The organism is Methanolinea sp., from assembly GCA_030055515.1.
GTDB lineage: Archaea > Halobacteriota > Methanomicrobia > Methanomicrobiales > Methanospirillaceae > Methanolinea_A.
Genome location: JASFYI010000003.1, coordinates 1 through 54,292, shown reverse-complemented (window position 1 = coordinate 54,292; position 54,292 = coordinate 1). Strand labels below are relative to the sequence as shown.

At 66.3% G+C, this 54,292-nt stretch carries 61 protein-coding genes and 1 tRNA gene (1 of these 62 cut by a window edge); 22 read left to right on the top strand and 40 right to left on the bottom strand.

Annotated features, from left to right (window positions below; genetic code table 11):
- Positions 1-1,023: the 5' portion of a phosphomethylpyrimidine synthase ThiC gene (gene thiC / locus QFX32_06515; protein ID MDI9633694.1), read on the bottom strand. The gene continues 252 nt to the left of window position 1, outside the view; the window shows 1,023 of its 1,275 coding nt (coding positions 1-1,023); it begins with the start codon at positions 1,021-1,023; its stop codon lies beyond the left edge, outside the window.
- Between the two features lie 203 nt (positions 1,024-1,226).
- Here thiC and QFX32_06510 point away from each other — a divergent pair, with 203 nt between their 5' ends.
- The 7 genes from QFX32_06510 to QFX32_06480 all read left to right on the top strand — a co-directional run bounded on the left by QFX32_06510 (position 1,227) and on the right by QFX32_06480 (position 6,868).
- Positions 1,227-2,060, top strand: coding sequence for an anaerobic ribonucleoside-triphosphate reductase activating protein (locus QFX32_06510; GenBank protein ID MDI9633693.1), 834 nt, complete (start codon positions 1,227-1,229; stop codon positions 2,058-2,060).
- Positions 2,014-2,562 (top strand): AAA family ATPase, encoded by a 549-nt coding sequence (locus QFX32_06505; protein ID MDI9633692.1) that lies wholly within the window; start codon positions 2,014-2,016, stop codon positions 2,560-2,562. Before QFX32_06510 ends, QFX32_06505 begins: the two co-directional genes overlap by 47 nt.
- Entirely contained in the window at positions 2,559-3,332 is a 774-nt protein-coding gene (locus tag QFX32_06500) for a sugar phosphate isomerase/epimerase family protein (GenBank protein ID MDI9633691.1), read from the top strand. Before QFX32_06505 ends, QFX32_06500 begins: the two co-directional genes overlap by 4 nt.
- A complete protein-coding gene (rnz, locus tag QFX32_06495; protein MDI9633690.1) occupies positions 3,329-4,273 on the top strand; it encodes a ribonuclease Z in 945 nt (314 codons plus the stop codon). The genes QFX32_06500 and rnz overlap by 4 nt, the downstream gene beginning before the upstream one ends.
- A 117-nt stretch (positions 4,274-4,390) precedes the next feature.
- Positions 4,391-6,235: a DHH family phosphoesterase gene (locus QFX32_06490; GenBank protein MDI9633689.1), complete on the top strand. Its 1,845-nt coding sequence runs from the start codon at positions 4,391-4,393 to the stop codon at positions 6,233-6,235.
- A gap of 158 nt (positions 6,236-6,393) precedes the next feature.
- The gene (locus tag QFX32_06485; protein MDI9633688.1) at positions 6,394-6,645 is read left to right on the top strand and encodes a hypothetical protein; all 252 of its coding nucleotides are present in this window, start codon (positions 6,394-6,396) and stop codon (positions 6,643-6,645) included.
- A 34-nt stretch (positions 6,646-6,679) separates the two neighbouring features.
- Positions 6,680-6,868: a hypothetical protein gene (locus QFX32_06480; protein ID MDI9633687.1), complete on the top strand. Its 189-nt coding sequence runs from the start codon at positions 6,680-6,682 to the stop codon at positions 6,866-6,868.
- Positions 6,869-6,896: 28 nt separating this feature from the next.
- Here the strand turns inward: QFX32_06480 and QFX32_06475 are convergent, their stop codons facing one another.
- The gene (locus QFX32_06475; protein MDI9633686.1) at positions 6,897-8,015 is read right to left on the bottom strand and encodes a stomatin-like protein; all 1,119 of its coding nucleotides are present in this window, start codon (positions 8,013-8,015) and stop codon (positions 6,897-6,899) included.
- A 4-nt stretch (positions 8,016-8,019) separates the two neighbouring features.
- Positions 8,020-8,481: an NfeD family protein gene (locus tag QFX32_06470; GenBank protein MDI9633685.1), complete on the bottom strand. Its 462-nt coding sequence runs from the start codon at positions 8,479-8,481 to the stop codon at positions 8,020-8,022.
- Between the two features lie 133 nt (positions 8,482-8,614).
- Between QFX32_06470 and QFX32_06465 the strand changes: the two genes are divergently transcribed.
- Positions 8,615-9,202, top strand: coding sequence for a YIP1 family protein (locus QFX32_06465; GenBank protein MDI9633684.1), 588 nt, complete (start codon positions 8,615-8,617; stop codon positions 9,200-9,202).
- Positions 9,203-9,224: 22 nt separating this feature from the next.
- Here the strand turns inward: QFX32_06465 and QFX32_06460 are convergent, their stop codons facing one another.
- Positions 9,225-10,112 (bottom strand): ARMT1-like domain-containing protein, encoded by an 888-nt coding sequence (locus QFX32_06460; protein MDI9633683.1) that lies wholly within the window; start codon positions 10,110-10,112, stop codon positions 9,225-9,227.
- Between the two features lie 23 nt (positions 10,113-10,135).
- Positions 10,136-10,209: transfer RNA gene (locus QFX32_06455), tRNA-Pro, on the bottom strand.
- Between the two features lie 278 nt (positions 10,210-10,487).
- On the opposite strand from QFX32_06455, the gene QFX32_06450 reads away from it, so the two are divergent.
- Both QFX32_06450 and QFX32_06445 read left to right on the top strand, forming a co-directional pair.
- Positions 10,488-10,847 carry a roadblock/LC7 domain-containing protein gene (locus QFX32_06450; protein ID MDI9633682.1) on the top strand — a complete coding sequence of 120 codons (360 nt, stop codon included), beginning with the start codon at positions 10,488-10,490 and terminating at the stop codon, positions 10,845-10,847.
- A 2-nt stretch (positions 10,848-10,849) separates the two neighbouring features.
- A complete protein-coding gene (locus tag QFX32_06445; GenBank protein ID MDI9633681.1) occupies positions 10,850-11,485 on the top strand; it encodes a response regulator in 636 nt (211 codons plus the stop codon).
- Between the two features lie 31 nt (positions 11,486-11,516).
- Here QFX32_06445 and QFX32_06440 read toward each other — a convergent pair whose 3' ends face one another.
- From QFX32_06440 to rnhB, 4 genes are all read right to left on the bottom strand, one after another.
- On the bottom strand, positions 11,517-12,182 hold the full coding sequence (locus QFX32_06440; protein MDI9633680.1) for a TfuA-related McrA-glycine thioamidation protein: 666 nt from the start codon (positions 12,180-12,182) through the stop codon (positions 11,517-11,519).
- The gene (locus tag QFX32_06435) at positions 12,142-13,356 is read right to left on the bottom strand and encodes a YcaO-related McrA-glycine thioamidation protein (GenBank protein MDI9633679.1); all 1,215 of its coding nucleotides are present in this window, start codon (positions 13,354-13,356) and stop codon (positions 12,142-12,144) included. The genes QFX32_06440 and QFX32_06435 overlap by 41 nt, the downstream gene beginning before the upstream one ends.
- A 77-nt stretch (positions 13,357-13,433) precedes the next feature.
- On the bottom strand, positions 13,434-14,771 hold the full coding sequence (locus tag QFX32_06430; GenBank protein MDI9633678.1) for a site-2 protease family protein: 1,338 nt from the start codon (positions 14,769-14,771) through the stop codon (positions 13,434-13,436).
- A gap of 60 nt (positions 14,772-14,831) precedes the next feature.
- Positions 14,832-15,467 carry a ribonuclease HII gene (rnhB, locus tag QFX32_06425; GenBank protein MDI9633677.1) on the bottom strand — a complete coding sequence of 212 codons (636 nt, stop codon included), beginning with the start codon at positions 15,465-15,467 and terminating at the stop codon, positions 14,832-14,834.
- Between the two features lie 57 nt (positions 15,468-15,524).
- On the opposite strand from rnhB, the gene QFX32_06420 reads away from it, so the two are divergent.
- Positions 15,525-16,193, top strand: a complete 669-nt coding sequence (locus tag QFX32_06420) for a TrkA family potassium uptake protein (GenBank protein MDI9633676.1) — start codon at positions 15,525-15,527, stop codon at positions 16,191-16,193.
- Here the strand turns inward: QFX32_06420 and QFX32_06415 are convergent.
- The 12 genes from QFX32_06415 to QFX32_06360 form a co-directional block, all read right to left on the bottom strand.
- Positions 16,182-17,378 carry an NAD(P)/FAD-dependent oxidoreductase gene (locus tag QFX32_06415; GenBank protein ID MDI9633675.1) on the bottom strand — a complete coding sequence of 399 codons (1,197 nt, stop codon included), beginning with the start codon at positions 17,376-17,378 and terminating at the stop codon, positions 16,182-16,184. The genes QFX32_06420 and QFX32_06415 overlap by 12 nt on opposite strands.
- Complete coding sequence (locus QFX32_06410) at positions 17,362-17,544, bottom strand: 4Fe-4S binding protein (GenBank protein MDI9633674.1); 183 nt, start codon at positions 17,542-17,544, stop codon at positions 17,362-17,364. The genes QFX32_06415 and QFX32_06410 overlap by 17 nt, the downstream gene beginning before the upstream one ends.
- A gap of 90 nt (positions 17,545-17,634) precedes the next feature.
- Positions 17,635-18,759, bottom strand: a complete 1,125-nt coding sequence (locus QFX32_06405; GenBank protein ID MDI9633673.1) for a PHP-associated domain-containing protein — start codon at positions 18,757-18,759, stop codon at positions 17,635-17,637.
- Positions 18,760-18,765: 6 nt separating this feature from the next.
- Positions 18,766-19,518 (bottom strand): proteasome assembly chaperone family protein, encoded by a 753-nt coding sequence (locus QFX32_06400; GenBank protein ID MDI9633672.1) that lies wholly within the window; start codon positions 19,516-19,518, stop codon positions 18,766-18,768.
- Positions 19,506-19,667, bottom strand: a complete 162-nt coding sequence (locus QFX32_06395) for an RNA-protein complex protein Nop10 (protein ID MDI9633671.1) — start codon at positions 19,665-19,667, stop codon at positions 19,506-19,508. Before QFX32_06395 ends, QFX32_06400 begins: the two co-directional genes overlap by 13 nt.
- Complete coding sequence (locus QFX32_06390) at positions 19,664-20,452, bottom strand: translation initiation factor IF-2 subunit alpha (protein MDI9633670.1); 789 nt, start codon at positions 20,450-20,452, stop codon at positions 19,664-19,666. The genes QFX32_06395 and QFX32_06390 overlap by 4 nt, the downstream gene beginning before the upstream one ends.
- Positions 20,453-20,455: 3 nt before the next feature.
- Positions 20,456-20,644 carry a 30S ribosomal protein S27e gene (locus QFX32_06385; GenBank protein ID MDI9633669.1) on the bottom strand — a complete coding sequence of 63 codons (189 nt, stop codon included), beginning with the start codon at positions 20,642-20,644 and terminating at the stop codon, positions 20,456-20,458.
- A gap of 6 nt (positions 20,645-20,650) precedes the next feature.
- On the bottom strand, positions 20,651-20,929 hold the full coding sequence (locus tag QFX32_06380) for a 50S ribosomal protein L44e (protein MDI9633668.1): 279 nt from the start codon (positions 20,927-20,929) through the stop codon (positions 20,651-20,653).
- 37 nt (positions 20,930-20,966) lie between these two features.
- Complete coding sequence (locus QFX32_06375) at positions 20,967-21,578, bottom strand: hypothetical protein (protein MDI9633667.1); 612 nt, start codon at positions 21,576-21,578, stop codon at positions 20,967-20,969.
- The gene (locus tag QFX32_06370; GenBank protein ID MDI9633666.1) at positions 21,575-22,732 is read right to left on the bottom strand and encodes a DNA primase small subunit PriS; all 1,158 of its coding nucleotides are present in this window, start codon (positions 22,730-22,732) and stop codon (positions 21,575-21,577) included. Before QFX32_06370 ends, QFX32_06375 begins: the two co-directional genes overlap by 4 nt.
- Entirely contained in the window at positions 22,729-24,303 is a 1,575-nt protein-coding gene (locus QFX32_06365) for a tRNA uridine(34) 5-carboxymethylaminomethyl modification radical SAM/GNAT enzyme Elp3 (GenBank protein MDI9633665.1), read from the bottom strand. Before QFX32_06365 ends, QFX32_06370 begins: the two co-directional genes overlap by 4 nt.
- A gap of 13 nt (positions 24,304-24,316) precedes the next feature.
- Positions 24,317-24,583 (bottom strand): UPF0058 family protein, encoded by a 267-nt coding sequence (locus QFX32_06360; protein ID MDI9633664.1) that lies wholly within the window; start codon positions 24,581-24,583, stop codon positions 24,317-24,319.
- A 54-nt stretch (positions 24,584-24,637) separates the two neighbouring features.
- Between QFX32_06360 and QFX32_06355 the strand changes: the two genes are divergently transcribed.
- A complete protein-coding gene (locus QFX32_06355; protein MDI9633663.1) occupies positions 24,638-25,522 on the top strand; it encodes an ADP-ribosylglycohydrolase family protein in 885 nt (294 codons plus the stop codon).
- A gap of 6 nt (positions 25,523-25,528) precedes the next feature.
- Here QFX32_06355 and QFX32_06350 read toward each other — a convergent pair whose 3' ends face one another.
- Entirely contained in the window at positions 25,529-25,990 is a 462-nt protein-coding gene (locus QFX32_06350; protein MDI9633662.1) for a UPF0179 family protein, read from the bottom strand.
- Positions 25,980-27,059 (bottom strand): NAD(P)-dependent glycerol-1-phosphate dehydrogenase, encoded by a 1,080-nt coding sequence (locus QFX32_06345; protein ID MDI9633661.1) that lies wholly within the window; start codon positions 27,057-27,059, stop codon positions 25,980-25,982. The genes QFX32_06350 and QFX32_06345 overlap by 11 nt, the downstream gene beginning before the upstream one ends.
- A 12-nt stretch (positions 27,060-27,071) precedes the next feature.
- On the opposite strand from QFX32_06345, the gene QFX32_06340 reads away from it, so the two are divergent.
- The 3 genes from QFX32_06340 to proS are packed head-to-tail and all read left to right on the top strand — an operon-like array spanning position 27,072 to position 29,921.
- Positions 27,072-27,920 carry a DUF63 family protein gene (locus QFX32_06340; protein ID MDI9633660.1) on the top strand — a complete coding sequence of 283 codons (849 nt, stop codon included), beginning with the start codon at positions 27,072-27,074 and terminating at the stop codon, positions 27,918-27,920.
- The gene (locus QFX32_06335; protein MDI9633659.1) at positions 27,913-28,473 is read left to right on the top strand and encodes a stage II sporulation protein M; all 561 of its coding nucleotides are present in this window, start codon (positions 27,913-27,915) and stop codon (positions 28,471-28,473) included. Before QFX32_06340 ends, QFX32_06335 begins: the two co-directional genes overlap by 8 nt.
- 11 nt (positions 28,474-28,484) lie before the next feature.
- Positions 28,485-29,921, top strand: a complete 1,437-nt coding sequence (gene proS / locus QFX32_06330) for a proline--tRNA ligase (protein ID MDI9633658.1) — start codon at positions 28,485-28,487, stop codon at positions 29,919-29,921.
- A 61-nt stretch (positions 29,922-29,982) separates the two neighbouring features.
- On the opposite strand, the gene QFX32_06325 is transcribed toward proS, so the two are convergent.
- Both QFX32_06325 and QFX32_06320 read right to left on the bottom strand, forming a co-directional pair.
- Positions 29,983-30,441: a hypothetical protein gene (locus QFX32_06325; GenBank protein ID MDI9633657.1), complete on the bottom strand. Its 459-nt coding sequence runs from the start codon at positions 30,439-30,441 to the stop codon at positions 29,983-29,985.
- 313 nt (positions 30,442-30,754) lie between these two features.
- The gene (locus tag QFX32_06320) at positions 30,755-31,684 is read right to left on the bottom strand and encodes a tetratricopeptide repeat protein (GenBank protein ID MDI9633656.1); all 930 of its coding nucleotides are present in this window, start codon (positions 31,682-31,684) and stop codon (positions 30,755-30,757) included.
- Positions 31,685-31,881: 197 nt separating this feature from the next.
- Here QFX32_06320 and thiD point away from each other — a divergent pair, with 197 nt between their 5' ends.
- A complete protein-coding gene (gene thiD, locus QFX32_06315; GenBank protein ID MDI9633655.1) occupies positions 31,882-32,715 on the top strand; it encodes a bifunctional hydroxymethylpyrimidine kinase/phosphomethylpyrimidine kinase in 834 nt (277 codons plus the stop codon).
- Between the two features lie 61 nt (positions 32,716-32,776).
- A complete protein-coding gene (locus tag QFX32_06310; protein ID MDI9633654.1) occupies positions 32,777-33,811 on the top strand; it encodes a PAS domain-containing sensor histidine kinase in 1,035 nt (344 codons plus the stop codon).
- On the opposite strand, the gene QFX32_06305 is transcribed toward QFX32_06310, so the two are convergent.
- The 3 genes from QFX32_06305 to QFX32_06295 form a co-directional block, all read right to left on the bottom strand.
- Positions 33,808-35,475, bottom strand: a complete 1,668-nt coding sequence (locus QFX32_06305; GenBank protein MDI9633653.1) for a PAS domain S-box protein — start codon at positions 35,473-35,475, stop codon at positions 33,808-33,810. The genes QFX32_06310 and QFX32_06305 overlap by 4 nt on opposite strands.
- Before the next feature lie 130 nt (positions 35,476-35,605).
- Complete coding sequence (locus tag QFX32_06300) at positions 35,606-36,931, bottom strand: DEAD/DEAH box helicase (GenBank protein ID MDI9633652.1); 1,326 nt, start codon at positions 36,929-36,931, stop codon at positions 35,606-35,608.
- A gap of 105 nt (positions 36,932-37,036) precedes the next feature.
- Entirely contained in the window at positions 37,037-37,858 is an 822-nt protein-coding gene (locus QFX32_06295; GenBank protein ID MDI9633651.1) for a potassium channel family protein, read from the bottom strand.
- A 116-nt stretch (positions 37,859-37,974) separates the two neighbouring features.
- On the opposite strand from QFX32_06295, the gene QFX32_06290 reads away from it, so the two are divergent.
- Positions 37,975-38,283 carry a DUF2769 domain-containing protein gene (locus QFX32_06290; protein MDI9633650.1) on the top strand — a complete coding sequence of 103 codons (309 nt, stop codon included), beginning with the start codon at positions 37,975-37,977 and terminating at the stop codon, positions 38,281-38,283.
- A 78-nt stretch (positions 38,284-38,361) separates the two neighbouring features.
- Here QFX32_06290 and QFX32_06285 read toward each other — a convergent pair whose 3' ends face one another.
- Positions 38,362-38,886, bottom strand: a complete 525-nt coding sequence (locus QFX32_06285) for a hypothetical protein (GenBank protein ID MDI9633649.1) — start codon at positions 38,884-38,886, stop codon at positions 38,362-38,364.
- A gap of 221 nt (positions 38,887-39,107) precedes the next feature.
- On the opposite strand from QFX32_06285, the gene QFX32_06280 reads away from it, so the two are divergent.
- Positions 39,108-39,518 (top strand): type IV pilin N-terminal domain-containing protein, encoded by a 411-nt coding sequence (locus QFX32_06280; GenBank protein MDI9633648.1) that lies wholly within the window; start codon positions 39,108-39,110, stop codon positions 39,516-39,518.
- A 259-nt stretch (positions 39,519-39,777) separates the two neighbouring features.
- On the opposite strand, the gene QFX32_06275 is transcribed toward QFX32_06280, so the two are convergent.
- Entirely contained in the window at positions 39,778-40,041 is a 264-nt protein-coding gene (locus tag QFX32_06275; GenBank protein ID MDI9633647.1) for a transposase, read from the bottom strand.
- 78 nt (positions 40,042-40,119) lie between these two features.
- A complete protein-coding gene (locus QFX32_06270) occupies positions 40,120-41,178 on the bottom strand; it encodes a transposase (GenBank protein ID MDI9633646.1) in 1,059 nt (352 codons plus the stop codon).
- Positions 41,179-42,705: 1,527 nt separating this feature from the next.
- Here QFX32_06270 and QFX32_06265 point away from each other — a divergent pair.
- Entirely contained in the window at positions 42,706-42,870 is a 165-nt protein-coding gene (locus QFX32_06265) for a DNA-directed RNA polymerase (protein ID MDI9633645.1), read from the top strand.
- Positions 42,871-43,045: 175 nt separating this feature from the next.
- Here the strand turns inward: QFX32_06265 and QFX32_06260 are convergent, their stop codons facing one another.
- The 7 genes from QFX32_06260 to QFX32_06230 form a co-directional block, all read right to left on the bottom strand.
- On the bottom strand, positions 43,046-44,167 hold the full coding sequence (locus tag QFX32_06260) for a glutamate-cysteine ligase family protein (protein MDI9633644.1): 1,122 nt from the start codon (positions 44,165-44,167) through the stop codon (positions 43,046-43,048).
- On the bottom strand, positions 44,164-44,685 hold the full coding sequence (locus QFX32_06255) for a YkgJ family cysteine cluster protein (GenBank protein MDI9633643.1): 522 nt from the start codon (positions 44,683-44,685) through the stop codon (positions 44,164-44,166). Before QFX32_06255 ends, QFX32_06260 begins: the two co-directional genes overlap by 4 nt.
- Positions 44,682-45,551 (bottom strand): RimK family alpha-L-glutamate ligase, encoded by an 870-nt coding sequence (locus QFX32_06250; protein ID MDI9633642.1) that lies wholly within the window; start codon positions 45,549-45,551, stop codon positions 44,682-44,684. Before QFX32_06250 ends, QFX32_06255 begins: the two co-directional genes overlap by 4 nt.
- Positions 45,548-46,147 carry a RimK-like ATPgrasp N-terminal domain-containing protein gene (locus tag QFX32_06245; protein MDI9633641.1) on the bottom strand — a complete coding sequence of 200 codons (600 nt, stop codon included), beginning with the start codon at positions 46,145-46,147 and terminating at the stop codon, positions 45,548-45,550. The genes QFX32_06250 and QFX32_06245 overlap by 4 nt, the downstream gene beginning before the upstream one ends.
- 462 nt (positions 46,148-46,609) lie before the next feature.
- Positions 46,610-47,266, bottom strand: a complete 657-nt coding sequence (gene phoU, locus QFX32_06240) for a phosphate signaling complex protein PhoU (protein ID MDI9633640.1) — start codon at positions 47,264-47,266, stop codon at positions 46,610-46,612.
- Between the two features lie 133 nt (positions 47,267-47,399).
- Positions 47,400-49,364 carry a phosphate ABC transporter permease PstA gene (gene pstA, locus QFX32_06235; protein ID MDI9633639.1) on the bottom strand — a complete coding sequence of 655 codons (1,965 nt, stop codon included), beginning with the start codon at positions 49,362-49,364 and terminating at the stop codon, positions 47,400-47,402.
- A gap of 37 nt (positions 49,365-49,401) precedes the next feature.
- Complete coding sequence (locus QFX32_06230; GenBank protein ID MDI9633638.1) at positions 49,402-50,268, bottom strand: phosphate ABC transporter substrate-binding protein; 867 nt, start codon at positions 50,266-50,268, stop codon at positions 49,402-49,404.
- A 236-nt stretch (positions 50,269-50,504) separates the two neighbouring features.
- Here QFX32_06230 and QFX32_06225 point away from each other — a divergent pair, with 236 nt between their 5' ends.
- Entirely contained in the window at positions 50,505-50,897 is a 393-nt protein-coding gene (locus QFX32_06225) for a thioredoxin family protein (GenBank protein ID MDI9633637.1), read from the top strand.
- Between the two features lie 199 nt (positions 50,898-51,096).
- Positions 51,097-52,350 carry a hypothetical protein gene (locus QFX32_06220; GenBank protein MDI9633636.1) on the top strand — a complete coding sequence of 418 codons (1,254 nt, stop codon included), beginning with the start codon at positions 51,097-51,099 and terminating at the stop codon, positions 52,348-52,350.
- Positions 52,351-52,709: 359 nt separating this feature from the next.
- Here the strand turns inward: QFX32_06220 and QFX32_06215 are convergent, their stop codons facing one another.
- Both QFX32_06215 and QFX32_06210 read right to left on the bottom strand, forming a co-directional pair.
- Positions 52,710-53,945 carry a Coenzyme F420 hydrogenase/dehydrogenase, beta subunit C-terminal domain gene (locus tag QFX32_06215; protein ID MDI9633635.1) on the bottom strand — a complete coding sequence of 412 codons (1,236 nt, stop codon included), beginning with the start codon at positions 53,943-53,945 and terminating at the stop codon, positions 52,710-52,712.
- Positions 53,946-54,292 (bottom strand): molybdopterin dinucleotide binding domain-containing protein (locus QFX32_06210; protein ID MDI9633634.1); only part of this gene is annotated, 347 nt, incomplete at its 5' end.

The following is a 54,292-nucleotide window of genomic DNA, read 5'->3' as shown; positions in this document are numbered from 1 at the left end:
GACCTCCTCGGGGGTGGGGAGCGCGAGGTGCTCCGATGGGGTCACGTAGCAGATGAAGTCGGCGCCGTACGCGGAGGAGAGCGCGGCCCCGATCGCCGCGACCCTGTCGTCGTAGCCCGGCGCGATGTCCGTCACGAGGGGACCGAGCATGTAGAAGGGTTTCCGGTTGCTCAGCCTCTTCTGGAGCACGACGTTTGCCTGTATCTCGTCGATGGGGATGTGGCCCGGGCCCTCGATGATCACCTGGACGCCCTCGGCGTGGGCCTTGTCCGCGAGCTCGGAGTTGATGATGAGCTCCTGGATCTGGGCGCGGTCGGTCGCGTCGTGGACGGCGCCGGCCCGCATCCCGTTGCCCATGGAGAGGGTGACCTCGTGCTCCTTCATGATCTCGAGGAGGTAGTCGAACTCGGCGTAGAGGGGGTTTTCCTTCTGGTTGTGGAGCATCCACGCCGTCATGAACGCCCCTCCCCTCGAGACGAGCCCGCCGTGCCGGCCCTGGTTGCGGAGGCGTTTCACGGTCTCCCAGTTTATGCCGGTGTGGATGGCCATGAAGTTCGTGCCCATCCTCGCCTGCTCGGCGGTGATCCGGAAGAGGTCGTCCTCCCTCATGTGCACGACGGCGCCGTACTTCCGGGCTGCCTCGATGAAGGCCTGGTAGAGCGGGACGCTCCCGACCGAAAGGCTCGTCGCCTCGATCACCCGCCTGCGGATCTCGACGAAGTCGCCCCCGGTCGAGAGCTCCATGAGTGTGTCGGCCCCCGCGCGCTCTGCCTGGCGGGCCTTCTCGACCTCCATCTCGACGTCGACGATGTCGGTGGACGTCCCGATCGACGCGTTCACCTTCGTCCTCAGCCCTTCGCCTATCCCGCAGATCTTCACGTCCCTGTAGGGGGATACGGGAATCACGATATGCCCGCCGGCGATGCCCCTGCGGACGAAGTCCTCTGTCACGCCTTCCTGCCTCGCCACGATCCGCATCTCTTCCGTGATCCTGCCGGCCCTCGCGTCGTCGATGAGACTCATGCGTACCCATGGGAAGAAAGACAAGATAAAAGGTTGTTTTCTGAATCGGGGACTAAATCTTGCTTGTTCTCTCCACAATTAAAATTGATTTTCCTTGTTGCAAGCTGGATTGAAAATTCCGGGGAACGCTGCTCCCGCCGGCCGGGGCAGGGTACCATAGCTTGATGAAACTTCCCGGTTCAATAGTACGCACGGTGACGCGGGTGCAGGTGAATTTCGGCGGGTTCGTCGACACGAGTACTATAGACTGGCCGGGGAAGGCGGTGTGCACCGTGTTCCTCCGCGGCTGCCCGCTCCGGTGCTCGTACTGCCACAATGCCGCCATCCAGGCGGGGAGCGACATGCGCGACCTCGACTGGGTCGTGGGGAAGATCGCCTGCGCCCGACCCCTCGTGTCCGGCGTGGTCTTCTCGGGGGGAGAACCGACGATGCAGCGGGAGGCCCTCGTCGCACTCGCCCGCGCCGCGCGGGGGATGGGACTCCTCGTCGGCATCCAGACGAACGGCTACTTTCCCGGGACGATAGAGGAACTCCTCGGTGAAGGGCTCGTCGACCGCGTCGCGCTCGACTACAAGACGCGGTGGGAAGGGTACTCGAAGAGGTGGGAAGGCTACGGCGAGGTCTGCAAGGAGGACTACACGCGGCAGGTGCGGAGGTCGATCGCGCTCTGCTGGGAGGCGCACGTCGAAGGGAGGCTCCCTTCGTTCGAGATCGTCCTCACCGTCTTCTGGGGCAACGAGAGGGAGGTCCTCGAGATAGAAAAGGAACTCCCGCGGGCGACGATCGTCCTCCAGCAGGGGGTGCACAAGAGGTTCTGGAAGGACTGGGCACTCGCCCCCGTCGTCCGTGGCAAGCCGTTCATCTCCCACGAGGAGGCGAAGGGTCCGCGCCCGCCGCTCTCGTTTCGGGACCTCTCGGCACTCGCCGCGAGGATGGTCAGGGTCGGCAGGACGATCAAGATCCGGACGAGGGAGACGGGGGAGGTCGTCTATGAAGGTGATAGGGGTCGTTGGGTATCCTGCGAGCGGCAAGGGTGAATTCTCCCGCGTCGCGGGGGAGATGGGGATACCCGTCGTGGTCATGGGCGACGTCATCCGCGAGGAGGCGCGGAGGGCAGGACTCCCCCCGACCGACGGGAACCTCGGGGCCGTCGCCCAGCAGCTCCGCATGAAGGAGGGGATGGACGCGATCGCGAGGAGGTGCGTCCCGAGGATACGGCAGGCCGCATCACCTGTCGTCCTCGTCGACGGGATTCGGGGCGACGCCGAGGTGCGGCTCTTCCGCGAGGCGTTCCCCGGCTTCGTCCTCGTGGCGATCACGGCGCCGTTCCCCGAGCGGGCACGGCGGCTCTCGGCGAGGGGGAGGGAGGACGACCACGAAAACCCCCTCGCGCTCGAGGAGCGCGACCGCCGCGAGGCAGCGTGGGGCCTTGACCGCGCCATCCGCGACGCAGACCACGTCATCGAGAATGACGGCACCCTCGAGGAGTTCGCGCGCGATGCACGGGACCTCCTGCGGGCGATCGCGGAGGATCCATGAGCCGCAGGGTCTACTTCTCCTCGTCCTCGAAGGTCTGGGACGACATCTCGTGGATCTTCGGGATCGAGGAGGCGGGCTTCGACGGGTGGGAGATCGTCGCGGACGGGAGCTACAGGCTGGACGTCCCGAGCAACGTGCGCCGCATCGACGAGGCGATCTCCTCGACGCACCTAGGTGTCACGGTCCACGCCCCGTACGCCGACCTCAACCTCGCGACGCTCAACCACCCGATCTGGAGGGAATCCATCCGGCAGGTGACGTGCTGCATCGCGCAGGCCGCGGAGTGGACGGACCGCGTCACTGTGCACCCCGGCTACGTCTCCCCGGTCGGCAAGATCATGCCGGACCGCGTGTGGGCGCAGCAGAAGGAGGCACTCCGCGAGATCGGGCAGGTCGCCCGGGACCACGGCGTGGTCGCGTGCCTCGAGAACATGATCGGCGCGCGGGAGTTCCTCTGCCGTGACCCGGGCGAACTCCTCGGGATGGTCGACGGGATCGAGGGGGCCGGGATCACGATCGACATAGGGCATGCCCACACGGTGGGGCTCGTCCGGGAGTTCCTCCCCCTCGTCCCCCGGGCATCCCACATGCACGTCCACGACAACTCCGGGCAGTCCGACGAGCACCTCCCGGTCGGCGAGGGGACGGTCGACTGGGAACTCGTGGGAAAGACGGTCGCCCGGGAGTACTCGGGCATCGTCGTCGTCGAGGGGCGCGGGGTCGCGGAGGGGAAGAGGAGCCTCTCGGCCGTGCGGGAGTGGCGCGGATGAGCGGCGAGACACTGCACGTCTACTTCCTCGGGACGGCCGCGGCCCTCCCCACGCCGTTCCGCAACCCTTCCTGCATCATGGTGAAGAGGGGGCACGACACGCTCCTCTTTGACTGCGGCGAGGGGACCCAGCAGCAGATGATGAGGGCCCGGACGGGGTTCCTCGTCGACGGGATATTCGTCACGCACTGGCACGCGGACCACTTCCTCGGGGTCTTCGGGCTCGCCCAGACCCTCTCCTTCATGGGGAGGACCGAGCCCCTCACGATCTACGGGCCCGAGTGGGTGGCCGAGGTCGCGTCCGCGGTAAAGAGCCTCGCGCGGTTCAACATCAAGTTCCCCGTCGTCCCCGTCGAACTCCGGCACGGGTCCGTCGTCCGGTTCGAGGGGTACACGGTCAGGGCGTTCGAGACCGCGCACGGGATGGCGGGCCTCGGGTACGTCCTCTCCGAGGACCCGCGGCCCGGCAGGTTCAACAGGGAGAGGGCGATCGCGCTCGGTATCCCGCCGGGGCCGCTCTTCGGGAGGCTGCAGCGGGGGGAGACGGTCCGCATCGTGAGGGACGGGGTATCGACCGAGGTGCGGCCGGAAGAGGTGATGGGGCCGCCCCGGCCGGGGCGGAAGATCGTGTACACGGGCGACACGCGGCCGGTGCACCAGAGGATCGCCGACATCGCGTCGGACGCGGACCTCCTCATCCACGACGCGACGTACGACGACTCCGAGCGGGACCGCGCCGAGGAGGTCCTCCACTCGACCGCGGGGGAGGCGGGGGAGGCAGCGGCGTTCCTCCGCGCGAGGACTCTTGCCCTCGTCCACATCAGCTCGCGGTACACGACGGTTGCCGGCCACCTCCGCGATGCCCAGGCCCGGTTCGCGGGGAGGGTGATCATCCCCTCCGACCTCGAGATGATCGAGATACACTACCGGGACAGCGTCTGATGGGGAGGAGGCCGCGGTACCTTTCCATAGGTACATAATAGTTCCGCGCGTATCCATATGGCGAGAGGAGTCCGGGCGGGCTCCCGCGGGTAATTTCCCGCCCGCCCGCTGGTCGATATGAGGGAAGCGAATATCAAGGTATACCGCATGAGCCCCGGGTGCGACGTCGGGGACGTGGAAGTGGGCAAGACGTACATCGGGCGGGTCCAGGGCTTTGCGAGTTTTGGGACGTTCGTCCAGCTGAACGAGAGGGTCAAGGGACTCGTGCACAAGAGCAACGTGCGCACCCACCACAAGGAGCGGGACAGCATCCTCGTGAAGGTCATCAATATCCGGAGCAACGGGAACATCGACCTCGAGGAGGTCACCCTCCCGGTCTACACCGTGGAGATGGTCGAGAAGAAGTCGACCGCCGTCAGGCTCGCGGAGCTCGGCGGGAAGGTGGGCAAGATCGTCCGGATCGAGGGGGAGATAGCCCAGATCAAGCAGACGAGCGGCCCGACGATCTTCACCATCGTCGACGAGTCAGGGACGGAGAACGCGGCGGCATTCGTGGAGGCGGGCGTCCGGGCTTACCCGGAGGCAGAGTGCGGGGACATGGTCCGGATCGTGGGCGAGGTGATGATGCGCCAGAACCAGCTCCAGATCGAGGTCGAGAGCCTCACGATCCTCGCCGGCGCGGACGCGGAGGCCGTCCGGGAGAGGATCGAGAGGGCGCTTGACATCCGCTCGGAACCCCCCGACATCCCCCTCCTGATCGACTCGCCCGTCCTCGAGAGGCTCAAGCCCGAGATGCGGAAGATCGCGAAGATCATCCGGAAGGCGGTCTTCAAGTCCCAGCCCATCGTCCTGCGCCACCACGCCGACGCGGACGGGATCTGCGCGGGGGTCGCGATCGAGCAAGCGGTCATCGCGCTCATGAGGGAGTCGGGCGCGGACTTCGACGCGGACTACTTCCTCTTCAAGAGGGCCCCCTCGAAGGCGCCGTTCTACGAGATCGAGGACATCATCAGGGACCTTGACTTCGCGACGAAGGACAACGCGAGGTATGGCCAGAAGATGCCGCTCGTCATCCTGATGGACAACGGGTCGACGGAAGAGGACCTCCCCTCGATGAAGCTTGCGCAGGTGTACGAGATCCCCATGGTGGTCATCGACCACCACCACCCCGACGCGGTCGTCGACCAGTACCTCGTGGGGCACGTGAATCCCTACCACGTGGGCGGGGACTTCGGCATCACCGCGGGGATGCTCGGGACGGAGATCGCGCGCCTCGTCAACCCGCAGGTCGAACAGCTCATCAAGCACCTCCCCGCCGTCGCGGGCGTCGGGGACAGGAGCGAGGCGCCGGAACGCGCGAAGTACCTCGCCCTCGTGAAGGACACTTACACCGAGGAGATGTGCCGGGACATCGCCCTCGCCCTCGACTACCAGCAGTTCTGGCTCCGCTTCAACGACGGGCGCGAGATCATCAAGGACGTCCTCAACCTCTCGGGCGATCCCGAGAGGCACAGGAAGCTCGTGTCGCACCTCGTGGAGAACGCGAACCTCGCGATACAGGAGCAGATGAACGCCTGCCTCCCGCACGTGCGCCACAGGACGCTCGAAAACGGCGCGGAGCTCTTCCTCCTCGACGTGGAGATCCACGCCCACAAGTTCACCTTCCCGCCGCCGGGAAAGACCTCCGGCGAGGTCCACGACCGGCTCTGCCAGCAGCACGCCGGGTCCCCCGTCGTCACGATCGGGTTCGGCCCGGACTTCGCGGTGCTCCGCTCGCGCGGCGTGATGATGAACATCCCCCAGATGGTCCGCGAGCTCCGCGAGGAGCTCCCGGGGGCAGGGATCTCCGGGGGAGGGCACCTCGTCGTCGGGAGCATCAAATTCGTGGAAGGGATGAGGGAGGAAGTCCTCGAGGGGCTCATCGCGAAGATCTCCCGCGTGAAGACGGGCATGCCGGGCTAGGAGCCGCGGGTGGCCCCGGCGAGTCTGTCGAAAAATCCATTATAATTCGTCGAATCCCGGAGAACTCTCCTGTTCTTCCAGTTGTTTGAACCCGGGGCGATGGGTATTTATTTATAGGGGTACAGTGTATTAGACTACCACGGCAGAGGTGAATTGACGTGAGGAATTCACGCAATATCAGGCAGTGCTATAACGAGACCCAGAAAAAGATCGTCCAGTACCTCAAGAAGGGTCTCGAAAAGGGGAAGATTTATTTCAAGTCCAAGTACATCGCGAGGGAACTCGGCCTCTCGCCCAAGGAGGTCGGGACCAACATGGCGATCCTCTCCGAGATATGCCAGGAACTCGCGATCATCAAGTGGAGCTACTCGAACAGCACGACCTGGATGGTGACGTCCCGGTCGGTGTGACGGGGAGTGCCCGGGGGACCTCCTCCCGTTTCCCATGAGCAGGGTTATCCAGTTCGAGTCCGTCGTCGAGTTCGTGGCCACGATCAACGACGAGAAGGACTGCATCATGTCCCAGGACAAGACGCAGGACGAGCCGGGGACGCTCTGGTTCAACATCGACGTCCCGAAAGGCCACGGGATCCGCGCGGGGGACAGGGTCCGCATCACGGTCGAGAAGGTCTGAAATGGACCCTTCTCCCCCCGCCTGCAGTTCAGTCGCCCGCCGAAGAGTCCCTCTCTATCTCCTCCACGAGCTCTGACCCTGTCTTCCTCTTCGTCCTGCTGATATCCCTCAGCTCCTCGACGGAGATCTCTGTCTTCACCGAGGTGTCCATCTCCCGGAGGATCTCCTTCACCTCTTCTGCCGTCGGGATCGTCCCGAGGATGTCGGCCCCGGGCACGCCCGCGGGCTCCGGCTCGCCGCCCGCCACCTCCTCCTCAGTTGCGCCCATGAACCGGGCCGCCTGCTTCATGAGGGCCGAGACCTCGAACGGGAATATAATCTTCGTCGCCTGCCCGTCCGCCATCGCCTTCAGGGCGTCGAGCGAGAGCACGGTGATCGCCCTCCTGTCGAGGGGCCGCGCACCGACCGAGAGGATGCGCAGCGCCTGGGCCTCCCCCTGCGCCTGGAGTATCCGCGAGATCCGCTCCCCCTCCGCCCGGAGGACCTTGCTCTGGCGGTCGCCTTCCGCCTCGAGGATCATGCTCCTCTTCGTCCCCTCCGCCCGGAGGATTGCAGACCTCTTCTCCCCGTCGGCACGGAGGATCGCCGCGCGCCGCGCCCTCTCCGCGGCAGTCTGCTCCGTCATCGCCTGCTTGACCGCGCCGACCGGGTCCACCTCCTTTATCTCGACCCTCTCCACCTTGACGCCCCACTGGTCTGTCTCGCGGTCGAGGATGTCGCGGAGCCGGGTGTTGATGACATCCCTGTTGTAGAGGATCTCGTCGAGCTCCATGTCCCCGATGATCCCGCGGAGGCTCGTCTGCGCGAGCGCGACGGTCGCCATCTTGTAGTTCGCCACCTCGAAGTAGGCCTTCTCGGGGTCTATCACCCTGATGTAGACGATCGCGTCCACGTTCGTCGGCGAGTTGTCCTTCGTGATGACCTCCTGCGAGGGGACGTCCATCACCTGCGTGCGCAGGTCCATCTTCACGACGTTCGTGATCAGGGGGAAGACCCACCGGAACCCGGGATTCATCCGGCCTGTGTACCTCCCGAGCCTGATCGAGAGCCCCTGCTCGTAGGGCTGGATGATGACGACACCGCGGGCAAATATGATCACGACCGCGATGATGAGGAAAAAAGTCACGAGTGTCTCGACGACTGCCATTCTCTCACCTCACCTCCTCGACCACGACGTGGACCCCTTCTGCCTCGACGACCCTCACCGTCGCCCCCACGGGGATCTCGCCGCTCCTGCTGCGGGCGCTCCACTCCTGCCCGGAGACGAGGACCTTGCCCGAGAGCGTGCCGGGGACGACGCGGCGGACCACGCGCCCTTCCCTCCCCACGAGGGAGTCGCGGCTCACGGTCACGGGGACGGTGTCCCCGGGGTTGATCCGGCGGTACAGCCAGATCGTGAAGAGCGAGACGCACACCGCGGCGGCAACTCCGACCACCAGCCCGAGCGGCCCGGAGAAGACGTCGACGCCGAGGAGTATCATCGCGCCGAGGATGATCATCACTGTCCCCGGGACCGCGATGAAGAACCCCGGGTTCGAGGCCTCGACGACGAGGAAGAATGTCCCGAGGATGATCAGGATCCACCCGAACGAGAGGCCCACCAGTTCGACCATGAGAGTGTATCGGCAGTCGAGGAGAAAATACCTCCATCCCCCGGCGGAACGGGATGGGCCCCGCGTTCCTGGGAAAAAGGGCGGCGGGATTTTCCGGAACCTTCAAATTTCGGCCGGTTCAAAGATGTGCACTATGAGAGAGTCCGTCCCGAACAAGGTCCGCGGTTTCCTCTTTGCCCCCACGCTCTCGTTCCGGAGGGCAAAGGAGGAACCAGTGCGGGACACCGTGGTGTACGTGGTCATCCTCGCCGCCTTCTACTCCGTGATGAGCGCTGTCCTCACCGCGCTCGAGATATTCGTCCACCCCTTCGCCTTCGCCTCCGCAGGCCGGGCCCCGGTTTTCGACCCCCTCCTCCTCGTCCCCGCGACGGTCGCGGTCCTCGTCTTCTCCCTCGCCGCGGCTGCACTCCTCGGCCTCTGGCTCCACGCCTTCGTGTACATCGCCGGCGGGAGGAAGGGCGTCTGGCAGACCGTGAAAGCGGTCTTCTACGCCCTCACGCCGGCGTTCATCCTCGGCTGGATACCCGTGATCGGGCTCGTCGTGGGGATCATCTGGTCGGTCGTCACCGGCGTCGTGGGGGTCCGCGAGCTCCACGGGCTCTCCGACGCGCGGGCGGCAATCGCCGTCGTCCTCGCGGTCGTCCTCGCGGCCGCGATCGCGATTGCCGTCCTCGGCGCGGTCTTCCTCGCGGTCATCTCGCGCATCCCGCTGACCGCGTGAGGTGGCCGGCACCTTTTTTTTTTCAGGCGTCGGGGTTCCGTCCTCTCCCCTCGCGGTCCCCCCCGCGCAGGATCGCGACCTTCGATCCCCGGGGGACCCCCACCTCCTCGGCGATGGGGTCGCACTTGACCGCCATGAGGTACGCGACAGGGGGGAGCCCCGTGCACTCCGAGAGCGACTCGTAGTTTGCCATCCCCTTCGAGATGACGAGGGTGCAGGTCTCCATCGCCCGGGCGAGTTCCGGCGGCATGCACTCGGGCCGGACGCCGAGCTCGGCGCCGCAGCCGGTGGTGGTGAGGTCCGCGTACCTCTCCATGTGGACGGCGCGCGCGTCTGCCAGCGTCGCGTCGTTCAGGATCGGCTCCCCGCGGACCGCGACCGTGACGTGCGAGCCCCTCCGGGAGAGGAACTCGACGAGGAGGCGGTCAAAGACGATCTCCCCGCAGTTGTCCGTGAAGTACACGACGCGGTCCGCGAGGGGGAGTATCCTGTCCGTGTCGTCGATGGTGAGCCCCTTTTCGAATTCCTCCTCGAAGAAACGCGCAAAGTCAGGCTCCACCGTGTGGGAGAGGACGCCGAAGTCAAAGGTGTTCCCGATCACGCTCGCGGTCACGAGGTCACGGAACGTCTCGAGCCGTGGCCGGACCCGCCTGCACACCTCGAGGGCCTTGCGCGTGCTCTCCTCCTTGAGGGCCGCGAACGGGTCCCTGCACCCGAGTCTCTCGCAGGCGTGCCGGTGCACGATGCTCGCGACCTGCGGGTGGGGGAGGGGGCTCTCCGCGAGCCCGGCGAGCAGCTCCTCGCATTCCCTCTGTACCTCCCCCGCGAGATCCTCGCTCGCGGTGCAGAGCCTGCACTCGAGCGCGACGCGCGAGAGAAGGCAGGGGACGCAGCGCGAATCCCACCTCATCGTCGCACCAGAAAGTATCGTGATGGGGCCACCGCGATTTGAACGCAGGTCAGAAGACCCCCAGTCTCCTAGGATGGCCAGGCTACCCTATGGCCCCTCGTGTCCTTGCTTTGGGGAAAAGTGCATTCCCCGCGCCCAAAAAGCTGGTATTTTACCGTTCAAAACCCAAAATACCACCATTCCGGGCTGTACATGGTATGGCGGGGATGCGTAATAAAACATACCATCGGGCGCGGCCCGGGCCTGCCGCGCGGGAGGCCGCCGGGCAGGAACACGTGATCAGGCATATCAACACGGAAGGGAAAATACACAATTGGATAGGATCATCCCTGAATGGGAAGGGATTCACGAGGTTTTCTGGCGGGTGGGGAACACATGCTGAAGGAAAAGGTGAAGGCATACATCGAGAAGATACGGGCAATCGACGGCGTGAGGGGGTGCGCACTCGTCTCCCGCGACGGGATCATGCTCGGCCAGTCGATGGAGAAGAACTTCAACGAGCCCTGGCTCGCCGCGATGTGCGCGACCCTCTTCGCCTCGGCGGAGTCCGCATCGAGCATCCTCGGGATGGCACCCCCCGAGGACGTCTGCGTGCACGGCGGGGCCACGTCCATCATGATCCTCGGCGCGGGTGAGAAGCTCCTCGTCGTCGTCGTGGGGGACAGGGGCTTTGAGCACACCGCGGGTGCACGGTCCGTCGAGGTCCTCGCCGGCGAGATCGGGGGGTCATTCTAGGCATGTACACCGTCATGGTGATCGATGACAGTCCCTTCATCGTCGACATCTTCGTTACAATGCTCCAGCGGGGGGGTTACAGGACCGTCGCCGCGTACGGGGGGCAGGAGGCGCTCGACCTCCTCCAGACGGTGAAGCCCGACCTCATCCTGCTCGATATCATGATGGAGCCGATGGACGGGTGGGAGACGCTGATGCGCATCAAGAACGACCCGAACCTGAAGGACATCCCCGTGATGATGCTCACCGCAAAGCAGCTCACCCCGAGCGAGGCGCAGGAGTACGGCATCTACATCGAGGACTACATCATGAAACCCATCACCCACAGGGAGCTCTACGACGCGATAGAGTCCCAGCTCGAACGCCGGAGGGTGATGGAGACGGACATCCGGATGGCCCGGGAGGCAGGCGTCGACGAGAAGATGATCCAGAACTACAGGCGCCTGCGCAGGAGCATCGACATCAACAAGCGCCTCCTCAGGATCCTCGAGAACACGTACCGCGTGGGGGAGAAGGAGGAACCGGGCGAGGACGACGTCGCGATGGCCATCCGGAACATGGCGATGAACATCAGGCTGCAGGAAGAGCAACTCGAGGAGATCCGGTCTTCTTTCGCGAAGAAACCGGAGAGCGCGTGATCCTCCCCTCCCCCGATTCCCCGCCGATTTTTCAGCCGAGGACCCCTGCCTCCCGCGCGCGCTCCCTTGCCACGGCGAGTGCCTCTATCGCGTCCGCCCTCTTCTGGTCCACGGCGTGCACGCGCGCGAACTCGAGGAACCGCCGGCACGTCTCCGCAGAAAGCCTCCCCTCCGCCTGCCTGCAGACCTGCGGGTACGTCCTCTCGGGGAAGTAGAGGGACCGCGCCGACTCGAGGAGTACCTTCGCCTCGTCCCGGGAGAGGATCCCCGACTCCCTCGCCCTGCGCAGGGTGCAGCGGATGTTGACGAGCGGCTCGGAGAGGGGCGCGAAGGTCTCGGGATCGTAGACGAGCGCGACCTCGTCGTCCGAGACGAGGGTCCCGTCCCTGTACAGCCTGTAGATGAGCCCGACCCCCTCCATCCCGAGCGTGTCGAGCTCCGCCGCGCGGAGTGCACCCATGCTCGATGCACCGATGACCCGGATGCCCCGCGAGAGGGCGGAGAGGATCTCGCGGTGCCCGACCGCGCATTCCTGGAAGAAGACGCCGTCGATCAGCGCGATAACCTGGGCACCGCTCCCGGCGGCGGCCGCGATGTCCCCCCTCGCCGCGGGCGGGCGGAACTCCGCCGGGAGGATCCGCTCCGCGGTCTCCCTCTCACAGCTGGGGCCGAGGAAGACGACGATTCCGCGCGGCACGGCACCTCTCCCCCATCCTCTCGGGGTCCATGGCGAAGACCTCGAGCCCGGGGACAATGACGCGGACGACCGGGACCCCAATCTCGGGGCGCGTGAGGTCGACGACGATGACCCTCTCCAGCCCCGCGCCCCGTACCCGATCGAGCGCGACCCTGATGTCGGAGAGGAAGTCGTCCGTGTCGCAGGAGGGGACGCTGTCGAACGGGATTTCTGCCCTCCCGTCGAACCAGTACGCGTTCATCCTCCGCACCCTCTCGTACCCTGCCCTCCTCTTGAGGTCCGCGGTGTCCGTGTCCTCCCGGGCGCCGTGGATCTGGGTGAGGCGGCTCTGGGCAACCTCGGTGAGGGCCCGGAGGAGCGCGATCCGCGCGCTCGTGTGTGTCCCCATCCCGATGGTGAGGAGGGCGGGGTCGCGGAGCTGGGCGTCGTCCGAGACCGCCGCGAACGTGGGGATCCCAAGGTCGCTCGTGATGTTCTTCACGTGGACCTCGACCTGCGCGGACGAAAAGCGCGAGAGGAGGTCGGCGGCGAGGCAATCGCTCACCGCGGTCACGCGGGGGCCGGTGTCGCGGCTCGCCTCGACGAGCGACCAGGCGTCCCTCTCGATGACCTCCATGAGGGCGTGGAAGACCGCCTCCTCGACCGTGTTGCCCGAGGCAAGGCCGTTCGTCGACGTCCGGAAGAGCGAGGGGTACATCGGGGGGAGGGGGTGGAAGACCGCGCTCGCCGGGACGAGGATCTCCTCCCCTTGGAGGATGTCGTACCCTTCCACCCAGTGGACCTGCATCCCCGGGTCCCTCCCCCTCGGGAGGATCAGGGTGGCGGGATCGAGGGCGGGGACATCCCTCCCGACGTCCGGGTACCTCCCGAACCGGAGTTCCGCCCCCTCGGGGACCTCGGCAGAGTACCTCTCGATCCCCTCCATGATCGCGGAGACCTTCGCCTCCGTCGGCGTCGCCCCCTTCCCGTTGTACACCGAGATCGCGCCCTTCCCCGCGGTGGGCCTGATGCTCGAGAAGACGGGGATTCCCACCCGATCAAGGCTCGTGATGTCCGCGACCCGCGTGATGCCCGCGGCGGGGAGGACCTTCTCCACGCGGGCGAGCGTCTCTTCCGGCGGCGCCGTCCTCTGGGTCTCGTTGTCGTAGGCTTTCCTGCAGGGCCGGAGGATCATCGCTTGTCGTGTACGTGTGGGGACGGGTGGGACTTATGCATTCCCCCCGGGGAACTCCCGCCGGGCCGGCGGGGAATTCACATGTGGAGGACGTAGGGGAGGAGGACGAGCGAGAGGAGCATCACCACCATCACGGAGGAGACGAGCGAGACGACCGGGAGGGCGAGGTTCGAAAGGCCGAGCCGCTCGAAGAGCCGCTCCACTGCCTCCTTCAGGATGTACCCGCCGTCGAGGGGGACCATCGGGATCGCGTTGAATATCCCGACGTTGATGTTGATCCACGCGCACCAGAAGAGGAGGTGGATTATCCCCCAGAACATCGGGAACGGCTCCTCGTAGTACCCCGTCTCGGGCGTCTCGAACGCGAGGACGCGCAGCACCCTCCCCGCGGTGCCGGGGTCGAAGGGGATGGTGAGGAACCCGATGAGCCCCGGGAGAGAGAGGCTCTCGCGGACCGCCTGTTTCACGAGGGCACCGTCGTAGTACGAGATCCCCATGAACCCCGCCTCGCGGGCCCCGAGTTCCTTTGGCCACTCCGAGAGGACGAGCGGGTAATCGGCGGTCCCCGACTCCGTCCTGACCGTGAGCGTGACCCGGTCGCCCGGGCGGGACGAGGCGAGGATGCGCGAGACGTCGTCCCTGCTCCCGACCGGGATGCCGTCGATCGCGGCGATCACGGACGGGGTTGGGACGCCCGCCTGCCACGCGGGGTAATCCTTGTACACGCCCGCGATCACGGGGCTCTCCGTCGGAACGACCATCCCGAAGAGCAGGACCATGGCGACGAAGCAGGCGATTCCCACCACGATGTTGTTCGTGATGCCCGCGCCGAACATGCGGATCTTGGGCATCCCCCGCGTCCTCTCGAGCTCCTCCTCGTCGGGCTCCACGAAGAATCCCACCGGGATGACCGCGAGGAGGGCCCCCATGCTCCGGACCCGGATGTTCTCCACGCGGCAGAGGATGCCGTGCCCCCACTCGTGGACCGCGATCGTGAGGACGAACGCGAACCAGACCGCGAGGGTGGACGGGACGTACTCGTTGATCCCGGGGATGAGGAAGATGTTCTGGGGCGCGTAGATCCCGGTCGGCTCCGGTTTGAAGAGGAAGGTGAGCCGGACCGAGAGGAAGAGGATCGCGGCGATCCCGGCCGAGATGACGGCGACCATCGCGACCCCGACCGTCGCGTAGGCCCGCAGGAACCGGGCGTGGCGGGCGTACCTGTCGAAGAAACCGACCCGCTCGGTCTTGAGGGCCATGACGGGACCGTAGAAGACGACCGCGTCCCACGGCGACTTCTCTCCCCCGCCGTGACCTGCCCCCTCCCCCGCGAGCGCCGCCTTGCGGGAATAGGCGTAGGCGGCCACGGCCGCGTAGAGGAAGATGGCGAGGGCGACCCAAAAGAGCCAGTGCATTTCGATGTACTGGGGCGGAAATCTACATAAAAGTGTGGAACGGAGCCGCCCGCCTCTCCCCTAGAGGAAGGGAGAAAGGTCGCTCTGCTCGGCCCGGGAGACGATCGCCCTCGTCGTCTCCCAGCTCCTCCGCGCGATGGGGGGGACCGTCCCCTTCTCCCGGACGTGCCGCGCGAGGAACCGGACCGTGGCGGGGTCCGACGGGTAGCCACTCCCGAAGTCCCCCCACTCCTCCCGGAGGCGGCCCACGATCCCGTCCCTCTCGACCTTCGCGACGATGCTCGCGGCAGAGACCGCGGGGTGGTCCCGGTCGGCGTGGTGGCGGGAGACGACGCGGCAGGGGACAGGGAGGAAGCGGGAGACCATCTCCCCGTACCGCTCCGCGTTCACGTCGCACGCGTCCACGACGGCGAGGGAGGGCGAGATCCGCGCGATGGCGGACGCGTGGCACCTCGCGACGAGCTCGTTCATCCCCGTCCCCCGCCCGTCGATCTCCGCGGGCGAGAGGACGACCGTCGCGACCGGGAACGACCGGCGGATCTCCCCCGCGAGGACCTCGCGCTGGCGGGGCGTGAGCGTCTTTGAATCCCTCACCCCGAGGGAGGCGAGGTCCTCCTCGTGCGCACAGCCCACGGCGGCGACCACGAGGGGACCGATGACCGCGCCCTTCCCCGCCTCGTCGACCCCGCAGATCATCGCGTGTACTGTGCAGCCCGCAAAATATTTGAATCCCGATGCTCGTAACCCGTACGCATGTACATCATCATCGTGGGGCTCGGCGGGATAGGGAGGAGTCTCACCCAGCTCGCGGTGGAGCGTGGCAACAACGTGGTGATCATCGACCGCGACGAGCAGCGCTGCAGCGAGATCTTGGAACACTACGATGTACTCGCGGTCACGGGGAACGCGACCGACAAGTCTATCCTCGAGGACGCCGGGATCGACAGGGCCGACGCCCTCGTCGCGACGACGAGCGACGACTCCGTGAACCTCATGACCTGCTGGCTCGCGAAGAGGTTCAAGGTCCCCAACGTCGTCTCGATCGTGAACCAGAAGGAACACTCCGACCTCTTTGCCGAGGTGGGCGTCAAGATATCCGAGAACCCCGACGAACTCGTCGCCCAGAGGCTGTACTACTGGGCCGAGAACCCGCAGATGCAGCAGCTCGCGTCGATCCCGGGCGGGACGATATTCGAGGTCGTCGCGGAGAAGGGCGCGCCCATCGTCGACCACGAGATCCGTGAGCTCAAGGTGAAGGACTTCGTCTTCATCGCGATACGGAGGGCCGGGGGCGAGCTGATCATCCCGAGCGGGAACGTGAAGATCCGGCCCGGCGACGTCATCACGGTCTTCACGAAGAAGGAGGCAGAGGAGGAGTGCCTCGCCACCTTAAATAAGCAGCTGCGCGCCTCACAGAAATAGGAACGAGAGCTTCGCGAGGTCGCCGAGGAGCAGCGGGTTCCTCTTCACGAGCTCTTTTACGAGGGTGAGGGTGGAGAACTCGTCGAGGTCCATCGCCGACGCGGAGCTGATCAGGGCGTCGAGCTTCTCGTCGGACATCTTCACGAAGTACTCCTTGAGGTGCCAGTTCCGCGCGATCGTCTTTCCCACCGAAGACTCGCGCCAGCCCCTGTCGTACGCCATGAGTGCCTCCCTCGTGCAGTCCCCGGCCGATACCGCGGAGACCGCCGTCTCCGCCGCGAGGCGGCCCGTGAACATCGCGTTGTAGATGCCGCCGCCCGTGAGGGGGTCAACGACCCTCGCGGCGTCCCCGACAACCATGAGGCCGTCCGCGGCCGTGCAGGGGAGCGGCTGGCAGACCGAGACCCCTCCCACCACGAGCTCGATCGCCTTGCCGTCCGGGAACTTCGAGGCGACGAACCGGTCGAGGTAATCGATGGCCCTGTGGCCGGGGCCGCTCTTTGCCCCGCTGATCCCGATCCCGACGTTCGCGGACCTCTCCCCTTTTGGGAAGACCCACAGGTACCCCTGCGGCGCGACCGCGTTGCCGACGTAGAAGACCGTGACGGCCGGGTCGATGTCGATGTCCGTCATCAGGTACTGGGCCGAGGTCATTATCTCCCGCACGGGGACGGTCGTGTCGATCCCGCACCACCGCGAGAACTTCGACTCGATGCCGTCGGCCGCGATCACGACGTCCGCGCGGACCTCCACCGTCTCCCCACAGTGCTTGAGGACCGCGCCCTTCACCACGCCGCCCTCGAGGACCGGGGCCGACGCCCGCGTCTTGACGGCGACGTCTGCCCCCGCTTCTGCCGCCTGCCAGACGAGCTCGCGGTCGAATACTTTCCTGTCGAGGATATAGCCCACCTTGGCCCCTGCCTTCTCGGACCGGAGGCGGAGGACGGATCCCGAGGGCGAGACGATCTCGGCGCCCTTCAGCTCGGCCGAGATGAACCGCGGGTCGGGCTCCACGAACTCGGCGAGCGCCTCCCTGCCGATTCCCTCCGCGCACCTCACGGGCGCCCCGATCGCGGGGCGTTTCTCCACGAGGAGGACGGAGAGGCCTGCCCTCGCCGCGGTCCGCGCGGCGATCGCGCCGCCGGGCCCGCCGCCGACGACGAGCACGTCATACCGCGCCCTCATCCCTCACCTCCAGTGCCCCGAGCGGACATACCTTCGCGCAGATGCCGCACCCCGTGCAGTTCTCGCCGACCTCGAGGTAGGCATCGATCAGCTCGAGCGCCCCCTGCGGGCAGACGGAGACGCAGCACCCGCAGTACCCGCAGACTTCCCGAGATATGTGCAACATTCCTGTAGCTGTTGGGAGACGGTCGCCTAAAATCTTTGCATTGGATGGGATTTTCTCGTTTTTCCCCGGGAATGCGGGGTTTCCCCGCCGTCACGCGAAGGAGACCGACCCGTACCTCCCGCCCCCGCCGGGGGAGAGGACCACCCTCCCCGCCCGGAGGGCGTCCACCGCTGCGGCGACCCCCGGATCGACGCCCGCGATCTCGGCGACCGGGACCTCCGTGAGGACCGCGATCTCGTTGCCGAACGTCCCGACGAGCCTCGCGTGCACCGCGGAGACGGACCGAGCCCCGGCAGAGGAGACCCCGAGGACCCGCGCCACGATCTCGGCGAGCGGGACCATGTGGAGGTAGGGCGGCCTTGGTCCCGGCGTCCCGGTCGAGAGCTCGCGCGCCCTGTCCCGCACCCCCTTCTTCACGCGCCCGCCGCAGCGGGGGCACTTTCCGCCGGAGATGGCGGGATCCCCCGCCTCGAACTGGAGGTAGCACCGGCAGCACGCCGTCCTGTTGTACTTCCCCTCCTCGGGGAACAGCCCGACGTTGCGGACGATCTCCCCCCTCCGCAGGGCGTCGAGGACGCCGGCGGGCGTCTCCTCCCGGACGGAGAGGACGACGAACTCCCGCCCGATTCTCCACGTGTCGGGGCCGTGGGCGTCGGAACTCGAGATGAACGGGATGCCGGAGAGGTGCGGGATCCCCGCGCCGTACGAGGTGTCGGCGGAGAGCCCGAGCTCGAGGAAGTCAGGCTGCTCGCCCCCGTAGCAGTCGGCAATGCTGTCGTGCACCGCGTAGAGGGACGTCCACGGGGTGAACGCGTGGGCCGGGCCGACGAGCCCTCCCCTCCCGTGCACGGCCCGCGCGATCTCCTCCCCCGTGAGGGGGAGCCTCGGGCGGCCCGTGGACCCGACCTGCGGCGCAGAGATCGAGAGGTCCCGCGCGAGGTCACGGAACGACGGGAAATCCTCCATCAGGACGAGGTGGTGGACGCGGTCCCTGTCCTCGACCTCGGCGGAGGGGACGACGCAGGTGTCCGCCCCCCCTTCCCGGGGGAGCGCTTCCCCCCACATCCTGCGCCACGCGGGGTGGAACGCGTCGCCGCTCCCGACGGCGGAAAGGCCCTTTACCCTGCACGCGCCGAGGATCGCGGCGGGGACCATCTTCCGCGACGTGGCGATGGAAAAAAGGGAGTGGACGTGCAGGTCGCAGGGGAGATCCATGCCGGTTCAGACGAAGTACCGGAGTTCCTCGTCGCGCATGCTCCTCTCCGTGTCGACCAGCCTCTCTATCACGTGCTCAAGCTCGCGCCCCCGCTCCTCGAGGGTGGTCGCGTCGACCTCGATTTCGAGGAGCGTGCAGAGCACCGAGAGGACGCGCGCGGCGCTTTTAGGGTCCACGAGGTACCCGCTCGTCTCGCCCATGAGGCAGATCCCCTCCATGCCGTACTTCGTGCCGAGCCCCAGGAGCAGCCCCGCGGCCCCGACGATGCCCCCTCCCGGCTCGTCAGGGCTGATGACCGCGCCCGCGGCCTCGACCTCGGCCCTGAGTTCCTCCCGGTTGACAGCCGCAAGGACCCTCGGGACGTCCACGAGGTGCCCGACACCGTAGCCCCCGAGCGTGTAGACCCTCCCGACGCCGAGGTCGCGGGCGAGGGAGAGGTACGCGTCGGCGAGGAGGTAGTGCCCCTCGCCCGATGTGCTCTGGTAGTCGCCGACGAGGAAGAGGAGCCGTTTCCCCCCGGCCTCGGCGTGGTACACCTCGTTGTTCGCGAGCCGGACCGTCCCGTTCTCGAGGATGATGACCTGCGGGGGGAAGTAGATCGACTCGATCACGGCGACCTTGCGCGCCGAGAGCTCGTGGATCATGTGCTCGGCGACGAGCTTGCCGACGTGCCCGATCCCCGGCAGCCCCTCGATCAGGACCGGCGCCCTGAAATCCTCCGGGTCGCCCCCCGTGAACGTGACGGTTATGTCGTCCATCCGCGTGCGATCCTCCTGTACCGGGCGAGACGGTCGTCGGGCGAGAAACGCGCGGGATGCGCCGGGACGGTCGGCTCCCCGCAGGCGGGGCAGGAGGACTTGAGCGTGTACGTCCGGTCCCGCGGGCAGCGCCTCAGCCTGCCGCTCATGTGACCTTCCCGGACTTTGGTTTCTTCACGAACTTGCCCACGCCGCCGGCACGCTCGATGACCCCGATGGCCGCGGAGGCAGCCTTCTCGATCGCCTTCTCGGCAGCCTTGTAGTTGTCGGCCGTCACCTTGATCCGGTAGTTGGGGGCACCGAGGTACGTGAGCTCGATCTCGACGTTCGGGATCTTGGGCTCCGCGGAACGGAGTGCCCGCCTGATGATGTTCACGCCGTCGGGCTTGTCCGAGGTGAGGACGAGCGTCCCCGTGACCTCCACGCGCGGGATCTTCACGTTCTCGCGGGCGACCTGCACGAGCGCGGAGAGGGCGGCGGGGGAGAGGGGGAGGGACGCCGCGATGTCCTCGCCCGCGACGATGTCCTCGAAGACCGAGTAGAGGTCGCCGTACCGGGAGTAGATGGCAGCCTCGATGTCCTCGGCCTTCTCACCCGCGGCCGCCGCGGCAAAGCCGATCCACTTCTTCGCCTTCTGCTCGTTCTTCCATTCCCGTATCTTCTCGCGGCGCTGGTGCTCGTTCACATCCTTGAGCGAGAGGTCGATGTGCCCTCGGGAGGGGTCGACGTGGAGCACCTTGCAGACGACCTTCTGGCCCTCGCGGACGTGGTCGCGGATGTACTTGATCCAGCCGGTCGCCACCTCGGAGATGGGGATGAGGCCGATTCGCCCGGGGTACTCGTCGAGGCTGACGAACGCCGCGAAGTCCTTCACGTCGGTGACCGTGCAGACGACCAGTTCCCCGTTCTCCGGCCACTCCTTCCTCTCTGTCATCGGTCACTCGTACGTCGCGAGGATCTCGGCCTGCAGCCGTGCCTTCCCGCCCGCGGGCTCGGCGAGGACCCTCCCGCAGACGATGCAGTCCACCCTTGTACTCGCCTTCTCGAAGACGACCTGCTCGTTCTCGCAGTCCGGGCACTTCACCTTGAAGAACTTGCTCCTGTTCTCGCGGATCGCTCTGACCATGGCCCCTCACTCCACGAGCTCGAACTTCCCGGCCCGGACCCCCGGCCTCTGGTGCGCCTTGCCGCAGGTGCTGCACCTGTACCGGACGTGGATCCTCTTCGTCGGCTTGTCGCCGCCGGGGACCTTCGAGAACTTGCCCATGTTCCCGACGGTGCTCCTCCTCGCCTTCTGCCTGTCGATCCAGTGGAGACCCGAGGTCTTCCCCTTCCTGACCTTCTCCACCTCGTGGGTCTGGTGGGTGCGGCAGAACGGGCAGTATGTCCTGATTTTCTGTGGCATCTTCATGGAATCGGCCCCTCCTTGCGGGTATCGAATACTATCATTATTTGCCCGGGTTGATATTTAATACTATATTCCGCTCGCACAGGACTTCCGCGTTCCTCTCCGGGAGCGTCACGATGTCTTCCCTTTTGAGGTCGTAGATCCTCCCGTCCACGCCCATGAAGGGTTCCACGTCCCGCAGGACACGCGAGACAACGAAGGGGACCGCCGCGTGCTGCGCGGGAGCGGGGACCGCGGTCGCCCCCGGCGTTCCCGGCGCGGCGGGGGAGGGGCGCGGCGCGGCCTGCTCGAGGAGCCGGCAGCGCGCCGTCGCGAGTGCCTGCACGACGAGGTCGCACATCTCCCTCTCCTCGGGGATCAGCCTCTTTGTCTCCTCGCGGTCGACGTAGTGGCCGTCCTCCTGCGAGAGCGCGAGGGTGAGGATCTTCTCTGCCCGGATGCGGAAGATGTCGTGGAGGGTCTCCCGGATCGCGTTGATGCGCTGGATGAGGACCTGCGCCTCCTCCGAGAAGGGATCGCTGCAGGCGCGGAGCTCCTCGTGGAGCCTCGCGAGGACCTCCTGCGCCGAGGAGAAGAGGTCGTGCGGGATCTGGACGAGCCTTCCTGACTCCCGCTCGGAGAGGAGGATGACCCGGAGCTCGTCGAGGTTCACCCGCCCCCCACCCCCGCGATCTCCGCCGCGCCGCGGCAGCAGAGGAAGACCGCGAGCGCCTCGGGTACCCGCGCGGTCCCCTTCTCGAGCCTGTGGACCGACCCGAGCATCGGCATCGCGAGGGGGAACGCGACCTCGATTGCGACCTCCCGCTCGGAGAAGACGACCGCGTCGACGAGGGGGTCGAAGTCGGGGAGTTCCCGGGGCGCAAGGGGGGTCACCCGGAGCCCGCTCCCGCCGTGGAGGGACGAGGGCATCCGGATCAGCCTCTTCGTGTCGGTCGTCACCGGCTCGTCGGCGAGGGCAGCCCTCTCCCGGAGCATCGCAGCAAACCTCCCGTTCCTGTCGGCCATGAGGCCGCGCACCACCCGCGCGACGACGGGGTCGCGGAGGGTGATCCCGGGGGATCCACCCGAGAGGGCGGAGAGGAGCGACGGGATCCGCCGGGCGAACTCATCGGCGGTCGTCCTGCCCACCCCCTCGAGCGCCGTGAGCGCATCCCTCCTCTCGCCTTCCCCGAGGCTCTCCAGCCATAGGAGGTACTCTGCGAGTGCATCTATATAGCGGTGGTACCACCCGCGGGGCGAATGTGCGCGGCGCGAGAGGATCCGCGCGGGATCGAGGCCGATGCCGCAGACGTAGTCGACGATCTCCCTCCTCTCGCTGCTCCCGAAGTCCCTGACGGAAGGGTCCCGGACGTGGACGTGGTAGCCCCTCCCCCCCGAGAAGACGACCTCGATGTCGGCCTCGGCAAACCCGAGCTCGAGGGTGAGCATCTCGAGGAGTTTCTCCGTCTCCTCCCTCACGCGCCCGAGCATCCGGTCGTAGGGGCCCCGCATGAGGTGGTCCGCGTCGAGGTCGAAGATGAGGTCTGCGCCGAGCCACCCCTTCTCCTGCATCGTGGGGGCATCGGGCCTCTCGTAGTAGGCCGTCGAGTAGTAGGCGTGGGCGGGGACCATCCCCCTCACGTAGGCGAAGAGTTCCTCGCGGGTGGCAAACGCGAGGTGGCGGCGCATGCGCGTGGTCTCCGCGTCCATCTCGAGGAAGACGAACGCCCACTCGCGCTGGGGGACGGACGGGGGGGAGAGGAGGGGGGCCTTCCCGTAGTACGAGGAGAAACGCTGCCGCAGGAACTCGAATGTGGCCGCCTTCATGCGAGCGTCTTGTGCATGTAGGGCCCCCTCCGCTCGTACCCGCACCGCCAATAGTAGGGGCGGACGCCGATGCCGCTCATCACGGAGATCTCCCTGTACCCCTCCGCGGACGCGATCTCCTCGGCGGCGGCGAGGAGTGCCCTCCCGTGCCTCCTGTGCTGCATCTCCCCCTGCGACGGGGTGGCCCCGATCGGGACCATGCTCCCGTAGACGTGCAGCTCGCGCAGGAGCGCGGAGTCCCCCGTCCCGGGCACCCACCGCTCCCCGCCCGTCCGGAGGCGGGCGAACCCGACGAGGGCATCCCCCGAGGTGACGGAGATGAAGTGCTCTCTCCCCCCCGCCGCGTCGTACGCGAGGACCGAGAGCTCCTCCTCCCCGCCCCCGCCGGACCTCCCCGCCTCCCGGCACCTGATGCACCGGCACTTCCTCCCCGTCTCCGCGAGGCGCTTCCTGCACAGCTCGCGGAGGTTGCCGTGTCGGGACCCGGCGAGGATGAGGCCCGCGGGGATGTCCCGCTGGATCCGCTGGAGCCGCACGTAGGGGGGGAGGAGGGCCTTTGCGTCGGCGACGAGGTCGACGAGGAGGTCTTCCGGGTACGGTTCGTACTCCCCCTTCCGCCAGAGTGCCTCGAGCTCCGTACCCGGCGTGACGAGGGTCGGGTAGATCTTGAGGAAGTCGGGGCGGAACGAGGGATTGTCGAAGAGCTCCCGGAACATCCACCGGTCGAGCGCAGGGTCGCTGCCGGGGAGGTTGGGCATGACGTGGTACCCGACCTTCAGCCCCGCGTCGCGCAGGAGCCTCGTCGCCTCTGCCGTGTCGGCGACCGTGCACCCCCTCCTGTTCCGGGCGAGGACCGCGTCGTCGAGGTGCTGGACGCCCAGTTCCACCTTCGTCACGCCGAGCGAGAGCATCCGCGCGACGTGCTCCTCCCGGCACCAGTCGGGGCGGGTCTCGAACGTGAGCGCGACGCACCGGACGCGGGCAGTCTCGTTCTCGGCAAAGACCCCCCCGGTGTCGTCCCGCGGACTCCCCGGGGCCCCGCCGTGCTCGTTCATCGCGCGGATGCACTCGCGCACGAACCACTCCTGGTACTCCGCGGGCCGCGCCGTCATCGTCCCCCCCATCACGATCAGCTCGGCCTTGTCGACGTGGTGGCCGAGCGCCTCGAACTGCCCGAGCCGCGCCCTGACCTGCGCGTACGGGTCGTAGCCGTGCTCGCGTGCCCTTTTTGCAGCCGGCTCCTCGCCCGTGTAGCTCTGGGGGGACCGGAACGGGTGGTCCGGCCCGCCGGGGCAGGGGAGGCATTTCCCGTGGGGGCAGGGCGAGGGCGAGGTCATCACCGCGACCGGCGCGACGCCCGAGAGGGTCCGCGTCGGCTTCACGAGGAGGAGCCTCCGCAACGTCTCCCGCTCTTCCGGGGTCGCGGCCGCGAGGATGGCGGAATTCTTCGGGACGGACCCGGCGCCGAGCCTCCTGCAGACCTCTACCTTCAGCCTCGCGACGTCCTGCGGCCGCGTCGCGCGCGAGGCGATCGCCTCGAGTATCTCGCGGGAGATGTCGGCCTCCGCCATGGAAAAGGAGTGGTCAGTGCTCCGCAGCAACCTGCTCCGAGACTGCCTTTGGGGAATACCCCACCCTCAGCACCTGGCTGTTCCGGAGGTGGGTGACGATGTCCTCGCCGAGGGCAAGAATAGCTTCCTTGTGGCACTTCTTGTTCTTGTGGATGTGGACGGGAGAAATATCGAGGGAATCGTACCGTTTCGTGGGGATTTGCTGGTTGGTGATGGTCTCGTAGTATTTCTTGATGTGGATCATGAGCATGTGGAGGTGGAGGAGCTCTTCCTTCTGCACGATATCACCTTCTGCAACATGACTACTTTTTCCAGGACCAGATATAATTTATTGGTGAGGTTTATATCGGACCTTTCGCGCGTAACGGGCGTCCTCCTCGGGATTGCGATCGGTGACGCCCTCGGTGCGCCCTTCGAGGGGGGAGGTCCCCCGGACGTCCCCGTCCGCTCGTACTACGCGGGCGGGAGGGTCCCCCGGGCCGCGGGGGAGTACACGGACGACACCCTGCAGGCGCTCGCGCTCGCCGAGTCGCTCGCCGCGTGCCGGGGGTTCTGCCCGGCAGATTTCGTGGCCCGGCTGGAGAGGGAGTACGCGCTCCACCGCGAGTTCTTCGGGCCGACCACCTCCGCGGTCCTCCTCCTCGTGCAGCAGGGCGAGGACATCCGTTCCGCAGCGTCCCGCGTTCACGAAGAGAGGGGCTCCAGCAGGAGCAACGGGAGCGTGGTGCGCGGCCCGCCGCTCGGGGTCTACTTCCCGGGCCCCGGGCTCGAGGCGGTGTCCCTCGCCTGCTCGGCGCTCACCCACGCCGACCCCGTCCCGGGGGCGTGCTCGGCCTTCGTGAACCGGATGGTGAGCGAGATGTGCAGGGGTGCCACGCGGGAGGAAGCGTATTTTCGTGCGCTCCGGCGGTGCCGCGACCCGGAGGTCGCCCGCGTGCTCGGCTCGTGGGCGGATTTCCCCCCCGTCCCCGGCCTCGACGCGCTCGAGGCAACGCACGCGGCGCTCTCCGTCTTCCTGCGCACGCGCAGTTTCCCCGACTGCGTCGCCGCGGCCGTGGCCCTCGGGGGCGACGCGGACAGCGTTGCCGCGCTCGCCGGGGCGCTCGCCGGGGCGCACTACGGCTCCCGCGCCGTCCCGGCGGCGTGGATCGCGGGCCTCCGCGGGCGGGAGCGGGTCATCGACGCGGCCTACGCGCTCTGGTCGGCGCTGCGGACCTGAACGCCCTCACACTGCCCGGAGCTCGACGAGCTTGAGCGTCCACCCCTTCTCGCACGCGACCGGGGCGGTCCCAGCGACCTCCGCGACCACGTACTTCTCGCCGGGGAGGGCGCCGTCGGGGTTGCAGAGCGCGTAGTTCTCGCACGCCTCCCGCGAGCAGGGGGGAGAAAAGACGATCCGCGAGTTCCTGATGGCCATGTCCGCGCTGATCAGGGCGCGGACCGGTGCCTCCACGACCTCGACGGCACAGGCGCCCCCGTGGTGGACGGTGCAGGGGTGGCGGGTCTGCCGGACGCCCACGATCCGGTACTTCCTCCCCTTTCGGAGGTTGTGGCAGGCCTTCCGGACGGCGCACTCCCCGCACTCGGGCAGCGACCCCTCGTACACGAACTCGAGGCCGACCCTCGCGATCTCGCTGCCGATGAGGGTCACCTTCGCCTTCTGCTCGGGGGCCTTCTCACTCTTCATAGAGCATCTTCACGAGTTTCGTCGCCGACTCGCGCGTGATCCCGGTGTCGAGGATGGTGAACCGCTCCGGCCGGATGGTGTGCGCCGCGAGGAGTGCCTCGACCGCCGTCCCGTCGTCGATGCCCAGCTCGCGGGGGGTGGTCGGTGCCCCGATCGCCCGCAGCGCCGCCCGGATGCGCCGCCAGTCCCCGCCGTGGAGGTACATCACCATGATGGTCCCTAATCCGCAGGCCTCGCCGTGGAGGACCCTGCCCGGCGCGAGCCTCTCGAGGGCGTGGGCGAACTTGTGTTCGCCCCCCGACCCCGGCCGCGACGACCCGGCGATGCTCATCGCGACGCCCGAGGAGACGAGCGCCTTCGTGACCATCCACGCGGACTCCTCGCTGTGCGGCTTGATGCTGCGGGCGTTCTTCATCAGGAGCTCGGCGGTCATCCGGGAGAGGGCGATCGCGTACTCGCTGATCGGCTCGTGCTTCAGCCTGTGCGCGAGTTCCCAGTCGAGCACCGCGGTCGAGTTCGCGATCACGTCGGCGCACCCGGCGGCAAGCAGCCTGTGCGGTGCCGCGGCGATGATCCCGGTGTCGGCGACGATCCCCACCGGGGGGTGCGCCTCGAGCGACGCGTTCCCGTCGGCGAGGGGGACGGACGCCCTCGCGGAGGCGATCCCGTCGTGGGACGCGGCGGTCGGGACAGAGAGGAACGGCCGATCGAGGTTGTAGGAGACGATCTTCGCGCAGTCGATGACCCTGCCTCCCCCCACCCCGACGAGGAAGCCGGCGCCCTTCGCCGCCCTCTCGGCCTCCGCGATCGTCTCCATGTTCATCTCGCCCACGGTGAACGTGGAGACACGGTACTTCCCCGAGAGAAGGGAGACCACCCTCTCCCCCGCGTGCTCCCTCGTGCTCCTCCCGAAGAAGACCACCGCGTGCTCCTCGAGGCAGAGATCGGCGCAGACCTCGGGGATTTGCGGGAGAACGTTGTGGCCGATGACGACGTCCCGGGGCAGCTGCATCCACCGGGACTTGTCAAAGGGCTTCGTTCTGAGTAATTTTATCGGGTCTGCGCTCATAGGTACCCGGAAGTGATTGGGGAGTTCATAGAGAAATACTACATCGATCCGATCCGCTACGGGCAGCCGTACAACGTGGTGGACACGACGACCTACGCGGTCGTCCTCGTCGCCGCCGTGTACCTCCTCTCGAGGTGGCTCTCCCGCTCGCGGACGGTCCGGGTCGACAGGGACTTCGTCCTCGCGACGCTCCCCTTCGTGGTGATGGGGGGGCTCCTCCGCGTGGTCGAGGACACGGGGATTGTCCCGACCGGCTGGAACTACCTCCTCATCACCCCCCTCATCTTCTTCGTCCTCTTCCTCTACGCGGCGGGAGCCCTCCTCGTCTCGGCAGCGCTCGAGGAGAGGGGCATTGTCGGGGACTACCGATTGCCCTACGCGGGGGCGGGGGCCGCGGGGGCGCTCGCGGCGGGACTCGTGCTCGTCTCCTTCGGCATCGGGAACGGGATAATCGCGCTCGACGTGCTCTTCTCCATCCTTTCGCTCGCACTCGCGGCGACGGCCGCGGTCTTCCTCTTCATGCGGCACGTCCTCTCGTGGGAGTACGTGCGGGACCCGCTCTACGTCGTCCTCCTCTTCGGCCAGCTCCTCGACGCGAGCGCGACAGCGTACGGGATCGACCTCCACCCCCTCCACTACGTCGAGGTCCACGTCGTGGGGTCGCACCTCGTCGCGTGGACCGGCACCGCGTTCTCGATGTTCCCCCTCAAGCTCCTCGTCCTCTTCCCCGGCATCCCGATCCTCGAGAGGTTCCGTTCCGAGGGGCACCCCGTGCTCTGGCACCTCGTCCTCCTCGCCATGGTCACGGTGGGCCTCGCGCCGGGGGTGAGGGACATGGCAAGGATGGTGCTCTATGTCTGACCTCGCACGCGAATCCCTCGCCGCGGTCGTCATCCTCTGCATCTCCCTCGCGATGGGCATGCTCACGGCGATGCAGGATCCCTCGACCGGCGAACGGATCATGTCCCTCCTCCGCGAGACGGTCCTCGGCGACGGGCAGGACGTGTCGCCCCCGCTCCTCGCGGCAAAGCTCTTCCTCAACAACCTGCAGGCATGCCTCCTCATGTTCCTCGGGGGTGCGTCCCTCGGCGTCCTCACGGTCTTCATCATCACGGTGAACGGCTTTGCGATAGGCGCCGTCCTCGAGCTCGTGAGGGAGCAGCACAGCCCCCTCTTCGTGGCCGCCGCCCTGCTCCCCCACGGCATCTTCGAGATCCCGGCGTTCGTCCTCTCCGGGGCGCTCGGTTTCACGCTCGCGCGTGCCCTCTGGCACGAGTGGACGGCCGGGACCGATGCCGCGGCAGAGGCCGCCGCCCTCGGGCGCATCTTTGTCTCCCGCGTCGTCCCGCTCGTCGCGGTCGCCGCGCTCGTGGAGGCATTTATTACGCCAGCAATCCTACATTTCCTCGTTTGAGGTGCGTTTTTTTGGCCGAGTCAGACGAAGGCAGCCTTCCCCCGAAGGAGAATTTCTCCGCGTGGTACAACGAGCTCCTCTGGCGCGCGGAGCTGATGGACGTCCGGTACCCGGTCAAGGGGCTCTACGTCTGGTTCCCCTTCGGGTTTGCTCTGAGGAAGAATGTGTACTCCCTGATGAGGGCGATCCTCGACCGCGACCACGAGGAGGCGCTCTTCCCCCTCCTGATCCCGGAGACCGAGCTTGCCAAGGAGGCGGCGCACATCAAGGGGTTCGAGGAGGAGGTGTACTGGGTGACCCACGGGGGGTCGACCCCGCTTGACGTCCGCCTCGCCCTCCGCCCGACGAGCGAGTGCGCGATCTACCCCATGTACGCCCTCTGGATCCGGTCCCACGCCGACCTCCCCCTCAGGATCTACCAGATAGTGAACACGTTCCGGTACGAGACGAAGCACACCCGCCCCCTCATCCGCCTCCGCGAGATCACGTCGTTCCAGGAGGCCCACACGGTGCACGCGAGCTGGGAGGAGGCCTGCGCGCAGGTGGAGGCCGCGATCGCCCTCTACCGGGAATTCTACGAGGCGCTCGCCGTCCCCGTCGTCGTGTCGCGCAGGCCGGACTGGGACAAGTTCCCGGGCGCGGACTACACGATGGCGGTCGACACCGTGATGCCCGACGGAAGGACGCTGCAGGTCGGGACGGTCCACCACCTCGGGGACCACTTCTCGCGGACGTTCGGGATCCAGTACGAGGACGTCGCGGGCGAGCAGAGGTACGCGCACCAGACGTGCTACGGGATCTCGGAGCGGTGCATCGCCGCGCTCGTCTCGCTCCACGGGGACGACCGGGGCCTCGTCCTCCCCCCGGCGGTCGCCCCGGTACAGGTCGTCGTCGTCCCCATCGTGACGGGGAAGCGCAAAGAGGAGGTCACCGCCGCCGCCGAGAGGGTGGGCGCGGCCCTCTCCGCCGGGAACCTCCGCGTGAAGGTCGACACGCGCGAGATGCGGCCCGGCGCGAAATACTACTACTGGGAGATGAGGGGGGTCCCGCTCCGGCTCGAGCTCGGGCCAAGGGACCTTGACGCACGCCAGGTCACGGCGGTCACGCGCCTGGGCGCGAGGACGGCGATCCCGGTGGAGAACGTCGTTGAGGGAGCGAGGGAGATCCTCTCCTCCTTCGAAAAGACGCTCCGGGAGAGGGCGTGGGCGCAGTTCCGCGGGAGCATCCGGGTGGCGCGGACCATCCGGGAGGCGGGCGAGGCGGCCGCACGGGGTGTCGCGCTCGTCCCGTGGTGCGGCGACCGCGATTGTGCCACGGCGATCGAGGAGGAGACGCGCGCGAGCGTGCTCGGGACAGAGGTCCGGTGGGACGGCGCGGGAGAGGCAGAGGGCCCGTGCATCGCCTGCGGCCGCGCGGGACGGCCGGCGCTGGTCGGGCGGTCCTACTAGTACAGGGGAAAATTGGGGGAAATCCGCGGGGTACACCCACGGGAGACACCCCCGCGCGCTCTCACCTGCACGAGTTGCAGCGGAAGGAGACGCGGAAGCCCGGGGCGGAGAGGTCGCCCGAGAGGATCTTCCTCCCCTGCCCGAGGAATATCCTCCCGCAACGGTCGCACCTGTGGGGGAGGTACCTCTCGATCTTCCCGGGCTCGAGCTCGAGCTCGAACCGCGTGTCGACGTGGTCGTGCCCCTCGCGGAGGCACGCCTCCTCGTACGTGGAGACGAGCTGCATCACCTTGAGGGGGCTTGCGCCCATGTCGGTGAGCATCTTGAAGAGGAAGTAGTTGAAGACGAGCCACGGGAAGTCCGCGCGCTCCCCCATGTCCTCGACGTCTTCCTCGATCTCCTCGAGGTCTTCAAGGGTGCAGCCGCAGAGCGGGCATCGGCCCTTCACGAGCTCGTCGAGGTAGACTTCTTCCTGGCAACCCGGACAGGTCGTGTGGGCAGCATGGGTCCTGTACGTCATGGTCGTGGTGTGCGCGTTCTTTTACCCCGGTGTGGGCGGGAAGAGATCTTATCCTTCTGTCCTCCGTGCTGTAGTGAGACTGGTCCGCATGACGGTACCATTTCTAGTCACCGCACGCCTGGAGAGGATGCCGGGGGCGGCTCTCGAACAGACCTCTGGCTGACCCGGTCCAGGGCAACTGCCTTTCCTATTTGTAACCCCACCACATAAACCATGCGCTCGGGAACTCTCGATCGCCCGGTGCAGGCCGATTACGGGGTATTTCGCGGGAGTGGGGGTGGCCTCCGGCGCCAGGGGGCGGCCCGCCCGGCCATCAGCGGACGAGGATCCCGAGCGCCTCGGAGAGGGCACGCAGGCCCTCCTCCCTCCTCCCCTCGCGCAGCAGCGTGACCGCCCGGGAGAGGCAGTCCCTTATCGATTCCCGGTCGAGGTCGTAGGCGACCATGAAGCACCGGACCGAATCCTCGATCTCGCCGGAGAGGAAGTAGCAGTTCGAGAGCTCGATCCACGCGTCCGCGTGGCGCGGGTCCTGCGCGACGACGGACTCGAGGATCCGGACCGCCTCCCTGCGCTGCCCCGTGCGGGAGAGGGCAAGGCCCTTCCAGTAGAGATTCCGCGGCCCCTCGATCGGCCGGGTCTCCTCGGCGCGTGCGAAGCAGGAGGCCGCCTCGCGGTACTTCCCCTGCCCGCAGAGCGCGATGCCCTTGAGGATCAAGGCCGAGTGGAAACCGGGCGAGAGGGAGAGGGCCCGCGAGAAACAGGAGATCGCCTCGTCCCACCGGCGGAGCTTGAGGAGGGCGTAGCCGCGGTTCACCCACGCCCCCACGTACCGCGGGCGGAGGGTCGTTGCGACCGTCGTGCACTCGAGCTCCTCCTCAAAGCGCCCCATCTCCCCGAGCACGTGCCCCTTCGCGTTCCACGCGCGGGCGTTCTTGGGATCGAGCGCGATCGCCCTCTCGCAGCAGACGAGTTTCTCCGAGTACCTCCCGAGTTTCCCGAGCGCAAACCCCCTGTTGAGCCACGCCTCCACGTTCCCCGGGTCGAGCGCGAGCGCGTGGTCGCACGCCTTGATCTCCTCGCGGTACCTCCCGAGCTTCCCGAGCGCAAAACCCGACGCGACCCACGCGGGGACGAAGAGGGGGTCTTGCCCGAGTGCCCGCCGGAAGAGCTCCAGTGCCTCCTCGTGGTTTCCCTTCCGCGATGCGAGGATCCCCTGCCGCACGAGGTCTCCCGCGGTGTCCACCGTACTCCCCGTGCTGCCGGAAAGACTCCCTCCCACGCGATCCCCCGCTCCCTCCTTCCCGGACTGTTCCGCCCTCGCCATGTGCCCCCGCGTCCCGCGCCTTCTCCCCTCAGTGTGTGATCTTCCGGGACCCATTAAAATCTCCCGGGGGAGCACCCCGCGAAGGTATAAAGCAGGGGGTGTCCCATCCCGATCGCATGGAAAGGGAGATCCCGCCGTGCGCGTGCACGATCGCCGGGTCCGACCCGTCGGGCGGCGCGGGCCTGCAGGCCGACCTCGGCGTCTTTGCCGCCCTCGGCGTCCACGGCCTCTCGGTCGTGACTGCGGTCACGGCCCAGAACACGCGGGGAGTGGCCGGGATCCACTTCGTCCCGCCGGGAGTGGTCGCGCTCCAGATCGCGACGCTCCGCGCGGAGTTTTCCATCCGTGCGGTGAAGACCGGGATGCCGGGGGAGAGCGGGTCGATCGGGGCGATCGCCCGGGAGATCCCGGATGGGGTCCCCCTCGTCCTCGACCCCGTCATGGTCTCGACGAGCGGGCACACCCTGCTCCCCGCGGATGCCCTCGACGCCCTCGTCTCTGAACTCCTCCCTCGGGCAACGATCGTGACGCCGAACGTCCACGAGGCCGAGGTCCTCTCGGGGATCTCGCCCGTGCGCGACGTCACGGGCGCGATCCGCGCCGCGAGGAGGATCCTCTCGCTCGGCCCGGAGTACGTGGTTATCAAGGGGGGGCACCTCCCCGGCGAGGAGGCGACCGACATCCTCGTCGGCCCGGACAGGGAGTGGGCGATCTCGACCCGCCGGTACCCATACGCGATCCACGGGGCGGGGTGCTGTTTCTCCGCGGCACTCTGCGCGTTCCTCGCGAGGGGGTACACGGTCGTGGAGGCTTTCTCGGGGGCAAAGGAGTTCATGGACGTCCTCGCGGGAAACGCCGTCCGGGCGCCGTCCGGGATGCACGTCCTCTCCCCGTCCGCGTGGCGGGAGGGGGTGGTTCTGCGCGGGGGGGAAAACCCGCTACATTCTTGAGGGTGGAGGGCACACGCACATTCACCTGCTGTCGAGGATCGCGGGGGAGTGGAAGGGCAGAATGGAAGGGTTAGAGGACGGAATTTTCCGCGAGGCGCTCGGTGCCCTCCCGTTCCCGGTCTGCATCGCGGGGAAGGGGGGAAGGATTCTCTACGCGAACAGCGCGGCCCTGCGGGTCTTTGGAGGCGGGGATGGAGCCCCCTCTCTCCCCGACGCGGTCCTCGGGATCGCGGGGGAGGCGTTCAGGACGGGGAGGACCGCGAGGACCGCGGTCTCCGCGAGGGTCGCGGGGGAGCAGTCCGTGGAGTTCCCCTGCGAGGCGATCCCGCTCGTCCCCCCGGGGGGCGGGGAACCGGCCGCCGTCGTCCTCGCGGCGCACGTCTGCGGCGAGGAAGACCCCCTCCTCGAGCTCCTCGTCCGGAACGTCTCCCGCAGGAAGCTGCGCGAGCTCCTCGCCGCGATCCGGCACGACATCCTCAACCAGCTCACGATCCTGATCGGGTTCCTCCAGTACTCGGAAGACCTCTGCGAAGACCCCCAGCTCAGGGACTTCATCGGGAGGGAGATCGCCGCGGGGAGGTCGATCCAGTCCATCATCGAGTTCACGCGGAAGTTCCAGGACCTCGCGACGCAGGACCCCGCGTGGGTCCCCCTCGCGGCGCTCATCACCCCGCAGGAGGTGCAGGCGATCCCCCGCGGCGTCAGGATCGAGGTCGACTGCGGCGACTTCGAGGTCTACTCGAGCCCCCTCCTCTCGACGGTCTTTTCCACCCTCATCGGGAACGCGGTCGACCACGCGCGCGGGCTCTCGCGGGTCACAATCTCCGCGGCCGAGGAGGGGGGAGACCTCGTCGTCGTGGTCGAGGACGACGGCCCCGGGATCCCGCCGGGGGAGAAGAAGGTGCTCTTTGAGCGCGGGCACGGCCGCGGCGCAGGATACAGCCTCTGGCTCGCCCGCGAGATCGTGGATATCTGCGGCGGGACCATCCGCGAGTGCGGGGAGGAGGGGAAGGGCGCCCGCTTCGAGATCCGGATGCCGCGGGGGCTGTGGCGGAGGGCGGGGAAGCCCGCCGCCGGGCAGGCGAAAGGTCCCTAGCTTATCTCCTGGACGATCCGCCCGTTCTTGAATATCGATATCTTGCCGCCGCTCTGGGAGAGGACGATCCCGATTGCCTTCGTCTCGAGGGTGATCGCCGCGATCGAGGAGTGGCGCGTCCCGTATCCCTTCGGGAGGCCCGCCCGGCTCGTGTCGACCGTGATGTATCGCCCCGCGGCCTCGATCTGCCCGTCGCCCCTCACGACGAACGCGCCGTCGAGCTGCGCGAACTCCTTGATATTCTCCTTGATCCCGGGATTCGTGACCATCCGTTCGCCAGGCGGGTGCCCCTGTAAGGGGTTGAGGATCAGCTGGCGCGACCTCTCGAGGACGGCGTCCGCGTCCCCCACCACGAACGCCGTCCCGAGCTTCTTCCCCTCGCGCCCCTCCCGCGCGATCTCAAGACAGATATGGAGGACCGAGTCGAAGACCTCGTCCCGGACGTCCGTCCCCGCGATGACCGCGTCGCGCCACGCGGCCGTGCTGAAGCGGGGGCGGCCCCCGTGCGAGTGGTCGGTGATGTCGTGGCCGATGCAGACGACCTCGGCGAGCCTGCCGTCCGCGTCGCGGACGGGGGAGAGCGACCACGCCACCCAGACGGGCTCTCCCGACCGGCGGACCATCTCCGTGATGGAGAGGCCGTGCCCCTCGTGGACGAGCCGCGTGTCGCGGGCGAAGTCAGGCGCGTCCTTCCGGAGGTCGGGGTGGACGAGCGTCTCGGAGAGCTTCTTGCCGAGGATCTCGGCCTCCGAGTAGCCGAAGAAGGCCTGGGCGTGGGGGTTGAAGAACGTGATCGCGCCCTCCGAGTCGAGCTTCACGATGAGGCTCTGCGCGCTGGAGAGGAAGTCGCGGTACCGGATCTCCTGCTCCCTGATCGTCTCGAGCAGCCTCTTCTTCTCGGTGAGGTCCTCTGCGACGAGGACGTGGCCGCGGGAAGGGTCCTGCGGGTCCACCTGCCGGATCCGGAGGTGGACGGGGACAAGGGTGCCGTCCGCCTTCCGGAGCTCGCACTCGGCGTGGCCCCAGCCCTGCTCGTCCACGCGGAGCGAGAACTCGCGGAACGCCCGGGCGCACTCCTCCTTCCCCGGGAAGAGGTCCGCGACGTTCCTGCCCTTCAGGGAGGGAGCATCCGCGCCGAGCGCCCGGGCCATCGTGGTGTTCACCCACTCCACCTTCCCGTTTACGACCATGGAGAGCCAGAGGGGTGTCGCGGAGAGGATCGCGGAGAGGAGGTCGGCCCTGATCACCTGGTCCCGCTCGGCCTTCCTGCGCAGGACGGCCTGGTAGATCATGTCCCGGAGCTCCGTGACGGGCGGCGGCGAGGGCCCGTGCCGGACCCTGACCTCGGCGGCGGCGTTCACGTCCGAGACGATCAGCGTGTCCCGGCCCTCCCGGGCGTACAGGATGAAGGGGACAGAGACGTTGTGGGCCCGGAGTTCCCTGTGGAGCTCGATCCCGGTCATGTCGGCGACGAACTCGATTCCGTCGACGTCCGGGATGCGGTGGTACGAGACGATCACGTCGTACTTCCGGCTCCTCGCCCTCTCGAGCGCCTGCTTTCCGGAGTGGACCACGTCGACCCTGACGTCCCCCCTTCGCTCGAGGAACGCCCGCGTGCTCTCGATGAGGTCAGAGTTGTCGTGCACGAGGAGAACCGAGATCATGGCCGCGAGACAGGGGGAAATCCATTGTGCCCTTCTGTTTCCCAAAAACTGGTTGGCGACGGGAGAATTTAATGATTGCCGGTCCGGATTGCCGAATCGCACCAAAAGGAGGGGAGGATTCTCCCCCCCCTCACCTCTCCCTGCCCCCCTGCCCCCCCGTGCTCCCGGTCCCCCTGCACTGCATCGAGAGGAGGGCCGCCGCGACCTCGAGCGACGTGTGGTCTTCGCCCATCATCTGCTCGACCCGCGCGACGAACGGCTCAAGCCCCCCGCGCGCGATTGCCTCCCGCACCTTCCCGGTGAGCTGGAGGAACCGGCGCTCCTCGAGGTCGGCGTCCTTCGGGACGGCGTGCCGGGCGATGCGTATCCTCGCGTACTTCTGGATCTCGCGCAGCTTCCACATCTCCTTGCCCGAGACGAAGGTGAAGGCCTTGCCCTCCCTCCCCGCCCTGCCCGTCCGCCCGACCCTGTGGACGTAGTACTCGGGGTCCTGGGGGACGTCGTAGTTGAAGACGATCCCGATGTTCTCAACGTCTATCCCCCGCGCGGCGACGTCGGTCGCGACGAGGATCCCGGTCGCGCCGGCACGGAACCGGGCCATCACGCGCTCGCGCTCCTTCTGGTCCATGTCGCCGTGGAGCGCCTCGGTCAAGTACCCCCGGGCCTGCAGGCGTGACGCGACATCCTCCACGCGCCGCTTGGTGTTGCAGAAGACGAGGGCGAGGTCGGGGTCGTAGTAGTCGAGGAGGCGGGAGAGGACGTCGACCTTCTCGGACTCGCGGACCTCGAAGTACCGCTGCTCGATCCCCGGGACGGAGAGCTCGCCGTGGACGACCCTGACCACCAGGGGGTCTCTCAGGAACTCCCGCGAGAGCGCGAGGATCTCGTCGGACATCGTCGCGGAGAAGAGGACGTTCTGCCTCTCTTTCGGGAGGCGGGAGAAGATCCTCGCGATGTCCTCTGCAAACCCCATGTCGAGCATCTCGTCCGCCTCGTCGAGGACGACCATCCTCGTGGCCGAGAGGTCGACCGTGCGGCGGGAGAGGTGGTCGAGGAGCCGCCCGGGCGTCGCGATCGCGACGTGGACGCCCCTGCGCAGCGCGGGGACCTGCCTCTCGATGGGCTGGCCGCCGTACACCGGGAGGACCGAGACCCCGCCCATGTACTTCGAGAGCTTCTGGAGTTCCTCGGAGACCTGGATTGCGAGCTCGCGCGTCGGGCAGAGGACGAGCGCCTGGACAACGGGGCGGGACGGGTCGATCCCCTCGAGGAGGGGGATCCCGAACGCCGCGGTCTTCCCGGTCCCCGTGTGCGCCTGGCCCACGACGTCGCGCCCCTCCCTGATGGCCGGGATGGCGAGGGCCTGGATGGGCGTCGGCTCCTCGAAACCGAGGTCGCGGACGGCGCGGGCGATCGGGTCGGGCAGGGCAAGGTCGGCAAAAGAGAGTGTCTTCATGGAGTCTTTCCTACCCCACGTGTTGGCGGGCATCCCGTATCTCCCTTCGCACCGGGGTACTCCCCCCGAGAGGGGAAAGGGGGTGATTGCCGGCCCTCCCCCGCGCTACTCCCTGACGACAACGGACGCGGCGGCGTCGAAGGGGTTTGCCCGGAGCGCGAGCGAGTACAGGTAGGGGTACGCCCCCTTCAGGAACCCGACATGCACGGCCCACTCGAGGACGAGCAGCCTGTAGACCCGCGCGAGGTCCCCGGAGAGGTGGGCGTAGTCAGCGTCCGGGAGGCCGCGGAGGTCCCCGCGGAGCGAGAGTTCCTGCCAGAGGTGGATGAGTGAAAGGAGGAGCTCGGGGAACTGCGCGTGCTCGTCGAGGTCCGGGTTCTGCGAGAGGAGGGAGAGGAAGTCGAGGTTCCCGGCGAGGAAGTCCCGGAGGGCGGAAAGGTCGCACGCCCGCGCGTCGAGCGCGAACTCCCGCGCCCCGATGCCCGAGAGGACCCCGCGCAGGTTCGAAGGATCGAAGCTTTTGGGATCGGAGAGGATCCCGGCGAGGTCCTCCCTGCGGGGATCGCACCGCGAGAGCGTGGAGAGGAGGGTCGTCCCGACCCGGGAGAAGAACAACCCGGAAAGGTGGTGGTTCTTCCGCTTCCGCCGCGCCGCGTCGTGCCGCTGGACGAGGTGCTCGACGGCATTCGCGACGAGCCCGACGAAGCACCCGACGCCCCCCACGATGACCGCGATCGCGAGGGCCTTGCCCGCCGGGGTGACGGGGTGGAGGTCACCGTACCCGACGGTCGCGACCGTCACGACGGTGAGGTAGAGGGAGTCAAACGGGGAGAATCCCTCGAGGAGGGAGAACCCGGCGATGCCCGCGCCCATGACGAGCGCAAAAACGAACGAGTACGCGAGGATGCGGCGCGTGAACCTGTCCATCGGGTAATGTTTCTGTGGGAAACCGGTGATAAATCTGACCGCGCCGCGCCGTGAACTGAGTGCACCGCCCGCGGCGACCCGAACCGTATAATATCCCTCCCATCCACATCTCCCGCGTGCAACCCGATGCATTCACCCGCCTCCTCCTCGATCTCAAGGCCCGGAGGAAGGAGGAGCGGTGGGGGATCTACGACCGCTGGAAGGGCTCCTGCGCGTGCCCGCAGTGCCCAAGCTACAACGACTGCGCGCGGCAAAACGGCGAACTCCTCTTCTGCATCCTCGGGATGAGCAACGCGTGCATCCGGGAGGACCGGCACTGCACCTGCCCCTCCTGCCCCCTTTACGGGGAGCTCGGCCTCTCGGGAAAGGACTTCTGCATGAAGGGGAGCGAGGCCGCGATCCGGTTCGAGCGGTCCCTTGGGTGAGTGCCCGCGGCCCGGATGGCGGGAGAGGGCCCCCTCCCCTGCACCGTGCGCGGGCGGGGACAGGGGGTCTCCCGGCGGTCATGGCCCGCTCCCTTCGCCGCCGTCCCCTCCTCCCTCTTCCTCCTCGTCCCCCTCGTCCTCCCCCCTCACCATGAGCCACGCGACCGAGAAGACGAGCGGCAGGCCGAGCGGGAGGGATATCCCCGCCGGCCCGGAGAGGAGCGGCCCGTACTGGACGATGCAGGACGCGGTGAAGAGGACGCCCGCCGCGGCGACCGCGAACCCCGCGGGCCTCGTCCACGCGGGCCTCCCCCCTAATGCCGGGAGGAGGGAGAGGAGGGCCGCGCCGGAGAGCAGGAGTCCCCCCGCGTCCCACAGGAGGAACGAGAGCGCAGTCTTCCCGGAAATCAGCCCCGTCCCGATGTACCCGAAATCGGAGGCGACCGTGATGAGCGAGGGACCGTATGCCGTCTCCTGGTACCGGAAGAGGGCCCACTGCACGCCGGTCCCCAGCCAGTCGCCGATGACGTAGAGGTGGAGGGGGACGGCGAGGAGGACGAGGGGGAGGAGGGCGGGGAGGCGGATCCGAAGGGGCGAGTCCATTCTCCTGACTGTTCGGCGGGCCGCGACATCACTGTTCCGGAACGGCGCGGGAAAGGGGACGGCAACCGCGGCCCCCCTCCGTCCGGGGGTAGATCGCGGGTGCGTTCCCGGGGCACGTTCCGGGGGGAATATTTTTAAATAACATCCGGTATCTACTGTGTTAATACAGTGTCTTGTCCGTGCGCGCACGGGCAACGTGCATGTGAGATGTGAGGTGAATCATGAAGTTCATCAAGGACGAAGAGGCAGTATCACCCGTCATCGGCGTGATCCTGATGGTGGCCATCACGGTCATCCTCGCGGCGGTCATCGCGGCGTTCGTGTTCGGGCTCGCGGGGACGACGGGATCGAGTAAGAATGTGGGAATTACAGCTGTAAAGTCAGGGGATCAGAATTTTATAATAACAATCCAAGGAGGATCGGATCTCCCCCAATTAAATAAATTGGAATATTCAACAAATGGAACTACTTATGTAGAAATTAGTAAACCAACAGCAGGATGGACTGTTGGAGCGGCAGCGACTGTAACTGGTTATAACGGAACTTCTCCAACAAATACAGGTGTAAGATTAATTATTAAGGGTACCTTTACTGATGGATCCCAACAAGTCCTATGGGACCGCACATTCTAATTTCACTTTTTTGATCTAATGGTGATTCATTAATAAAGGCCACATTCTATATACTAGCCACATTCTATATACTAACTACAGGTGGCCGGATGAATGAACCTAGTAGAACTAATACAATACACCAATGACGAGGAGCGAGCAGAGTCATATCTCAGGGATCAGGGAATTCTCAAAACATTCGAGGAATGCCCCCATTGTGGAGGCAAGAGGTTTAACAGAGTGAGGAGATTCAAATACAAGTGTTAACCCCCTCTCCAAATCACCACTCAGCCAACCGTTGTAATTGAATCTTATCGCCAAATCCCAGAGAAATAACGAGCCCGAGTAAAAGTATATTCAGGCAGACCGTCTTTTTCACAGATCGCGTCGTATACTTGTGAATCCTCTTCAAACCGAATGCATTTTTCGCCGTTTTGAAGACATCCTCGATGAGGGATCTCTTGGTAGTGTACCTATAAAGCTGTAAAATTGAAACGACCCTGTATCCTACAGTAGATTGCAGAAACGGAGGAATACAGGGCAATGATTAGTAAAGACTTGGTAGAACATTACCTTACCGATAACGCAGAGGGAATGAAGAATGTCTAACCCCCTCCCTAAATTACCACTCAGCCAACCGTTGTAATTGAATCTTATCGCCAAATCCCAGAGAAATAACGAGTCCGTGTAAAAGTACATTCAGGCAGACTGTCTTTTTCACAGATCGCGTCGTATATTTGTAGATTTTCTTCAATCCGAATGCATTTTTCGCCATTTTGAAGACATCCTCAATGAGGGATCTCTTCTCCACGAGTTGGATCTCGTCGCGGAGGTACATCACCGACCGGCGCGCCAGGGAAGTGTATCTCTGGAAGAGCTGTTTCGTATCAGACCTCCCGAAAATCCAGAGGGGAAAATTGAGTTTCCTGAGCAGTTTGGACAATGAAAAGTTCTTCTTTGTAAAAATCATCGGGACGATGCTGAACGCGAAGATTCCCTCCACGTAGTTATCGTACGCGTAGTATCCCTTGTCAAAGACGATTGTATCACCGATCCGGGCGATTCTGCGCCTTTTCAATTCACTCACGATCTCCCGGAAAATGACAGAATCGTGGGGAGATCCCGGATGGAGCAGGAAACAGACCGGCCGCAGGGAATGCGCGTCGAGTGCGAGAGTGAGTTTGTAGCCGATATAGTGGCCGTGGGTAGGACAATACCCCCACGCGTAGTCCCTGTTCTCCAACTGTTTCTTCGTATACTTTTTCCTGAACCAATTCAAATCGAGGGTAATCGCGGTTGCATCCACGATAAACGTGTTCCACCCTCGTCTCCTCCTCCTCGTGCAACAGGAATTGAGGATCCCGTTCACGAGGGAGATAAACTGGGTTTCATCGAACCTGCTCAGTGTTTTATAAACCGAATCGACTGTGGGAACAGTGTGAATGTCCAGAAATTTGCGGAGTCTCCTGCGATTTACCAATTCCTGGATGACAAAGGAACAATCACAAGAGAAGAACATCGCGGTGAGAACGATCGCGATTGCATCTAAAGCTGCGGGAATGGGCTCAATCTCGTTTCTCGCAAATACCTGTTGGGCGGGACGGCTGGTGACGAGTGAGAGAACCTGTCCGAGGAGAAACCATTTTGGGTCATTGCGATCCCCTCCCAGAGAGGGATGCATCGTTTCACCAAATATGTATTCCCCTCCGAGTACGATCAATTTTACGATTTAATCTTTCGTATTTTTTGATTTAGGGGTTTTTCGAAATGTACTTTTACACCAGGCGCGTGAATCTCTTGTTTATTGTGAATTAAGGTGATCATCATGCGTATCTTTGGTGAGAGAAATGGAGGGGGCTAAACCCATGATATTGAGAGAAGGATCCGGCCCGTTCCAAATATGAAAACCCAAAATGGTATTATCCAGTACTGGTTTCACCAAATTACCGGGTTTTTTGCCGGTTGACGATTTCGAAAAACCTGTGACATCGAAGAAAGAGAACGCTCTCTCAAAATTTGAGAACTCAAAATGGGAGAATTTCCTAAAGATTTCACCAAATTACCGTGATTTCCTCGCGGCTCTTTAGAAACCTCCGATGGCTCCCGCTCCCAGGCCCCTTCCCGTTTGGGAGTCCCCCACTGGACAAGGTGAACTAAAAACGAGGCGAATGCGTCTCTGGCATGCACCCCCTCCACAGTCGTCACGGGAATGTGACCGCAGGAGGACGTACGTTTGGTCACGGCGAAGACCCGTTCAATCGCTTTCCTCGTCCACCTGACCGCACGATCCCTGCGTTTTCCCCTCGATTGCCGGTGGACACCCCCGGACAGCCCGTATCATGGGTTTATCGATTAGGGCAACGGGGTTTTTCTCCGGAATACCCCTTGTCGCGGTACACTGTCTCCCCCGGCATCGGAAGATCCTCCTTGCTGCCGTGGGCAGATACAGCGGCCGGGGAGATGCGCCGGGCCATGTGACACTCTTTCCCGATGCGCACATGCAGCGTGTTTCCATAATGCCGCATATCTCCCCGCTGCGTCCATGTCCCGTCCCTTTTCCCCGGATTCTTCCTCGCCGCGCGATGATACCTCTGGATCTCGTACGTGGGATCAACTGCCCCCTCCTCCCGCCCTTCTCCCTTTGCGGTGAAGACCTGCGATCGCCGCAGCCTCCCCGCCCGTGTGTCCCGGGAGATCCTCCGTTGCGTGTGCCGGTTGCGGCAGCCGGAAATCCCTGCAACCCTGCAACACCCTGCAACAATCCTGCAACACGTGTTGCAGGATTTAATTCCTGTGGAAAACAATTTTTTTCGCAAAATACGCTATTTCATCGCGAATTTATGTACATGCATACGAACCCTGAAACAAATCCGGGATCACGTACTGCGCCGGGAGACCTCCCGCGCACCCGTGCGCGTGTACGTGATCCGCAGGGTGCTGCAGGGGAAAAATGAGATACGACTTAAAATTCTCCGTTTGACAATTCAGGCACGGAAATTCCCCCTTTTTCCCTGCAACAATGCCGCGGAAATGGGGAATCGTGTTGCAGGGTTGCAGGGAATGCCGTGGATGCCCCGCCCCCCGCCCCCGCCGCGGCGTGCCGGGTTTCTGCCTCCCCCCGGCCCCGTCCCGCCACCCCCATGCACACCTATATATCCCTTGCGCCCCCACGCGTACGCGCAGGATCAAAACTGCATCAGGGAAAGAGATGAACGAGAGAGGTTTCAGGGGCGGGTTCGACCGGCCCCGGACGATGACGAAGGCCGTGTGCGCGGACTGTGGAGCAGAATGCGAGGTACCGTTCGTCCCCACCGAGGGGAGGCCGGTGTACTGCCGGGCGTGCCTGCCCAAGCACAGGAAGCCCCGGTACTAGGACTTTCTCTTTTTTCCGTATCTCCCGACGTCTCCGGGTATTCTCCCCCGCCGGCCCATGGATTTTCCGCGGACGACACCCCGTGGGAGCGGCGTTGCGCGTCTTGCAATGGCAGGGATCCGCTGTCCCGTTTGCCCGCGTTCCCCGTGTCCCGGCGGGCAGTCCCGCAGGGGATCTACTCCTCCTCCCCGCCCTTGTACGGCCGATTCTCCGCGAGGCAGCGCGCGAGATCGCGCATGATCCCGGGGAGATCTCCCGTCTCCCTGTACCTCCGGGAGAGCAGGGCGGCGAGGCACCCTCCCCGGATCCTCTCCCCGACGAGGGGGAGGTAGTGCCTCTCCCCGGGCGTGGCGGCACCGGTCGCGCGGCGGTAGAGACGGGAGAGATCGTCCTCGAGGCCGGCGGTCCCGTGCCGGATCGCGTGCGCGACGAGGTCGCGGAGCGCGTCGGAGTCTTCCTCGAGGGGGAGATCCCGGGCACGCACGAGCGCCCGGGCAAACGCGCAGAGCGCCATGTCAGAGCGGACGCACTCCTGCTCGTCCATGACCTTTATCTCGATGCAGGGGCGGCTGAACCGGACGATCGCGCCGAATGACGCGACCCACTCCTCGCAGAGTGCATCCGCGCCCTCCTCCCGGAGGAGGTCGTAGAGGAGACAGAGCCTCCCGCGGTAGTCGTCGACAGACGCGATCGGCCGCGTGACGATCCCGTCGCAGATCTCCGGGATCCTCGCCTGGTTCTCCATGTAATATACGAGCCGGGAATCGAGCGTCCCGGTGAGCCGCCCCTCGACGAAGGGGGACGCGGCCGAGACCGCGACGAGGAAAGGCATGAGTGCGCGCACCCTGTTGAACATCCTGACGAGCTGCCCCTCGCTCCTATACTCGAGGTTGACCTGGAATGCCTGGACGTTCACCCACCCGTGCCGCGCGATGCCAAACAGCCTGTCGTACTCGCGGTAGATCGCTGCGTCGCCGTGGTCCCAGACGAGGTCGCGGGAAGGGGAGAGGGTCGGGTGCATCCCGAGGCCGAGGAGGGTGTACCGGCCGGAAAACCGCCTCGAGAACTCCTTTATCCCGGAGTACACGAGCGATTCAAGGACGGGGATACTGCGGTGGGGGTACGCGGGGACGAACTCGAGGACTGTCTTCTGGAGTTCCTTTCCGATGGTCGCACCTGCCATCGGGACTTCACCATAGGGGGTGCCCCCGGCCCCGGCGAGGATCCGGTCGGAACAGGGCAGGGGAACGAAGTCTGCACTGTTGATCGAATACTCGTGTTCCGTCCCGGTCTTCATGGGCCTCCCCTGCCGCGGGGGCGGAGCGGGAACCCCGCGACGAAGTCGCAGTCGGGTTCAGGGATCGCGCTTATTGTCGCGAGTTCGCCTGGCGGGAGCGCCCCCGCGAGGGAGAGGATGTTCTCCACGGCGATCCTGAACTGCGCCCTGAACATGTCGGGGTCGGATTTCAGGAGGGAGACGAGCGGGCACCGGGACTCGTGCTTGAGGAATACCCGGACAGTCCCCCCCTCCACGTCGAACGTGAACGGGCCTGCCCGGCACGTCTCGGGCTTGACGTCGTGGACCCGGCACCTGCCAGCCTCCCACAATGCGCACATCCCGTCCTCCCGTGCCCGGATGCGGGAGTACCCCGCGTACTCGATGTCCCCTTCCGCGACACCCCGCCGGAGGAGGATTGTCACCCGCCGGGTGGTGAGAGGGGGGCGAGCCTCGTGGCAGCACCGGCCCCCGCACCCCCCGCAGACGGCACTCGCCCTCTCCTGCCATCCAGGCGGGTCGTCGCCCTTTCCGGTCATGTGCCGAGGAGGGCGCAGACGATCTCCCTGTACACGTGGGGGTAGAACGTGTCCTCCCCGCCCTCGAGGGAGGGATTGTCGTTCACCTCTATCACGCACGGTCTCTCCCCGTCCTTTATGTCGACGCCGTAGAGCCCGTCCCCGATCGCCCTTCCCGCCGCGACGCCGAGCGCCCTCACGTGGTCGGGGACGGCGTCTTCCGGGACGCTCTCGACGGTGCAGGAGACGAGGTGCCCGTTCACCGAGTCCTGTATCTTGAAGGTCTGCGGCGGGATGATGTACTTGCAAGCGTAGAGGAACTCCCCGCGGAGGACCCCTATCCTCCAGTCGTACGTGCTCCGCACGTACTCCTGTGCGACGACCCAGTCAGACATCTTGAGGTAGCGCCGCGCGACCCGCATGAAGGCGACCGGGTCGTCCACCCGTTCCACCCGGAGCGAGAAGGAGGTCGAGGGTTCCTTCAGGACGAGGGGCGTCCCGAGGCCGTTCATGATCTCGCGGACGCGCGTCGGGTGGATATCGTCCTTCGCGATGAAGAGCGTCCGCGGGATCGGGATCCCGGCCCGGTGGAGGTGCATGTACATGTTCACCTTGTCGGAGCAGACCCGGATGGAATCGGGATCGTCGATGACCGGGATACCGGATGACGCGGCGATCCTCGACGCGACGTACGTGACGTTCATCGGGTCGGTTCTCGCCCGTATGAAGAGGCCGTCCACCTGCCGGACCTTCCTCATGTCGACCGGGAAGATGAACTCGACGGAGTGCCCCATCCCCTCGGCGGTGTCCCTGCACCGGATCAGGGCGTTGAGCTGGTCCGAGGAGGAGAGGGTTTTCCGGTCGACGAATATCCCGAGGCGGCTCATAGGAATGCCTGTCCGAGGATGTGCGCCTTGAGGAGGCGCCGCTCGCCGGGCGCAAGACGGGAGTAGCGCACCGGGCAGAGCGAGGAGAGGACGGTCCCCCCCGGGCCGGAGATGCAGACGAGTTCGACGAGCGGGACGCGGAAGCACGAGAAGACCTGCCCTGCGATCTCCTGCACCCCGGGGAACGGTGAAAGTGTCCTCCCGAAGACGGAGATCGCCCGGACAATCCCGCTCCCCCGCGGGAACTCCTGCGCGCAGCAGGGGTACTTCCCGTTGCTCGTCGCGTGGCGCACCTTCCCCTGGTCGCGCCCGTCCCCCGCGAGGACCTCGAAGTGGGATGCGCGGGAGAAGTAGTTCAGGCCGTACACGATGGCGGGGGCGGCAGGGCACGTGTGCGCGATGGTGTACGGGGCGACGGGGATGCCGTGCCGTGCGGCGCGCTCGAGGCACACGGGAACGACGAACGCGTCGAGCATCGATTCCGTGCCCGGTGCGACCGCGTCGCCCGCGAGCTCGCGGGAAAGGACGGCGTAGTACGTGGCGCTCCTGTAGGAGTAATCCTCCGAGACAAACCACGTGGTGCCGCCCGCATGCACGGTGTAGATCCCGCCGCGCGCGAGGTGGAACCTCCCGTTTCCCCCTCCACCCCGCGGCGCGGGTCTTCTCCCGGCAGCGTGGCGGTCCGTCCCCTGGAACGCCTGTCCCGTGGGGATAGTCGCACCCGGGCCTCCCCCCGCGTCCGGTTTCCGGGAGGAGAACGGGGGGCGAAAAAGATCTACTCCGGCTGCAGCCCGCGCGAAAAAGGAACGATGCTCGCTATCGTGGGGGTCGTCTTCGTTTTCGGTTCCGGGTTCCGGCATAAGACCACGGGCCGCGCCGCGGCGGCCGGTCCTAGTACTTAGCAGCGGTTGAGTATTGATCGATTAAAGATTTCCGGTTGCCCGGGGAGGAATTTCCCCGGGAACCGCGGCGGGGAGGGAGTTCCGCTGCCCGCTCTCCCGTTCCCGCGCGCCGCGGCGGTCTTGCCCGCAGGGGAGGGAAACGACCCTTTGCGCCCCTCACTTGATCTCGATCCGCTCCCCGGTGACCATGTAGTGGACCTTCTCCGCGATCTTGCAGGAGTGGTCGGCGCACCGCTCGAGGTAGCGGACGACCATGATGTAGTACGTGCAGCGCGTGATCGTGCGCGGGTCCTCCATCATGTAGGTGAGCCCCTCGCGGAAGATGGTGTGGCGGAGGGCGTCGACCACGTCGTCCCTCTCGGAGTGGCGCGCGATGAGCGAGAGGTCGCCGGTCTCGTACGCCTTGAGTGCGTCGTGGATCATCGCGATCACGAGGTCGCCCATGTGGGGCAGGCAGAGGGCAGAGACGAGGTCGTGCGGCCGGGGGTCACCGAGGGTGATGACGATCCCCGCGATGTCTTTCCCGTACCTGCCGATCCGCTCGGCAGAGGAGATCACCTTGAGCGCGCACGCGATCGCGCGCATGTCGCGCGCGACCGGCTGGTAGAGCGCGATCATCCTGTACGCTTCCTCCTCGAGCGCGTCGTTCTTCTCGGAGAGCGCGGCCTTCCGCTCCTTGACATCCCTCGCGAGTGCAAGGTCGTTCTCCTTGAGCGCTCTCATCGCGTCCGAGAGCATCTGCTCCGCAAAGAGCCCCATCCCGAGGACATCAGCCTTCATCTTGGCCATCTCGTCGTGGAACTTGTCTTTCATGGCTTGGTACCTCACCCGGTCACCGGGATTCTCCCCCCTGCGTACCTGTCTTCTTCGGTGTCCATGCACATACGGGTTGCCCCCGGCACCCCGCGACCGCGGTCCCCCCGCGGGGATCTCCCCTCCACGCCGTTCACCACCGGACCTTCCTGCTGTAGTGCATCCGGATCGCGATCGCGAGCGCGTAGAAGAGGATCACGAGGAGGAGGAGGACGACGGCGGTCCCGTACTTCTGCGCCTCGGCCCCCGGCACGTTCGTCGCGAGGATGAAGAGGTGGTAGGGCAGGGCCATCACCGGCGAGAACGGGGAGTCGGGGAGGAACCTCTGGGAGAAGACGACCGCGGTGAAGAGGATCGGGGCGGTCTCCCCCGCGGCCCGCCCGATCGAGAGGATCGCCCCCGTGATCATCCCCGGGACCGCCGGCGGGACGACGACGCGCGAGATCGTCTGCCACTGCGTCGCTCCGAGCGCGAGGCTCCCCTCGCGGAGGGAGACGGGCACGCTCTTGAGCGACTCCTCCGTCGTCCTGATGATGGTGGGGAGGATCATGAGCGCGAGGGTGACCTGCCCCGCGAGCAGGCTGACGCCGAAGTTCAGGAACAGGACGAGGAACGAGAACCCGAAGAGGCCGAAGACGATCGAGGGCGTCCCGTTGAGGAGATCGGTCCCGGTCCGGACGATCCTCGTGACGCGCCCCTCCCCCCTGTACTCCGAGAGGTAGATCGCGGCGCCGAACCCCACCGGGAGGGCGAGCGCGATGGCCCCCGCGACGAGGTACAGGGTCCCGACGATCGCGGGGAAGATCCCGCCGCCGCGCCCGAGGTCGCGCGGGGACTGCGTGAGGAACTCCCACGAGAGTGCGGGGAGGCCGTTCCAGAGGATGTCCCAGAGGATGACGGCGAGCGCCGCGAGGACCGCGGCCGTCGCCGCGAAGAGGAGGGAGAACGCGACTTTCTCCGCGGCCTTCGGCGGGACTTTCTGCCACGCGACCGCGATGAATGCAAAGAGGAGGGCGAACCCCGCGAAACCGGCGGGCCCCGCGAGGGGGAGCCCGACGAGGGAGAGGGCCGCGACCGCGAGGACCTTGCCCGCCCTCCCGGTGACCGCGGGGGGGACGAGGGGACCCCTCTCCCTCCCCCGGGTGGCCGCGCACGACTGCCTGCCGGGCACGTAGCTCTCCCTTATCCTCCCGATGACCGCGTTCGCCGCGAGGTTGACGAGGAGCGTGATCGCGAGGAGGACCACCGCGACGCCGAAGAGGGCGTGGTAGTGTGTGGTCCCGACCGCGACCTCCCCCATCTCGATCCCGAGCGTCCCGGTGAGAGTCCTCACGGGGGAGAGGACGTTCCAGAGCGGCGAGGGGATGACGGCGGCATTCCCGGTCACCATGAGGACCGCCATGGTCTCCCCGATCGCCCTCCCCATCCCGAGGATGACCGCCGCCGAGATCCCCGGCAGGGCAGCGGGAACGACGACCCCCGAGATGGTCTGCCAGTGGGTCGCCCCGAGCGCGAGGCTCCCCTCCGCGTACTCCCTCGGCACGCAGGAGATTGCGTCCTCCGAGACGCTGATGATCGTCGGCAGTGCCATGACGCCAAGGAGGAGGGACCCCGCGAGCCATGACTCTCCCGAGGGGACGCCGAAGGTGACGCGTATCCAGTCGGTGAGGACGATGAGACCGAAGAACCCGTACACGACCGAGGGGATCCCGGCGAGGAGCTCGACCGCGGGTTTCACGACGCTCTTCACTGCGGGGGGCGCGAGCCGCGCAATGCAGATCGCGCACGCGATGCCGAGGGGGACGGAGACGGCCATCGCGCCGGCGGTCACGAGGAGCGTTCCCGCGACGAGGGGGAGGATCCCGTACTTCCCCGCCGGGTAACTCGTCGGGTTCCAGACGGGGCCGAGGAGGAAGTCCCCGATTCCCCCCTCGAGGAACGCGGGGTACCCGTCGCGGAGGAGGAATGCGATGATGAAGAATATCGCGACGACGGCGAAAGAGGCGCAGGCGAGGAGGACGAGGCGGACGATGGCCTCGCCGGCCGGGATTTTCGGCCTTCGTCCTGCCCGCGGGAAGCCGGGCGATGGAACGCGCATCTCTCTCCCGCGAAAAAGAGGAGACCCGTGCCGGGATTTACCCTTGCACGAGCGGGACGAAGCCCTCCTTCTTCAGGATCGCCTGGCCCTCGGCGCTGAGCAGGAACTGGATGAAGTCCCGCGCGAGGCCCTTCGGCTCGCCCTTCGTCACGAGGAGGAGCGGCCGGGCGATCGGGTACTTCTTGTCGAGCACGTTCTGGATGGTCGGTTCGACCGGGACGCCGTCCACGACGATCGGCACGCCCTTCACGGCCTCGTCGAGGTACCCGAGGCCCACGTACCCGATCGCGCCCGGCGTCTGGGCGACGGTCTGCTTCACGGCGCCGTTCGAGTTCTTCTCGAGCTGGGTCGAAACGAAGTCCTCCTTGTGCATCACCTTCTCGTGGAAGAACTCGCGGGTCCCGGAGGCGCTGTCCCTGCCCACGACGACGATCGGGAGGTCAGGCCCGCCGAGCTCCTTCCAGTTCGTGTAGTTCCCCCTGTAGATCCCCTTGACCTGCGCGAGGGTGAGGGGGCCGACGGTGTTCGACGGGTGGACGATCACGGCGATGCCGTCGTTCCCAATCACGGTCGAAACGAGGTCAGGGTACCGGGTCTTCTCCTCCGCCTTGAGGTCGCGCGAGGACATCCCGATGTCTGCCGTCCCCTCGCCGGCGGCCTGGATGCCGACGCTCGATCCCCCGCCGGTCACCATGATCTCCACGTCCTTGCGGGCGTTCATGTAGGCGTCCGCCGCGGCCTGGGCGACCGGGAGGACGGTCGTCGACCCCGAGAGGGAGATGGACTGGCGGGCCGGGGCGGTCGGCGCCGGAGTTCCGGTTTCCTTTCCTGCCTGCTGCGTGCAGCCGCAGGCAAAGAGCGCGATCGCGATGACGAGCGCAAAGCACGTGGCAGCCTTTGCCATGGGATGGATGCCTTTCATTCTCGGTCAGGGAAAAAAGGGCGTTCATGAGGTATTGTATTTCCCGAAGGAAAATATAGCGACATATGTAAAATATAGGGTATAATAGAGGACCACGGGGAACCCCCCACGATCCCGCGCCGGGGGCCGCGCGACCGGGGGACGGCGCGGGGAACGGTGCGGGGACGGTTGCCAAGGTATATCAACAGGTCGGTGGATAAAGGAGCAGGGAGTGAACCATGGGTGGCGGAAACCTCGTCGAGGTGACGGACAGCACGTTCGAGAAGGTCGTGGAGAAGAATACCATCCCCGTCCTCGTCATGTTCTACAGCCCGACCTGCCCCCACTGCAGGGCGATGGACCCGTACTTCCGCGAGTACGCGGGGGAGTACGAGGGGAAGGTCCTCTTCGCCCGCCTCGACGTCTTCGCCGGGCAGTGGACGGCCGAGAGGTTCGGGGTGAGGAGTACCCCCACCTTCAAGTTCTTCTGCAGCGGGAGGCCCGTCCTCGAGCTCGTGGGCGCGGTGTACCCGGCGCTCTTAAAGAGGATGATCGAGGACGGTCTCCAGAACGGGAAGGAGTGCGCTGCGCGCTCGACGGCAATCAACTACGACGTGACCGGGTACGCGTGAGCCCGCGCGGAGCCCCCCGGGACTGCCGGGCGCGCGCGGAAAACGGGGGCCGGCGGGTACAATGGGGCGGGGGTTTTTCGCCGCCCGTCCCGCTCCCCGCCCCCTCAACAGCTATAAATACGGCCGGTCTCAGACTGTTGTTATTAAAATGACAACAATAAAAAGGCCGTTTATCCCCCTGCTTTTGATCTTCGCCGCCGTGGCGTTCCTCTCCTCCCCCTGCGGCGCGGCGGACAGGTACGTGGGCGAGGCCCCCTCCCTCGAGGTCTCCCTCGGGGGCATGCACGAGGTCCCCGCGGGGTCCGAGGCGACGGTCGAGGTCGTCGTCGAGAACCGCGCGCCGCCGGGGACGACCGTGATCTCCCCGGGGCTCGAGCAGTGGCCCGACCGCCCGTCGACCGCAAAGCTCCTCATGGTCTCCCTCCTCCCGGGCGAATCCCCGCTCCTCGTCCTCTCCGGCGGCCAGATGGTGGGCGACCTCCCCCGCGGGGCAAAGAAGAGCGTGCCGTTCCGCGTGAAGGTACCGCGGGACGTCCCGGGCGGAAACTACACCCTCCTCGTGGCCCTCGACTACACGTACCTCTCGTTCGCCGAGCAGGCGGGGAGGGAGACCCAGATCATCCGCTACGAGAACGGGACGCGCACGGCCCCCGTGGTGGTGAGGGTGCGGCCCGTCCTCGCCATCGCCGTTCCGGGATTCTCCGCCGGGGAGGTGAGCGCGGGCGAGGAGGGTGACGTCGCGATCGCGATCGAGAATGCTGACCAATTTGTCGCGAGGGACGCCGTCGCCATGGTCGTGCGCCACGGGGAGAGCCCCGTCGTCCCGCTCGGGGGCAGCGTGTTCGTGGGCGATTTCGCACCGGGCGAATCGTTCAACGGGACGTTCCGCGTCCGCGTCTCGGACGGTGCAACGGCCGCCACGTACCCCCTCGACGTCGTGGTCCGGTACCGGGACGACGAGGGGGAGACGGTCGACTCCGACGCGGTGACCATCGGGATACCCGTCGCGGGCAAGGCCGCGTTCTCGATCGAGCCGGCGGAGGTGACGGTCCCCCGCGGCATCTCCCGGGACATCCCGGTCACCTTCCGGAACACGGGCGGGGTCACCCTCCGCGGGGCACAGGCCCGGGTCAAGGTCGTCGAGCCCTTCACCTCGTCGCGGTACACGGCATTCATCGGGGATCTTGCGCCCGGCGAGGCGGCCACCGTGACGTTCTCCCTTTCCGCGGACAGGACCGCGACCCGGAAGGTCTACGGCCTCGAGACGGAGGTCCGGTACCGCGACGCCGCCGGGAACCACAGGGTCACCGACCCCGTGACGCTGCGCGTGGCAGTCGTGGACAGGAACCTCGTCGAGTCCCTCACCACGAACCCCGTGTACATCAGCACCATCGTCGCGGTCGTCCTCGGCGCGGCGTACCTCTCCCACAGGTGGAAGAAGTCCGGCAGGTGACGCCCGCGCCGGGCGGGGCGCGGGGAAACTCACTCCTTTTTTCCCCAGGGGAGGATAGTCATTTTTCGGGGCATTCCCGCGAAATTCGCGTGGATTTTCCCCGGGAAATCCTTCTGTACTCCCGTCTGGGGGCCACGTGCAGGGAGTGCCGGCGGGCGCGTCATCCCCGTCAAGGCCGGGTACGGGGACCTGAAGGGGATCACCCTCCCGCTTCGCATCCCCCTCCGGCAGGTCGCCCGCGAGGTCTCCCGGCAGCTCCCTCCCGCGGGGATCGGCGCGGGGAAAGATACTCCTCCCTCCTGAGGGAAGGACCTGCTCGTTCCACCGGGACCCGCGGGAAAAAAAAGGGAAAAATTGGTTCACTTGAAGATGTCGAAGATCTGGTCGCTCCCCGTCGCGTGGAGCCTCTCGCGCTCCTCGCGCTCCTCGACGAGGGCGAGCACCGGCAGCTTCATGTCGACGCCCGGGACGTGGCCGAACATCTTCTGGAGCTCGACCTGCTGGGCGTGCATGAAGAGCGCGTTCGGGATGTCCATCGCGCAGAGCTCCTCGCACTGGCCGCAGTTGATGCAGGAGTCCGCGATGTGTGCGTACCGGATCAGGTGGAACATGAAGCTCGGCGGCACCTCGCCGGGTTTCACGAGGTAGGGCTTCTTCGTGCTGCACTCGACGCAGTAGCAGATCGGGCAGTTCTCGATGCACTGGTAGCACTTGATGCACCGGGACGTCTCCTTCACGATCTTCTTGAGCCGGTCCGTGCCCGTCCCGAGGGACGCGAAATCTCTCTCGCGCCACTTGTCGCCGAGCTTGAGCATGGCGTTCTCGACCTTCTTGCGCATCTCGATGCCCTGCGGGCTCGCGGGCTCGACATTGATCGCGCCTGCCTTGACCGCCTCGTCGAGGATGCGCGCGCCCTTCTCGCTGCAGACTTCGACGAAGGTGGCCTTGCCGGCCTTGTCGCCGATGACACCCCAGTTCCCGCACGCGAGGTCGGCCTGGCGCGGGACCTTCATCTTGCACCGGCGGCAGTTGGAGCGGCGCCCGTAGCCCTCCTCCTCGAGGTCATCGATCTTGATGCCCTTGTGGCCTCCCGGGTACTCGATGATGAACTGGCCCTTATCGATCTCCTCCTTCGTGACCGTGTCGGGGTCGACCCCGAACTTCTCGCGGATCATCTTGCGCGCCATCACGGGGCTGACCGTCCCCCCGCAGTTGACGCCGATCATCACGATGTTGTCGAGGTTCACCTGCTGCCGCTTCGCGAGCTCGTACAGCCCCATCGCGTCGCAGCCCTTCACGGTCATCGCGATCTTCTTGTCCCCCGCGCCGTCGAGGAACTTCTTCACGATCTTCGAGAGCAGCAGCGTCCCGCAGTGGAGGGATCCCGCGGTCTCGCCAATCTGGGCAGGGTCCGTGACGATGGTGGGGACCGCGTCGTAGATGTCCTGCCCCCGCTTCACGGCGAGCACGGCGTCGACGATCTTCTTCTCGAGCATGAACTTCAGGAGGCCGGAGACGGCGCCACCGCACTCGGCCTTCTCGGCGAGGGCTGCATCCGCAGTCCAGGCGTAGAACATGTCACCCTTCTTGGACATCTATTTCCCCCCCTCGATCTTCTCGATTCTCACGGCACAGGCCTTGAACTCCGGGATCTTCGCGATGGGATCGAGCGCGTTGTTGGTGAGGATGTTTGCAGGGCACTCCCTGTAGTGGAACGGCATGAACGTGACACCCTTCATAATGTCGGGCGTGACGCGCGCGGTGACCTCGACGGACCCGCGGCGGGTCGTTGCCCTGACTGTCTCGCCGTTCTTTATCCCGAGTGCCTTTGCGTCCTCGGGGTTGATCTCGATCCAGCCGGTGGGTTCCTCGGCCTCGAGCGACGCGGACCTGCGGGTCATCGTCCCCGTGTGCCACTGCCAGATGCACCGGCCTGTGGTGA

Coding starts and splice junctions, on each gene's coding strand:
- QFX32_06505 (MDI9633692.1), top strand. CDS start 2,014: ATGAAGGTGATAGGGGTCGTTGGGTATCCTGCGAGCGGCAAGGGTGAA.
- QFX32_06500 (MDI9633691.1), top strand. CDS start 2,559: ATGAGCCGCAGGGTCTACTTCTCCTCGTCCTCGAAGGTCTGGGACGAC.
- rnz (MDI9633690.1), top strand. CDS start 3,329: ATGAGCGGCGAGACACTGCACGTCTACTTCCTCGGGACGGCCGCGGCC.
- QFX32_06490 (MDI9633689.1), top strand. CDS start 4,391: ATGAGGGAAGCGAATATCAAGGTATACCGCATGAGCCCCGGGTGCGAC.
- QFX32_06480 (MDI9633687.1), top strand. CDS start 6,680: ATGAGCAGGGTTATCCAGTTCGAGTCCGTCGTCGAGTTCGTGGCCACG.
- QFX32_06475 (MDI9633686.1), bottom strand. CDS start 8,015: ATGGCAGTCGTCGAGACACTCGTGACTTTTTTCCTCATCATCGCGGTC.
- QFX32_06470 (MDI9633685.1), bottom strand. CDS start 8,481: ATGGTCGAACTGGTGGGCCTCTCGTTCGGGTGGATCCTGATCATCCTC.
- QFX32_06465 (MDI9633684.1), top strand. CDS start 8,615: ATGAGAGAGTCCGTCCCGAACAAGGTCCGCGGTTTCCTCTTTGCCCCC.
- QFX32_06460 (MDI9633683.1), bottom strand. CDS start 10,112: ATGAGGTGGGATTCGCGCTGCGTCCCCTGCCTTCTCTCGCGCGTCGCG.
- QFX32_06450 (MDI9633682.1), top strand. CDS start 10,488: ATGCTGAAGGAAAAGGTGAAGGCATACATCGAGAAGATACGGGCAATC.
- QFX32_06445 (MDI9633681.1), top strand. CDS start 10,850: ATGTACACCGTCATGGTGATCGATGACAGTCCCTTCATCGTCGACATC.
- QFX32_06435 (MDI9633679.1), bottom strand. CDS start 13,356: ATGATCCTCCGGCCCTGCAGGAAAGCCTACGACAACGAGACCCAGAGG.
- QFX32_06430 (MDI9633678.1), bottom strand. CDS start 14,771: ATGCACTGGCTCTTTTGGGTCGCCCTCGCCATCTTCCTCTACGCGGCC.
- rnhB (MDI9633677.1), bottom strand. CDS start 15,467: ATGATCTGCGGGGTCGACGAGGCGGGGAAGGGCGCGGTCATCGGTCCC.
- QFX32_06420 (MDI9633676.1), top strand. CDS start 15,525: ATGTACATCATCATCGTGGGGCTCGGCGGGATAGGGAGGAGTCTCACC.
- QFX32_06415 (MDI9633675.1), bottom strand. CDS start 17,378: ATGAGGGCGCGGTATGACGTGCTCGTCGTCGGCGGCGGGCCCGGCGGC.
- QFX32_06410 (MDI9633674.1), bottom strand. CDS start 17,544: ATGTTGCACATATCTCGGGAAGTCTGCGGGTACTGCGGGTGCTGCGTC.
- QFX32_06405 (MDI9633673.1), bottom strand. CDS start 18,759: ATGGATCTCCCCTGCGACCTGCACGTCCACTCCCTTTTTTCCATCGCC.
- QFX32_06400 (MDI9633672.1), bottom strand. CDS start 19,518: ATGGACGACATAACCGTCACGTTCACGGGGGGCGACCCGGAGGATTTC.
- QFX32_06395 (MDI9633671.1), bottom strand. CDS start 19,667: ATGAGCGGCAGGCTGAGGCGCTGCCCGCGGGACCGGACGTACACGCTC.
- QFX32_06390 (MDI9633670.1), bottom strand. CDS start 20,452: ATGACAGAGAGGAAGGAGTGGCCGGAGAACGGGGAACTGGTCGTCTGC.
- QFX32_06385 (MDI9633669.1), bottom strand. CDS start 20,644: ATGGTCAGAGCGATCCGCGAGAACAGGAGCAAGTTCTTCAAGGTGAAG.
- QFX32_06380 (MDI9633668.1), bottom strand. CDS start 20,929: ATGAAGATGCCACAGAAAATCAGGACATACTGCCCGTTCTGCCGCACC.
- QFX32_06370 (MDI9633666.1), bottom strand. CDS start 22,732: ATGAAGGCGGCCACATTCGAGTTCCTGCGGCAGCGTTTCTCCTCGTAC.
- QFX32_06365 (MDI9633665.1), bottom strand. CDS start 24,303: ATGGCGGAGGCCGACATCTCCCGCGAGATACTCGAGGCGATCGCCTCG.
- QFX32_06350 (MDI9633662.1), bottom strand. CDS start 25,990: ATGAAGAGTGAGAAGGCCCCCGAGCAGAAGGCGAAGGTGACCCTCATC.
- QFX32_06345 (MDI9633661.1), bottom strand. CDS start 27,059: ATGAGCGCAGACCCGATAAAATTACTCAGAACGAAGCCCTTTGACAAG.
- QFX32_06335 (MDI9633659.1), top strand. CDS start 27,913: ATGTCTGACCTCGCACGCGAATCCCTCGCCGCGGTCGTCATCCTCTGC.
- QFX32_06325 (MDI9633657.1), bottom strand. CDS start 30,441: ATGACGTACAGGACCCATGCTGCCCACACGACCTGTCCGGGTTGCCAG.
- thiD (MDI9633655.1), top strand. CDS start 31,882: ATGGAAAGGGAGATCCCGCCGTGCGCGTGCACGATCGCCGGGTCCGAC.
- QFX32_06310 (MDI9633654.1), top strand. CDS start 32,777: ATGGAAGGGTTAGAGGACGGAATTTTCCGCGAGGCGCTCGGTGCCCTC.
- QFX32_06305 (MDI9633653.1), bottom strand. CDS start 35,475: ATGATCTCGGTTCTCCTCGTGCACGACAACTCTGACCTCATCGAGAGC.
- QFX32_06300 (MDI9633652.1), bottom strand. CDS start 36,931: ATGAAGACACTCTCTTTTGCCGACCTTGCCCTGCCCGACCCGATCGCC.
- QFX32_06295 (MDI9633651.1), bottom strand. CDS start 37,858: ATGGACAGGTTCACGCGCCGCATCCTCGCGTACTCGTTCGTTTTTGCG.
- QFX32_06285 (MDI9633649.1), bottom strand. CDS start 38,886: ATGGACTCGCCCCTTCGGATCCGCCTCCCCGCCCTCCTCCCCCTCGTC.
- QFX32_06280 (MDI9633648.1), top strand. CDS start 39,108: ATGAAGTTCATCAAGGACGAAGAGGCAGTATCACCCGTCATCGGCGTG.
- QFX32_06270 (MDI9633646.1), bottom strand. CDS start 41,178: ATGCATCCCTCTCTGGGAGGGGATCGCAATGACCCAAAATGGTTTCTC.
- QFX32_06265 (MDI9633645.1), top strand. CDS start 42,706: ATGAACGAGAGAGGTTTCAGGGGCGGGTTCGACCGGCCCCGGACGATG.
- QFX32_06260 (MDI9633644.1), bottom strand. CDS start 44,167: ATGAAGACCGGGACGGAACACGAGTATTCGATCAACAGTGCAGACTTC.
- QFX32_06255 (MDI9633643.1), bottom strand. CDS start 44,685: ATGACCGGAAAGGGCGACGACCCGCCTGGATGGCAGGAGAGGGCGAGT.
- QFX32_06250 (MDI9633642.1), bottom strand. CDS start 45,551: ATGAGCCGCCTCGGGATATTCGTCGACCGGAAAACCCTCTCCTCCTCG.
- phoU (MDI9633640.1), bottom strand. CDS start 47,266: ATGAAAGACAAGTTCCACGACGAGATGGCCAAGATGAAGGCTGATGTC.
- pstA (MDI9633639.1), bottom strand. CDS start 49,364: ATGCGCGTTCCATCGCCCGGCTTCCCGCGGGCAGGACGAAGGCCGAAA.
- QFX32_06230 (MDI9633638.1), bottom strand. CDS start 50,268: ATGGCAAAGGCTGCCACGTGCTTTGCGCTCGTCATCGCGATCGCGCTC.
- QFX32_06225 (MDI9633637.1), top strand. CDS start 50,505: ATGGGTGGCGGAAACCTCGTCGAGGTGACGGACAGCACGTTCGAGAAG.
- QFX32_06215 (MDI9633635.1), bottom strand. CDS start 53,945: ATGTCCAAGAAGGGTGACATGTTCTACGCCTGGACTGCGGATGCAGCC.